This is a genomic window from Collinsella aerofaciens (assembly GCF_040926405.1).
In the GTDB taxonomy this organism is placed as follows: Bacteria; Actinomycetota; Coriobacteriia; order Coriobacteriales; family Coriobacteriaceae; genus Collinsella.
Genome location: NZ_JBCOIG010000005.1, coordinates 30,540 through 88,210 on the forward strand (window position 1 = coordinate 30,540; position 57,671 = coordinate 88,210).

General features: G+C 60.1%; 49 protein-coding genes and 1 pseudogene. 33 read left to right on the top strand and 17 right to left on the bottom strand.

What is annotated here, in order from left to right; genetic code table 11:
* Nucleotides 1–2,412, top strand: a 2,412-nt coding sequence (locus AB5758_RS03240) for an FtsX-like permease family protein (protein ID WP_368155365.1), incomplete at its 5' end; no start/stop codon positions are given.
* A 116-nt stretch (nt 2,413–2,528) separates the two neighbouring features.
* Here the strand turns inward: AB5758_RS03240 and AB5758_RS03245 are convergent.
* The 3 genes from AB5758_RS03245 to AB5758_RS03255 form a co-directional block, all read right to left on the bottom strand.
* Nucleotides 2,529–2,849 (bottom strand): hypothetical protein, encoded by a 321-nt coding sequence (locus AB5758_RS03245; protein WP_368141310.1) that lies wholly within the window; start codon nt 2,847–2,849, stop codon nt 2,529–2,531.
* Between the two features lie 604 nt (nt 2,850–3,453).
* On the bottom strand, nt 3,454–4,533 hold the full coding sequence (locus tag AB5758_RS03250; protein ID WP_089572334.1) for a 6-phosphofructokinase: 1,080 nt from the start codon (nt 4,531–4,533) through the stop codon (nt 3,454–3,456).
* Between the two features lie 138 nt (nt 4,534–4,671).
* Nucleotides 4,672–5,757: a carcinine hydrolase/isopenicillin-N N-acyltransferase family protein gene (locus tag AB5758_RS03255; protein WP_368152437.1), complete on the bottom strand. Its 1,086-nt coding sequence runs from the start codon at nt 5,755–5,757 to the stop codon at nt 4,672–4,674.
* A 161-nt stretch (nt 5,758–5,918) separates the two neighbouring features.
* Between AB5758_RS03255 and AB5758_RS03260 the strand changes: the two genes are divergently transcribed.
* Complete coding sequence (locus tag AB5758_RS03260; RefSeq protein WP_368141308.1) at nt 5,919–7,304, top strand: M18 family aminopeptidase; 1,386 nt, start codon at nt 5,919–5,921, stop codon at nt 7,302–7,304.
* Between the two features lie 254 nt (nt 7,305–7,558).
* Here AB5758_RS03260 and AB5758_RS03265 read toward each other — a convergent pair whose 3' ends face one another.
* The 3 genes from AB5758_RS03265 to AB5758_RS03275 all read right to left on the bottom strand — a co-directional run bounded on the left by AB5758_RS03265 (nt 7,559) and on the right by AB5758_RS03275 (nt 10,449).
* Nucleotides 7,559–8,494: a D-2-hydroxyacid dehydrogenase gene (locus AB5758_RS03265; RefSeq protein ID WP_368141307.1), complete on the bottom strand. Its 936-nt coding sequence runs from the start codon at nt 8,492–8,494 to the stop codon at nt 7,559–7,561.
* 130 nt (nt 8,495–8,624) lie between these two features.
* Nucleotides 8,625–9,512 carry a type I methionyl aminopeptidase gene (gene map, locus AB5758_RS03270; protein WP_035137617.1) on the bottom strand — a complete coding sequence of 296 codons (888 nt, stop codon included), beginning with the start codon at nt 9,510–9,512 and terminating at the stop codon, nt 8,625–8,627.
* A 160-nt stretch (nt 9,513–9,672) separates the two neighbouring features.
* Complete coding sequence (locus tag AB5758_RS03275) at nt 9,673–10,449, bottom strand: radical SAM protein (RefSeq protein WP_368141306.1); 777 nt, start codon at nt 10,447–10,449, stop codon at nt 9,673–9,675.
* Nucleotides 10,450–10,674: 225 nt separating this feature from the next.
* Here AB5758_RS03275 and AB5758_RS03280 point away from each other — a divergent pair, with 225 nt between their 5' ends.
* From AB5758_RS03280 to AB5758_RS03290, 3 genes are all read left to right on the top strand, one after another.
* Nucleotides 10,675–11,472, top strand: coding sequence for an alpha/beta fold hydrolase (locus AB5758_RS03280; protein ID WP_260699391.1), 798 nt, complete (start codon nt 10,675–10,677; stop codon nt 11,470–11,472).
* A 211-nt stretch (nt 11,473–11,683) separates the two neighbouring features.
* A complete protein-coding gene (locus AB5758_RS03285; protein ID WP_368152439.1) occupies nt 11,684–13,564 on the top strand; it encodes a diguanylate cyclase in 1,881 nt (626 codons plus the stop codon).
* A gap of 23 nt (nt 13,565–13,587) precedes the next feature.
* Nucleotides 13,588–13,944 carry an Hpt domain-containing protein gene (locus AB5758_RS03290; RefSeq protein WP_089572324.1) on the top strand — a complete coding sequence of 119 codons (357 nt, stop codon included), beginning with the start codon at nt 13,588–13,590 and terminating at the stop codon, nt 13,942–13,944.
* Nucleotides 13,945–14,049: 105 nt separating this feature from the next.
* On the opposite strand, the gene AB5758_RS03295 is transcribed toward AB5758_RS03290, so the two are convergent.
* From AB5758_RS03295 to AB5758_RS03320, 6 genes are all read right to left on the bottom strand, one after another.
* Nucleotides 14,050–14,859, bottom strand: coding sequence for a gamma-glutamyl-gamma-aminobutyrate hydrolase family protein (locus AB5758_RS03295; RefSeq protein WP_161144628.1), 810 nt, complete (start codon nt 14,857–14,859; stop codon nt 14,050–14,052).
* Between the two features lie 86 nt (nt 14,860–14,945).
* Nucleotides 14,946–15,710: an amino acid ABC transporter ATP-binding protein gene (locus tag AB5758_RS03300; protein ID WP_368141413.1), complete on the bottom strand. Its 765-nt coding sequence runs from the start codon at nt 15,708–15,710 to the stop codon at nt 14,946–14,948.
* A gap of 36 nt (nt 15,711–15,746) precedes the next feature.
* Nucleotides 15,747–16,580, bottom strand: a complete 834-nt coding sequence (locus AB5758_RS03305; RefSeq protein ID WP_368136061.1) for an amino acid ABC transporter permease — start codon at nt 16,578–16,580, stop codon at nt 15,747–15,749.
* Nucleotides 16,577–17,236, bottom strand: a complete 660-nt coding sequence (locus AB5758_RS03310) for an amino acid ABC transporter permease (protein ID WP_022094657.1) — start codon at nt 17,234–17,236, stop codon at nt 16,577–16,579. The genes AB5758_RS03305 and AB5758_RS03310 overlap by 4 nt, the downstream gene beginning before the upstream one ends.
* Before the next feature lie 138 nt (nt 17,237–17,374).
* A complete protein-coding gene (locus tag AB5758_RS03315; protein WP_329738392.1) occupies nt 17,375–18,370 on the bottom strand; it encodes a glutamate ABC transporter substrate-binding protein in 996 nt (331 codons plus the stop codon).
* A gap of 457 nt (nt 18,371–18,827) precedes the next feature.
* On the bottom strand, nt 18,828–20,609 hold the full coding sequence (locus AB5758_RS03320) for a 1-deoxy-D-xylulose-5-phosphate synthase (RefSeq protein WP_368141412.1): 1,782 nt from the start codon (nt 20,607–20,609) through the stop codon (nt 18,828–18,830).
* A gap of 228 nt (nt 20,610–20,837) precedes the next feature.
* Between AB5758_RS03320 and AB5758_RS03325 the strand changes: the two genes are divergently transcribed.
* From AB5758_RS03325 to AB5758_RS03345, 5 genes are all read left to right on the top strand, one after another.
* The gene (locus tag AB5758_RS03325; protein WP_368141411.1) at nt 20,838–21,371 is read left to right on the top strand and encodes an HD domain-containing protein; all 534 of its coding nucleotides are present in this window, start codon (nt 20,838–20,840) and stop codon (nt 21,369–21,371) included.
* Between the two features lie 3 nt (nt 21,372–21,374).
* A complete protein-coding gene (locus AB5758_RS03330; protein WP_368141410.1) occupies nt 21,375–22,394 on the top strand; it encodes a putative ABC transporter permease in 1,020 nt (339 codons plus the stop codon).
* Nucleotides 22,395–22,592: 198 nt separating this feature from the next.
* Nucleotides 22,593–23,870 carry an ammonium transporter gene (locus tag AB5758_RS03335; protein ID WP_368141409.1) on the top strand — a complete coding sequence of 426 codons (1,278 nt, stop codon included), beginning with the start codon at nt 22,593–22,595 and terminating at the stop codon, nt 23,868–23,870.
* Nucleotides 23,871–23,888: 18 nt separating this feature from the next.
* On the top strand, nt 23,889–24,227 hold the full coding sequence (locus AB5758_RS03340; protein WP_117629936.1) for a P-II family nitrogen regulator: 339 nt from the start codon (nt 23,889–23,891) through the stop codon (nt 24,225–24,227).
* An 87-nt stretch (nt 24,228–24,314) separates the two neighbouring features.
* On the top strand, nt 24,315–25,172 hold the full coding sequence (locus AB5758_RS03345) for an HAD-IIB family hydrolase (RefSeq protein ID WP_368141408.1): 858 nt from the start codon (nt 24,315–24,317) through the stop codon (nt 25,170–25,172).
* Nucleotides 25,173–25,348: 176 nt separating this feature from the next.
* Here the strand turns inward: AB5758_RS03345 and AB5758_RS03350 are convergent, their stop codons facing one another.
* From AB5758_RS03350 to AB5758_RS03360, 3 genes are all read right to left on the bottom strand, one after another.
* A complete protein-coding gene (locus AB5758_RS03350; RefSeq protein WP_368141407.1) occupies nt 25,349–26,176 on the bottom strand; it encodes an MBL fold metallo-hydrolase in 828 nt (275 codons plus the stop codon).
* Between the two features lie 60 nt (nt 26,177–26,236).
* On the bottom strand, nt 26,237–27,664 hold the full coding sequence (locus tag AB5758_RS03355) for a PTS transporter subunit EIIC (protein WP_368141406.1): 1,428 nt from the start codon (nt 27,662–27,664) through the stop codon (nt 26,237–26,239).
* A 164-nt stretch (nt 27,665–27,828) separates the two neighbouring features.
* Complete coding sequence (locus AB5758_RS03360) at nt 27,829–28,665, bottom strand: PRD domain-containing protein (RefSeq protein ID WP_368141405.1); 837 nt, start codon at nt 28,663–28,665, stop codon at nt 27,829–27,831.
* A gap of 361 nt (nt 28,666–29,026) precedes the next feature.
* On the opposite strand from AB5758_RS03360, the gene AB5758_RS03365 reads away from it, so the two are divergent.
* The 13 genes and pseudogenes from AB5758_RS03365 (at nt 29,027) to AB5758_RS03425 (ending at nt 45,152) form a co-directional block, all read left to right on the top strand.
* Nucleotides 29,027–29,152, top strand: coding sequence for a hypothetical protein (locus AB5758_RS03365; protein ID WP_368141404.1), 126 nt, complete (start codon nt 29,027–29,029; stop codon nt 29,150–29,152).
* Nucleotides 29,153–29,557: 405 nt separating this feature from the next.
* Nucleotides 29,558–29,716 (top strand): hypothetical protein, encoded by a 159-nt coding sequence (locus AB5758_RS03370; protein ID WP_368155367.1) that lies wholly within the window; start codon nt 29,558–29,560, stop codon nt 29,714–29,716.
* A 358-nt stretch (nt 29,717–30,074) separates the two neighbouring features.
* Nucleotides 30,075–30,536 carry a DUF2798 domain-containing protein gene (locus AB5758_RS03375; RefSeq protein ID WP_368141402.1) on the top strand — a complete coding sequence of 154 codons (462 nt, stop codon included), beginning with the start codon at nt 30,075–30,077 and terminating at the stop codon, nt 30,534–30,536.
* Between the two features lie 61 nt (nt 30,537–30,597).
* Nucleotides 30,598–31,536: a LysR family transcriptional regulator gene (locus tag AB5758_RS03380; RefSeq protein ID WP_368155369.1), complete on the top strand. Its 939-nt coding sequence runs from the start codon at nt 30,598–30,600 to the stop codon at nt 31,534–31,536.
* 171 nt (nt 31,537–31,707) lie between these two features.
* Nucleotides 31,708–32,751 carry an amidohydrolase family protein gene (locus AB5758_RS03385; protein WP_368141400.1) on the top strand — a complete coding sequence of 348 codons (1,044 nt, stop codon included), beginning with the start codon at nt 31,708–31,710 and terminating at the stop codon, nt 32,749–32,751.
* A gap of 1 nt (nt 32,752) precedes the next feature.
* Nucleotides 32,753–33,982, top strand: a complete 1,230-nt coding sequence (locus AB5758_RS03390; protein ID WP_368141399.1) for a hypothetical protein — start codon at nt 32,753–32,755, stop codon at nt 33,980–33,982.
* An 11-nt stretch (nt 33,983–33,993) separates the two neighbouring features.
* On the top strand, nt 33,994–35,121 hold the full coding sequence (locus tag AB5758_RS03395; RefSeq protein ID WP_368141398.1) for a neutral/alkaline non-lysosomal ceramidase N-terminal domain-containing protein: 1,128 nt from the start codon (nt 33,994–33,996) through the stop codon (nt 35,119–35,121).
* 157 nt (nt 35,122–35,278) lie between these two features.
* Nucleotides 35,279–36,736, top strand: coding sequence for a PTS transporter subunit EIIC (locus tag AB5758_RS03400; RefSeq protein WP_368141397.1), 1,458 nt, complete (start codon nt 35,279–35,281; stop codon nt 36,734–36,736).
* Nucleotides 36,737–37,060: 324 nt separating this feature from the next.
* Nucleotides 37,061–37,771, top strand: coding sequence for a TetR/AcrR family transcriptional regulator (locus tag AB5758_RS03405; protein ID WP_368141396.1), 711 nt, complete (start codon nt 37,061–37,063; stop codon nt 37,769–37,771).
* A gap of 12 nt (nt 37,772–37,783) precedes the next feature.
* Entirely contained in the window at nt 37,784–42,574 is a 4,791-nt protein-coding gene (locus AB5758_RS03410) for an acyl-CoA dehydratase activase-related protein (RefSeq protein WP_368141395.1), read from the top strand.
* 416 nt (nt 42,575–42,990) lie between these two features.
* The gene (locus AB5758_RS03415) at nt 42,991–43,950 is read left to right on the top strand and encodes a 3-hydroxyacyl-CoA dehydrogenase (RefSeq protein ID WP_368141394.1); all 960 of its coding nucleotides are present in this window, start codon (nt 42,991–42,993) and stop codon (nt 43,948–43,950) included.
* Nucleotides 43,951–44,050: 100 nt separating this feature from the next.
* Nucleotides 44,051–44,509, top strand: a pseudogene (locus tag AB5758_RS03420) (aryl-sulfate sulfotransferase); the annotation flags it as partial.
* Nucleotides 44,510–44,702: 193 nt separating this feature from the next.
* Nucleotides 44,703–45,152 carry a hypothetical protein gene (locus tag AB5758_RS03425; RefSeq protein ID WP_368137031.1) on the top strand — a complete coding sequence of 150 codons (450 nt, stop codon included), beginning with the start codon at nt 44,703–44,705 and terminating at the stop codon, nt 45,150–45,152.
* A gap of 124 nt (nt 45,153–45,276) precedes the next feature.
* Here the strand turns inward: AB5758_RS03425 and AB5758_RS03430 are convergent, their stop codons facing one another.
* Both AB5758_RS03430 and AB5758_RS03435 read right to left on the bottom strand, forming a co-directional pair.
* Nucleotides 45,277–46,416: a DUF389 domain-containing protein gene (locus AB5758_RS03430; protein ID WP_368141393.1), complete on the bottom strand. Its 1,140-nt coding sequence runs from the start codon at nt 46,414–46,416 to the stop codon at nt 45,277–45,279.
* A gap of 214 nt (nt 46,417–46,630) precedes the next feature.
* Nucleotides 46,631–48,334 carry an OPT/YSL family transporter gene (locus AB5758_RS03435; protein ID WP_368155371.1) on the bottom strand — a complete coding sequence of 568 codons (1,704 nt, stop codon included), beginning with the start codon at nt 48,332–48,334 and terminating at the stop codon, nt 46,631–46,633.
* Nucleotides 48,335–48,526: 192 nt separating this feature from the next.
* Between AB5758_RS03435 and AB5758_RS03440 the strand changes: the two genes are divergently transcribed.
* From AB5758_RS03440 to AB5758_RS03485, 10 genes are all read left to right on the top strand, one after another.
* Nucleotides 48,527–49,378 carry a type III pantothenate kinase gene (locus AB5758_RS03440; RefSeq protein WP_368141689.1) on the top strand — a complete coding sequence of 284 codons (852 nt, stop codon included), beginning with the start codon at nt 48,527–48,529 and terminating at the stop codon, nt 49,376–49,378.
* An 84-nt stretch (nt 49,379–49,462) separates the two neighbouring features.
* The gene (locus AB5758_RS03445; protein WP_117847994.1) at nt 49,463–49,987 is read left to right on the top strand and encodes a deoxycytidylate deaminase; all 525 of its coding nucleotides are present in this window, start codon (nt 49,463–49,465) and stop codon (nt 49,985–49,987) included.
* Between the two features lie 177 nt (nt 49,988–50,164).
* Entirely contained in the window at nt 50,165–50,443 is a 279-nt protein-coding gene (locus AB5758_RS03450; RefSeq protein WP_035137589.1) for a NifU family protein, read from the top strand.
* Between the two features lie 109 nt (nt 50,444–50,552).
* A complete protein-coding gene (lgt, locus tag AB5758_RS03455; protein WP_368141687.1) occupies nt 50,553–51,374 on the top strand; it encodes a prolipoprotein diacylglyceryl transferase in 822 nt (273 codons plus the stop codon).
* A gap of 145 nt (nt 51,375–51,519) precedes the next feature.
* A complete protein-coding gene (locus AB5758_RS03460; protein ID WP_368141686.1) occupies nt 51,520–53,703 on the top strand; it encodes a DUF6020 family protein in 2,184 nt (727 codons plus the stop codon).
* Between the two features lie 171 nt (nt 53,704–53,874).
* Nucleotides 53,875–54,681 carry a YebC/PmpR family DNA-binding transcriptional regulator gene (locus AB5758_RS03465; protein ID WP_006234926.1) on the top strand — a complete coding sequence of 269 codons (807 nt, stop codon included), beginning with the start codon at nt 53,875–53,877 and terminating at the stop codon, nt 54,679–54,681.
* A 165-nt stretch (nt 54,682–54,846) separates the two neighbouring features.
* Complete coding sequence (locus tag AB5758_RS03470; RefSeq protein WP_368141684.1) at nt 54,847–55,392, top strand: Asp23/Gls24 family envelope stress response protein; 546 nt, start codon at nt 54,847–54,849, stop codon at nt 55,390–55,392.
* Complete coding sequence (locus AB5758_RS03475) at nt 55,385–55,762, top strand: DUF2273 domain-containing protein (protein ID WP_338404301.1); 378 nt, start codon at nt 55,385–55,387, stop codon at nt 55,760–55,762. The genes AB5758_RS03470 and AB5758_RS03475 overlap by 8 nt, the downstream gene beginning before the upstream one ends.
* A 44-nt stretch (nt 55,763–55,806) precedes the next feature.
* Nucleotides 55,807–56,328, top strand: a complete 522-nt coding sequence (locus AB5758_RS03480; RefSeq protein ID WP_368141683.1) for an Asp23/Gls24 family envelope stress response protein — start codon at nt 55,807–55,809, stop codon at nt 56,326–56,328.
* Between the two features lie 207 nt (nt 56,329–56,535).
* Nucleotides 56,536–57,558 carry a YitT family protein gene (locus AB5758_RS03485; RefSeq protein WP_215692734.1) on the top strand — a complete coding sequence of 341 codons (1,023 nt, stop codon included), beginning with the start codon at nt 56,536–56,538 and terminating at the stop codon, nt 57,556–57,558.
* The last annotated feature ends 113 nt before the right edge of the window (nt 57,559–57,671 follow it).

The following is a 57,671-nucleotide window of genomic DNA, read 5'->3' on the forward strand; positions in this document are numbered from 1 at the left end:
GCCGAGGGCATTTACACCGAGACCGCCTACACCGCCGTGGGCACAACGCGCGAGCGCGTGGTCGTGCAAAGTCTCTCCAAGGAGAACATCGATCAGCCGGTGCTCGTGAACGGCGATTTGCCCGAGAGCGCCGATGAGGTTGCGGTGACATCGAAGTTCCTGAAGGCTTCGGGCAAAAAGCTCGGCGATACCGTGAGCTTTGCCGCCAATGACGCGAGCTCGTCGAACCAAAGCGCTAAGGACCAGTTTGCCGATGGCGATTACACCATCACGGCCGAGGTTCTCGATCCCACTGATGTGAGCTCCGACTCGACGGTCAACGCCTTCCGTGCCGCCTCGGCGGCGGACTATAAGTTCTATGTGAGCGAGGACGCCGCGACATCTTCTTCCTACTCCGCGGTCCACGTGGTCGTCGAGGGAGCCAAGGATCTCAACTCATATTCGGATGCCTACGCGGCAAAGATCAATGAGGTCAAGGGCAATATAGAGAAGATCCGCGAGGAGCGTGAGAAGGCGCGCGCTCAGGAGCTGACGGTCGACACGCCGACAAGCTTGGATGCGGCCGAGCGTCAGGCCGCCATGCTCTTTGGGATCGAGCAGGACAACATCAATCGCATGGCCGAGGGCAGCGACGAGCGTGCGCAGGCGCAAGCCGACCTGGACCAGCGCCGTGCCGCCGCCGACCAACAGTTTGCCGACGCCCGCGCCGAGCTTTCCGATCTGGGAGAATGCACCTGGTACATCCAGGACCGCGGCAATATCGCAAGCTACTCGAGCGTGGAGAGCGATAGCTCGTCAATTGAAGCCATCGCCACGGTGTTCCCGTTCATCTTCTTTATCGTCGCCGTGCTCATCAGCCTTACCACCGCCACGCGTATGGTCGAGGAGGAGCGCACGCTCATCGGCCTGTATAAGGCGCTCGGCTATTCGCGCGGACGCATCCTGTCCAAATACGTGGACTATGCGCTGTGGGCTTGTCTGATCGGCGGCGTGCTCGGCAACATCATCGGATTTGTGGGCCTGCCGCTGTTCTTGTTTACGGTGTTCGACGACATGTACTCGCTGCCCCAGATGTTGCTTTCGTACGACATCGTGTCCTCGATCGTCTCGGTGGCGCTGTTTGCCGTGGGCGTGGTGGGCGCCACGATTATCGCCTGCCGCCACGAGATGGCCGAGACTCCGGCCTCGCTCATGCGCCCCAAGGCCCCGCGCGCCGGCTCGCGTATCTTGCTCGAGCGCATCGGCTTTATCTGGCGCCGCATGGGCTTTTTGAACAAGGTGGCAGCACGTAACCTGTTTCGCTACAAAAAGCGCGCCTTTATGACCATCTTCGGTATCGCGGGTTGCACCGCGCTTGTGATCTGCGGTATGGGTATTCGCGACACGTCGGTTGCGCTTTCGCCCAAGCAGTATGGGCATATCACGCGCTATGACTTGCTGGCGGTTGCCAATCCCGACGATTTTTCGCAGACGTGCGCGGCATTGGATGAGCGCAGCGCGGCTAAGGATTCTAACGTGACGGTGTCTTCGACGCTGCCGATTATGACCGACAACGTCACCTTTACATTTGGCGGCAAGAGCGAGACCGTGCAGCTGATCGTGGTGCCCGATGACCGCACGAACGACCTGGACGACTACGCGCGTCTCGAGGATGAGTCCAAAGAGCCACTGTCTTTGCGTGACGGAGACGTGTATCTGAGCAAGAGTTCACAGCTGGTTCTTGGGATTCAGCCGGGCGACACGGCGCAGGTCCAGGATTCGTCGCTCAACGTCGCCAAGGTCAAAGTCAGCGACATCTCGCTCAACTATTTGGGCAACACGCTCTATATGACGCAGGGCACCTATGAGCGCGCGTTCGGCCGAAGCGCGCGTCTTAACGGCATCTTTGTGCTGCTTAAGGGCTCGTCGGCCGACCAGATTGCGTTTAGCAAGAATCTTAAGAGTGACGGTTGGCTCACCATCTCGAGCACGGCCGAACATTGGCAGAACTACGAGGCGAACTTCACTATCATCAATTCCGTCGTGGTGCTCGTGACCTTTATGGCGGCGTGCCTGTCGTTTGTGGTGGTGTTTACGTTGTCCAACACGAATATCTCCGAGCGCGAGCGCGAGCTGGCGACCATCAAGGTGCTGGGCTTCCGCCGTGGCGAGGTACACCATTACGTCAACAAGGAGACGTTGATCCTCACGGCGATTGGCACCGCACTGGGCGTGCCGCTGGGTGGCCTGCTTGCCGAGAGCTTTACGTACATCCTGCAGATGCCGTCGCTGTACTTTGACGTCGAAGTCGAGCCGCTGAGCTACGTGCTTGCCGTGGTGCTTTCCTTCGGCTTTACGTTTATCGTCAACCTCGCCACCAACCGTACCCTCAATAAGATCGACATGGTCGGCGCCCTCAAGAGCGCCGAGTAACCTGCCAAAAAGGGACAGGTTTATTTTGGCAGGTTTTATCGGGGCAAACGCCGGACAACCATTAGGTGGTCCGGCGTTTGCCCCGTTTTGCTGGGGATGTTTGTCGTTCGGTGCTCTTACTGGCCAATCCAGTGTTGCGCATAGCTCTTAATGTCCTCGGTAAAACCGTCAAGGTCGTCGAGGGCGATCACGCTGTCGATAAGCAAATTGGCTATCTCGCGGTGCATTGTGCTGCGGCGAATGTCGTTTGCAATTACACCTGAGGACAGCTTGTCTCTATTGAGGCGCTCTTCTAGTGCCCAAAATCTACTGGACGCTTCACTGTCGCCGTTCAGCATCTCAACGTACTGGCCGATGAGCTTTTCCATATAACGTTCTTGCCATTGAGGAAGCATTTTCTTAAACAGCTTCCAGTCGCTTTCGGCTACGTCCCGCATATGTCCTCCGCTCGTCAAACGGGCTTTCCATTTGCCTTTCATTCTATTTGGTTTTCGCTCGCAAGCGTGGATGAGAAGCTCTCTTTAGCCTTCGAGATTGGGCTTGAATGGGCCGTATGCCACAAAATGGGCCTATCTACTACGTTTAATTGGATACCCTCAACCATGCCGGGAAAACGAAAAATAAAACCGCAGGTAGAAGGCCTGTCGCTTTTCGAAAAATGCGGTCATGGTTGGCCCCATCGAGTTAAACGTAGTAGATGGCTCCTTTTCGTGGCGGACCATCAAACGAACGCCGACGCTTGTGCTGTAGCCGCTCCGATCATTCGTAAGTTGCGGTGGAATAGTTCTTAGATTCAGCCATTTGCGGGCTAAGCAGGAACTATTTCACCGCAACTTAATTTCAGACCAGGCACCCGCAGCAAGAAGACGAATAGCCACGGCCTCCTTAGTTACCGCAGGAGGCCCCAGGGCTTACCTCCCAAATCTTTCCGCAGGACGGAAGGACCCCGCGGCGCGAAGCGCACGGCGGGGTCCTGACATGTCCGAGGACGATTTGGGAGGTAAGCCCTGGGGCCTCCGATGAGAGCAGTTCCAGCCGAGGCTATTCGTCGCCGAAGCTGATGCCCAACGCCTTGGCCTCGCGCACCAGGTCGCTCTGGGGGTCGACATACTTGAGCTTGCCGGCGACCTCCTCGAGCGGCATGTGGCACATCTTGCCGTCACGCAGAGCAATCATGTAGCCAAACTCGCCGCGTAGGCAGCCGAGTGCCGCCTCGACGCCGCACTGGGTCGCAAAGATGCGGTCCTGGGCATCGGGCTGACCGCCGCGCTGCGTGTGGCCGGGGATGGCGACGCGGGTCTCGCGACCGGTCTTGGCCTCGATCTCCTTGGCGATGTCGTACACGATTGACGGGCTCGTGCGCTCGGCGAGCTTCTTCTTGTACTCCTTCTTGGACAGCGCCGCGTCCTCCTTGGAGATGGCGCCCTCGGCGACGGCCACGATGGTAAAGCGGCTACCGGTTTCCATGCGATGCTCAATGGTCTTGATGACGTTATCCATGTCGTAGGGAATCTCGGGAATCAAGATGACATCCGCGCCGCCCGCGACGCCGGCATACAGCGGGATCCAGCCAACCTTGTGGCCCATGATCTCGATAACGAACACGCGGCCGTGGCTCGAAGCGGTGGTGTGGATGTCGTCGATGCACTTGGTGGCGACGTCGATGGCGCTCGTAAAGCCAAACGTCAGCTCGGTGCCCCATGTGTCGTTATCGATGGTCTTGGGCAGGGCGATAACGTTGAGGCCCTCTTCGCGCAGGCGGTTGGCGGTCTTGGTGGATCCGTTGCCACCCAGCATAAACAGGCAGTCGAGCTGCAGCTTATGATAGGTGTGGACCATCGCCGGCACCTTCTCGACACCATCGGCCTCGGGGGTATCCAGACGCTTGAACGGCGTGCGGCTCGTGCCCAGGATGGTGCCGCCGCGGGTGAGGATACCGCTAAAATCGGCGGGCGTCATGACGCGGAACCTGCTGTAGATAAGGCCCTGGTAGCCGTCCTCAAAACCGTAGATCTCGATAGGCTCTTCGCTATTGGTCATAAGCGTTTTGACGATGCCGCGCATGGTGGCGTTGAGCGCCTGGCAGTCGCCGCCACTAGTAAGAAGACCGATCCTAAGCATGATGAATCCTTCCGGGCAAGTTATAACATGCGCATAAGTTTACCCCCGCACACTGTTGATACGGGGGTAAACGTGTTAGCTCAAGCGTATGGAAATGTAAGCAACGTCAGGGAACGTAAGGTCGACGGGCCTGGCTCCTTACAGTGCGAAGGCATCGACGTTGCCCCAGTGGCGGCGCAGCGTAATAGCGGCGGCGGGTTCGGTATTGTCAAAGACGACCGACCATTGCGTATTGCTGGTGATGTCTTCCGGATTGGGCTCTTGGGCTGCGGCGCGAAGGGCCTTCCAAGCGACTGCCTCGTCCTGGGCACCGACATGGGCGTCAAGGACATCGGCGATTGCGACGGCGCGCTCTTTACCATGGCCCAGCTCGCCATTCTTTTGGTTGGGCAGCACTTCGTCGCCATAGCAGGCGTAGAAGTTCGTAACCTGGCGTACAGGAGCCGCTTTGAAAGCGCGGTCCGGATCGCGCGGATCCCACTCTACTACGCGCGCGTCACCGGCGGCGTCGTTGATAAAGAAGTGGTAATCGCGTCCTGCCATGGCGTGCATGTCGTAGGCGGAAAGCAGGTCGACAGCTTCTTGCGTGGTGGCGGCACGGTCGAGCACCAGACGGATGGCGAGCGAGGTATTGATGACGGGGCGTTGCGTGTCCTGGTCACAGGGCTTGGAATCCAGAGTGAGTACGGCAATGGACACGCCGCATTCGTTAACACCGTCGAGCTGGCCAAACGGGCCCATGAGTGCGGCGGCCCGTCCGGCGACGGAGTCAAGCGGAGTGTTATCGCCCAGGTTGTTAAGGGCGGCAAACCCGATGGAGGCATAGCCGCCGCGTGGGTGATTGCGCACCAGCAGCGCTGAGGTGTCGTCCTTAAAGTCGTAATTGCGACCGGTGCGCACGCGGCCTTCGGCATCTACGGCGACAAAAGCGCTGCAGGCAAACTGGGGCGCCTGGACATGTACCGGCACACCGGGCAGCACCTGCGCCACCACGGCATCGATGTAGGCCTGGTCGTCGCGCACGCCAGCGGCGATGATGCGATCAAGATCGTAGTCGTAGGCGATGTCGATTGCGTACAGGTCATAGCCATCCGCGTAGCCGGTCAAGCGTTTGAGCGACGCGGCGGACTTGATTTGCTTGTGATAAACGATACCGGTGGCAGCGGCAAGGCCGACGGCGACTCCCGCGACACCGCAGGCGATGGCAATGTTACGTGGCTTCATGGCGGCTCCTCTCGTCCTGTTAGCGTAATTGTCGCAAAAGGTGCACGGGCATGATGGCTCAACTTGGTGAGCGGTGCGGGATTAAACACGGAATGAAGAGTGCAGCGCTGGCGCGGCGGGGTATGCTGGAAGGGACCATCAACCCAGCGAAAGGGGAGAGCATGACGGATCAGGAAACGCCCGAGCGCGCGCATGTGACGGCCGATGATATCGAGGCCGCCAACGACCTTATCGACTTTATCGAGGCATGCCCCAGCATGTTCCATACGGCGGCGACCATTATGGCCGAGCTCGACGAGGCGGGCTTTACCTACCTGTCCGAGAACGCGGCGTGGGACATCGAGCCGGGCGGGCGTTATTACACGCAGCGCAACACCTCGAGCGTTATCGCCTTTAAGGTGGGCGAGGACCTGGCTGCTACGTGGGGCGAGGACGGCGTTGCCGGCGACTACCATTTTCAGCTGACGGCGTCGCACAGCGACTCGCCGACGTTTAAGGTTAAGGCCGTGCCCGAGCTCGACGGCGCGGGCGAGACGCTGCGCCTGAACACCGAGGCCTACGGCGGCATGATCGACTACACCTGGTTCGACCGTCCGCTGGCACTCGCGGGCCGCGTGCTGGTACGCGAGGGCGACCGTATTGAGAGCCGCCTGCTTGCCACCGAGCGCGAGGTCGCTATTATCCCGAGCCTTGCCATCCACATGAACCGCGGCGTTAACGAGGGCTTTGCTCCCAACCGAGCCGTCGACCTGTGCCCGCTCATCAGCGCCGGCGAACTCAAGCAGGGAGATTTTGATGCCCTGATTGCCGAAGAGCTGGACGTTGAGCCCGAGCAAATTCTGGGCCGCGATTTGTTCCTGGTCAACCGCCAGGATGCGCGCATTTGGGGCTGGGCCGACGAGTTTATCTCGACGCCCAAGCTTGACGACCTGGCCTGCGCCTACACCTCGCTGCAGGCATTTTTGGGTGCCGAGAACGCGCACGATGTTTCGGTCTTCTGCTGCTTCGATAACGAGGAGGTTGGCTCCGAGACCAAGCAAGGCGCCATGTCGACGCTCTTGGCCGATGCACTGCGCCGCATTAACGGATCGTTGGGCTTTGACGACGAGTCGTACCATCGCGCCCTTGCCGCATCGATGCTCGCGAGCTGCGACAACGCACATGCCGTGCACCCCAACCACGCCGAGAAGTGCGACGCCCGCAATCAGGTTGTGCTCAACGGCGGCATCGTCATCAAGGAAGCCGCCAACCAGCACTACTGCACCGATGCCTTTAGCCGCGCGGTGTTCCAGGCCATCTGCGATGACGCCGACGTGCCAACGCAGGCTTTCGCCAACAAGAGCGACATGGCCGGCGGTTCCACCCTGGGCAACCTGTCGAATATGCAGGCGAGCATGCATGCCGTGGACGTGGGCCTGCCGCAGCTGGCCATGCACTCAAGCTACGAGACCGGCGGCGTGCGCGACGTGATGTACGCCATCCGCGCTCTCACCGCCTTCTACGAGCGAAACCTAACCATCAACGGCGCCGAAAGCGTAGAGCTCTAATACCTGCCAAAAAGGGACAGGTTTACTTTGGCAGGTTTTATTTGGGCAAATGCCGCAATGCCAACAGCTGGACAGAATTGTTATGACACCGCAGGTTGAGCAAACGTCAGCGAGCGACGTCCAGAGCGAACAAGTTGGCATGAAAAAGGCGAGGTATTGACCTTCTGGTCATGCCTCGCCTTTTGAATGGCAAATTGTCGCTCTGGGCGGCGCGCAGCGTCGACCGGTCCGCCGTTCCTTAGAACGGCGGAACCCTAGTGTTCGATCCAGCAGCGAAGCGTCTCGCCGACCTGCAGGTGACGCAAGTTCTCCGCGGCGATGTCGACCACATTGTTGAGCGTGGCGGCCAGGTGGAACCATCCGGAGACGTGCGGTGTGATGAGCATGTTGGGCGCATCCCACAGGGGGCTTGTCTCAGGCAGCGGCTCGGGGTCGGTGACGTCGACCGCGGCACCGGCGAGATGTCCCGACTCCAGAGCGGCAACCAAGTCGTCAGCGACCACAAGATCGCCACGGCCGCCGTTGGCAAAGAGGGCGCCCGGCTTCATCGCGGCGAAGAACTCGGCGTTCGCCAGACCGCGGGTCTCGGGTGTGCTCGGCATAAAGGATGCGACGATGTCAGCTTCGGCCAGGCGCTCGGGCAGGGCGTCTATGCCGTCCATGTCCTCAAACACAATGGGGTAGACGAGCGGATGGCGCTTGATGCCGCGGACGTGCGCACCCATACTGCGGCAGAGCGTGGCAAAGTGGCCGCCGATATCGCCCGCGCCCAGCACCAGCACGTTGGCGTTATTGAGCGAGGTAACCGGGCCCAAATCCTCCCAGCGATGCTCGCGCTGCAAGTCCTGGTAGCCGGGCAGGCGCTTCATCATGGAAAGGACCATGGCAAACATGTGCTCGCTCACAGCCTGACCGTAGGCGCCGATTGAGCAAGACAGCTTGGCTTCAGCCGGCACGGTGCCGGCGGCCAAGTAATCGTCATAGCCAGCGGTCTGCAATTGCAACAGCTGGAGATGTTCGCATGCCGTGAGCATGTCAGGGTCGATGTTGCCCAGGATCACGTCGGCATCGGCAACCTGCTCGCGCGTGGCGGCGTCGGAGCTCGTGTAGATAAAGTCATCGCCCGGAGCGCTCGACTCAAGAATTGCGCGATGGCGGTCATTGACGGGCAGCAAAACCAGGATGTTCACAAGCAGTCCTCTCCGCTTGGCCTGCCAAAAAGGGACAGGTTTATTTTGGCAGGTTTTATCAGGTAAAACGTTCAAATAAAAACGCCGGATGCAAGACGAGCGTGCCCGTCGGCATCCGGCGCATCCACGGCTACCAGCTCAGCAGCTCGTAACCGTCCTCGGTCACCACGAGCTGCACCTCGCACTGAGCCGAATCGCTACCGTCCTTGGTGCGCACGCACCAGCCGTCGCCCTTGCTAATCTTGATGTCGGGCGCTCCGGCATTGACCATGGGCTCGATGGTAAAGACCATGCCCGGAGCCATGATGGTGTCCACATCGGGCGCCTCGGTGGTAAAGCCCACAAACGGGTCCTCGTGAAACTCCTTACCGATGCCGTGTCCGCCGTACTCGCGCACCACGCTAAAACCGGCGTCCTCGACCGTCTTTTGCACGGCTTCGGCCATAACGGACAGCGGCAGCCATGGCTTGACGGCCGCCAGGCCCGCCTCCACGCTGGCGCGGGTGACGTCGACCAGGCGCTGGCGCTCGGCCGAGACCTCGCCGATGCAGAACATACGGCTCGAATCACTAAAGTAACCGTCCAGGATCGTGGAGCAGTCCACGTTGATGATGTCGCCCTCGTGCAGCACATCCGCATCGCAGGGGATACCGTGGCAGACGACGTCGTTGATCGAGGTGCACACGCTCTTGGGATAGCCCTCGTAGTTAAGATCGGCCGGCGTGCCGCCGTGCTCGACGGTGTAGTCGTAGATCATCTGGTCGATCTGGTTGGTGGTCATGCCTGCGGCGATATGCTCGCCCACATAATCGAGCACGCCCACGTTGATGGCTGCCGAGCGCTTGATGCCCTCGATATCGGCGGGCGTCTTGTAGAGCGTGCGGGGCAGAACCTCCCAGCCCTCTTCCCACAAGCGCTCGAGGCGCTCATCAAAGGCGCTATGGCATTTCTTATATTTTTTGCCGCTGCCGCACCAGCAAGCGTCGTTGCGGCCAGGCACGGGTCCTTTGTCATACATGGCTAACTTCCTTTCATCCGCAGCTAGTATAGCCCACCCACGCGTCCATAAAAGTTGCGGTGACATAGTTCCGATTTAAGCGGTTTAACAGCATAAACAGGAACTATATCACCGCAACTGATGGAGTGGGATGGCGGACACTGGCTGCTGCGCGGTTTTGCTAGTAGCTCACCTGGCAGGGGATGCCGAGGGTGCGCACGCGTGCGGCAATCGTGTCGAGCACCTCGGGCGCCGCTTTAGCAAGGCCGGCGATTGGTGTCTCGCGCGCCACCGTGTAGATGGTCGCTTCTTGTGGGCGAATGCGCTCAAGCGCCGCGAGCCAGGGGGCGACGTACTCCTCGCCGGTGTTGTCGATGGGCTTGCCCTGATACTCACCGGTCAAAAAGATCGTCTGGATAATAACGTGACCGTCAAAGCTTGCGAACGTCTCAATCTGGTGCTCGACGTCGTAGGGGCCAACAGGCTGGTCGAGCAGCTGGATAAATGCCGGATCGACCGTATCGAGCTTGAGGATGTTGTCGTCGACCATCATGAGTGCATCGTGCACCTCGGGGCGGTCGGCGCGCGTACCGTTGGAGAGTACGGCGATTTTGGAGTTTGGGGCAAGCTCGTCGCGCAGCGCGACGGCGCCGGCGATGGCCTGCGGAAACTCCGGTGCGGCGGTGGGCTCGCCGTTGCCTGCGAAGGTGATCACATCGGGGAGCTCGCCCTCGGTTGCCATCTCGCGCAGCTTTGCCTCGAGCGCGTCGAGTACTACGGCGGCTGTGTTGTACGGCTCATGGCAGGGGCGCTCGGCATTGAGGCCGTTTTCGCAGTACATGCAGTCGAACGTGCAGATTTTGCCGCTGGCCGGCATCATGTTGACGCCGAGCGAGAGGCCAAGGCGACGGCTGCGAACGGGCCCAAAGATGGGGCTGGCATTCAAAAACGTAGACATAGGCATATGCTCCTCAAGACAATTGTGCCTAAGCATAGCATCGGCTCCAAAGCAAGGTGCGGGCTCTTGCTTTACAAGTTTCGTTTTTTCACGTCGCCCATGATGCTGTGCCATGAAAAGCCTCGGGTCGGGTACAGTTAATCTGTTAACAAGGTATAAGGCAATGCGGGTCCATCCAACCGTACTGACGTGCAACTGGATGGGCATTGATGATGGGGGCACAACATGGATTTTACGGTCGAGAATGCGGGCACCACGATTGCCTGTCGCGAATATGCCGGCCCGGATGTGTCGCCTGATGCTCCTGCTTTGGTGTGCGTGCACGGCGCTTGTGTCGACGGCACATTTTTCGACGGTATCGCTTGTGAGCTCAGCCGCAACTACCGCGTAATTGCCTACGACCGCCGCGGTTGCGGTGGCAGCAGCGATGCGGCAGACGGCAGCTATGATCTTGCCGCTCAGGCCGCCGACCTGCAAGCCGTGATCGAACACGTTGGCGCTCCGGCAAATGTGCTTGCGCATAGTGCCGGTACGTTGGTTGCGCTGGAGCTTCTTCGCACCGAACCCCATCTCGTCGCCCGTGCGATTCTGCATGAGCCGGCTGTGTCGGCCAAAGGCGTCGGTATGGGCGCAGCTCCGGTTTTGCTCGATATGATTGCGGCGGGAAAGGTTTCAAGGGCGCTCCGGCTTTTCTTGGGAGCCCTCGGCGACTTGGACCCCGAGGCTCCTGGGACGACCGAAGCGGAAGTCAAACATGCCCTGCGCAATGGTCGTTGCTTTATGGCCAATGAATACGGAACAAATATGACATATGCTCCCGACTGGGAGCGCGCTCGCGCGTCAAAGGCGGTGTCGGACGTGTTCTTGGGCGAGCTCTCGGTTGGCACGCCCCGCGAGGCGGGCACGAGGGTGGCTGCTGAATATCTCGATTGCCCCCTTGTGACGATTCCGGGCGCGCATAACGGTCTGCGCGATCGCCCCGTTACGGCGGCAAATGCCGTTCGTGATGTCTTGGAGCGTTAGCACGCTCGATGACCTGCGGGGAGAGGGGTTGTTAGCGTTTCGTCATTGTTAACGAATGCGTCCATAACCGCGCGCCCGCGGCTCCATTACCGCCGCTTGCCAGGTCATAAAAATGTAACGATAATCGCGCGTTTGCCTTCAGCTGTTAGATGTTACCCTTGTACCAATTGATATGCACCGTTGCCGTGCATAACGATAGAAAGGGCCCCATATGCGCAAAAATCACGAGGTCAATCTAACCGACGAGGAGGCTGCCGCTGAGGTCGCCCGCGTCGCGAAGACCTACCCCGTGGTACGTTTGCTGTCGGCCGACCAGATTAAGAGCGAGCGTAACTGCCTGCTCGCCGGCGATCACTGCCCTTGTTTGCGTCAGTCGAGTCTTGAGGCCTTGGCGAATTCAGGTGAGGTGTCGGAGCAACTGCTCAACGATGGTACTGAGTACCGCGCCCGCCTGCGCCCTCTAAAGGTCGAGGGCGAGCCTCGTGTCCTGCTGATGGTGCGTCCGATTGATGAGCAAGAGGCTGCAGAAGAGGACCTTGTCTACACCGACGTGCTGACGAGTGTGCGCAATCGCCGATATTACGAGGAAAAGCTTCGTGGCGCCCGCATGAATGCCGGCGTTGCGATGATCGACCTTGATGATTTTAGGGCCTTCAACGATACGTGTGGCCGTCATGCCGGCGACCTTGCACTCGGTGCTGTGGCGACAGCCATACGCAGCGGAATTCGTTCGACTGACGAGCTTGTGCGCTATGGCTGCGACAAGTTTGTGGTCGTCATGCCCGATATTCCCTCCGATGACTTCGCCCGTCGCTTGCATCAGGTATCCGAAGCCGTTCATTCCACGATTATTCCGGGCCATGAGTACGTGAGCTTGACGGCATGTGTTGGTGGCGTTCGCATTCATGGCGAGACGGTCGATGAGGGCGTTGGCCGCGCTGTCCAGTTATTGAGCCGCGCTAAGGCAAAAGCCGGTACGGTCGTGACCGATGCCGATTCCATCGAGGCCTTCCAAAGCGAAAAGCCTTTGGTGCTTATTGTCGATGACTCCGAGATGAACCGAGCCATTCTCAGCGAGATGCTCAAGGACGAGTATTACATCCTCGAGGCCGACCACGGTCGTGCGGCGCTCGACATGGTCGACCGCTATGGCGATGAGTTGTCGCTCGTGCTGCTGGATATTGTCATGCCGGGCGTAAGCGGCTTTGAGGTGCTGGCCGATCTGTCGCGCCGATCGGTTAGTGACAATCTGCCCGTCATCATGATTTCGAGCGAAGATTCCGATGATATGGTTCTACGCGCGTACGAGCTGGGCGCCTCGGACTATATCAACCGCCCGTTTGACTCCCGTGTCGTGCGCCGCCGTGTAAGCAACACCATCCGCCTATACGCCAAACAGCGCCGCCTGACGAACCTGCTGTCCCAGCAGTACAACGAGCGCGTCAAGAACAGTCGCATGCTCATCGACATCATGGCCGGCGTCATGGAGCTTCGCAACGGCGAGAGCGGCAGGCACGTTACGAACATCGAGAAGCTGACCGAGCTGCTGCTTGGCTGTCTGGTCCGGCGTAGCGACACGATCTCCCTCGACAATGAGGAACGCTCCACGATCGCCCTGGCTTCGGCGCTGCACGATATCGGCAAGATGTCGATTGACGATGCGATTCTCAACAAGCCCGGACGCCTTACGCCCGAGGAGTTCGAGATTATGAAGACGCATACCACGATCGGCGCCGACATGCTGCTTGAGCTGGGCCGCCATCACGTCGGTAATGCGCTTATGGAATATGCGTACCAGATCGCGCGTTGGCACCACGAGCGCTGGGACGGCAAGGGTTATCCCGATGGCCTTAAGGGCGACGAAATTCCCATTGCCGCACAGGTGGTTTCGGTGGCCGACGTGTACGATGCCCTGACGAGCGTGCGCGTGTACAAGGACACTATCCCGCACGAGGAAGCGATCAAGATGATTCTGGACGGTAAGTGCGGCACCTTTAACCCGTTGCTGCTCGACTGCCTGCTCGAGGTGCAAGACCAAATTGCCGAGACATTGGCACGCCCCGCCGATGTCGTCGCGTTTCCTACGATTTAGTTTGACCAAAGGAGTTTTAACCCATGATTTCCATGCGTGAGGCGTATGAGAAGATCGGCGCTAATTATGATGACGCGTGCGCTCGGCTGATGGGCGGGGAAATGCTTGCCCGCTTTGCCCTCAAGTTTTTGGATGACGAGAGCATGGACAAGCTGGAGGCCGCCATGGCGGCGGGAGACGCCGAAGGTGCGTTTATGGCAGCGCACACGCTCAAGGGCGTGAGCCAGAACCTGGGATTCGATAATCTGTACGAGCCGGCGGTCGTGGTGACCGAGGCGTTGCGCGGCGCCGATGCCGTTGACGGTGCTCGCGAGGGAATGCATGCGTTGCAGCAGCAATATGCGGCAACGATGTCAGCCCTGCGCGAGGCGGCCGAATAAGGGCTTGCGGGCCTTGGGCTGCGTGCAGGCAGCATATAGGTAAAATGGTGCCCCGTCGGACCATGTGGCCGGCGGGGCACCCTTATTTGTTGTGGGGTTCGCGAGCTAGCGCGCCTGCTTAACCTTTGCCGCTGCCTCGACAAACGACTTCCACAGGTTAAAGTCGGTCTCGAGCGTCTTCCACGTGTACTCAGGGTGCCATTGCACGCCCAGGCAGAAAGGCTGGCCTTCGACCTCGATGCACTCGGGAACGCCGTCGGTTGCCTTGGCGACCAAGCGCGTGCTTTTACCCAGACGGTCGACGCAGCAGTGATGTGCCGAGTTGGTCTGGATCAGCCTGTGCCCGCCAACCGCGCGCTCCAGCAGCGAGCCCGGCACGACCTCGACGGGGTGCACGGGATCGTTGAGCACGTGGGTATGGCGCCACTGCGTGCGGCCCTCGCGCGCGCCCAGGCTCGGCACGTCCATGCACAGGGTGCCGCCGGTGGCGACATTGAGCAGCTGCGTGCCTCGGCAGGTGGTAAAGAGCGGCTTCTTGGCGCGAAGCACCTCGTTAACCAGCTTAAACTCAAAACGGTCGCGAATCTCACAGCACAGCGTGGGGTCGTAAGGACGCTCGTCGCCCCAGCGTTTGGGGTTGACGTCCGGGCCGCCGGGAATAGCGATACCGTCAGCGATTTCCACGTAATGACGGATAACATCGACGTCTTCGGTAATAGACATCTGCAGTGGCAGGCCGCCGGCGGCAAGGATGGCATCGACAAAGACACTTGCGATTTCCTCGTTGGGGGAGAGCGTCTCGCTCAAAAAAGGCTTTGCCTCTTCCCAACGCGGCGCGACGAGGATGAGCGGACGGTCGGCGGGGGCGACGTCGACATGCGGGGTGTATGACGATGAAGTACGAGTTCCGATCATAGGTGTTGCTTTCGATCTGAAGGTGACAGGGCGCATGGGAGATGTGGGACAACACTTCCGATGAATTTGTCCCACGGGGTGGCTGGTTAGTGGCCCTTGATGGAGTTGAGGAAGTCCTGGGCGCGCTTGGTCTGGGGATGGTCGAAGAACTCGTCGGGCGTGCCGGTTTCCACGATCTGGCCGTCGGCCATAAAGACGACGCGGTCGGCTACGCGGCGGGCAAAGTTCATCTCGTGCGTGATGACGATCATCGTCATGCCCTGCTGCGCCAAGCGCACCATGACCTCGAGCACCTCATTGATCATCTCGGGGTCAAGGGCGCTTGTGGGCTCGTCAAAGAGCATGGCCTTGGGCTGCATGGCGAGTGAACGGGCGATGGCCACGCGCTGCTGTTGGCCGCCCGAAAGCTGTGCGGGCACCTTGTCGGCCTGCTCGGCCACGCCCACGCGGCTCAGCAGGTCCATGGCACGCTCGCGAGCCTCCTCCTTGGACACGCCCAGCACGTCGACCGGCCCCAGCATGACGTTCTGCAGCACCGTCATATGTGCAAACAGGTTGAACTGTTGGAACACCATGCCCAGCTCGGCACGCATGCGGGCAAGATCCTTGCCTTCCTGCGGCAGGGGCTCGCCCTCGATGAGGATCTCGCCTGAGTCGATGGTTTCCAGGCGGTTGATGGTGCGGCACATGGTCGACTTGCCCGAGCCCGAGGGGCCAATCACCACGACGACCTCGCCGCGGTCGACCGAGAGATTGATGTCGTTGAGAACGTGCAGGTCGCCATAGTGCTTATCGACGTGCTTGAGCTCGATCAGCGGCTGATTGCCGGTGGTAGAGGTGCTCTGTGCCATGGTGCTCGGCTCCTTATGACTCGAAATGGTAAAGCGTTAGCGGATGATGGTCGCGCCGGTCTTGTGCGAAACGTAGACAGCAGCCTTGTTGATTGCGACGTTGATGAGGATATAGATGACCGCGATTACCAAGTAGACCGACACGAGAGCGTCGTAGTTGGTAATGAGCACGCGGGCGTTTTGCATGAGGTCGGGGTAGCTCACCACGTAGGCGACGGTGGTGTCTTTGACTACGACCACGAGCTGCGAAATCAACGACGGAATGATAAATCGAATAGCCTGCGGCAGCACGATTTTAAAGGTGATTTTAGCCTTGGAGAGACCGAGCGCCTGGGCCGCCTCGACCTGGCCGCGCGGTACGGCGTTGACGCCGGCGCGGAAAATCTCAGCTAGCACGCCGGCTGCAGCGAGCGCGACGGGAAGCGTGAGCATCCAAAACGACGGCAGCGCGATCTTGTACTGGGGCAGCACCAAAAAGAAGAAGTAGATGAACAACAGGCTTGGTACGCCGCGGAAGAAATCGGTGAGCACACGGCAGGCCAGCTGCAACGGCTTAATGTCGCTCGTGCGGCCGAGCATAAGGGCTAAGCCTAGCACCAGCGCGATGGCGCCAGCGGTGAGTGCGACTTTAACGGTGCCCTCAAAGCCGGCAAGCAAGAACTTCCAGGTAGTGAGGTGCGTAAAGAAATACCAATAGTGGACCGAAAGCTGACCGGTCACATAAAAGCGCTGCAACACGAGGACGACGAGCGCGGCGACGGCAACAAGCGAGATGGCGGTGCCGATGCGAATCTTGGCGCGCATCTTGGGGCCGGGAGCCTCGTAGAGCGCATCGCGCATGGTAAGTGCAGGGGAGGAATGCTTGCTCATCGGAGGATCCTCACCTTCTTATCGATGTAGTTGCCAATGTGGCTCACCACAAAGGCCGTGCCCAGGTAGCCGAGCGCCGAGATAAAGAACGCGGCGACGCCGCCGAGCGAGCGCGTGTTGATGTAGCTCACCACGCCGGTGAGCTCCTGCGGCTTAAGCGGCACCTGGCTGCCCAAGGCGGTAGTGAGCATGACGGCGATAAAGAGGTTGGTCATGGGTAGCACGCTCGAGCGCAGCGCCTGCGGAATCACGATCTTGGCGAGGATGCGGCTGAAGCTCATGCCCAGCGAGCGGGCGGCTTCCACCTGGCCGACGCCGACGGTGTTGATGCCGCTCATAAAGTTCTCGGAGCCAAAGGCCGAGCCCAAGAGGACCGTGGCGACGATAACGCAGGTGCGGTAGGGCAGGACGACCTTGAGCGGCGGCAGCGCGTAGACGACGATGATGAGCAGCGCGATGCCGGGGATGTTACGGAAGACCTGGACATACAGGTCGCCAAAGACGCGCAGCGGCTTGAGCGGCGACACGCGCATCACGGTGACGGCGACGGCCAGCACCATGGCGATGGCAAACGACTCAAGCGTCATGCCCCAGGTTGCGAGCAGCGCGTCGATATAGTTCTGGCCATAGAGCGACCAGAGTTCGGAGAGACTCATGCGGACCTCCCGCCGATAAGGAAAGGGGCTCCCGTGTGTACGGAAGCCCCGACAACTCAGTGAGGAAACAGTTTACCGCAATAAAGCGCATCATGCGTTTCCGTATGGTTTCGTTGCGGCCGTTACCAGGTTCGCTGCCTAGGCGCCGATCTCGGGCAGCTCGGGAACATTGGTGTCGCCCGTACGGTCGCCGATGCAGATCTGCCACAGCTCGGTCCAGGTGCCATCGTCCTCGATCTTCTTAAGGAAGTCGTTGACAAAGGCGACACCGTCGGAATCGAGCGGCAGGCCGATGCCATAGGGCTCCTTGCTGCCGAAGGGCTTGCCGGCGATCTTGTACTTACCGGGCTCGCGGACCAGGGCGCTCTGCTGCATGTTGTTATCGATGACGTAGGCGTCAACGCGGCCCTGCTGGAGTGCCTGACGAGCCTCCTCGTCGGTCTTGAACTCCTGCTGGCTGGCCTTGGGAGCGAACTCCTCCAGGATGGCGGGGCCGTTGGAGCCGGACTGGACGGCGACGTTCTTGTCGGCCAGGTCGTCGACGCTCTTGATGTCGTCGTTATCGGCGAGTACCAGGATGGCCTGCTGGGTGTAGTAGTAGGGACCGGCAAAGGAGACGAGCTTCTTGCGCTCATCGGTAATGGTGTAGGTGGCGAAGACGGCGTCGACCTGGCCGTTCTGCAGGACGGACTCACGCGTGTCCGAGGTTACCTGGGTGATCTCGACCTTGTTCTCGCCCAGAATGTAGTTGGACAGGAGCTGTGCGATACCGGCGTCGAAGCCGCGGGTCTGACCGTCTTTCTCGTTGAGGAGGGAGAAGAGCGTGGAGGTCTGAACGCCACCGATCTTAAAGACGCCGGCGTCCTTAACGGCCGTGGCCCAGGTGCTGGCGGCGATGGCGTCGTCATCGGCCTTGGGGCCGTTGTCGACGAGCTTGTCGAATGCCTTAGCGTCGAGCGTGGTGGAAGCCTCGGTATCATTGGAGCTCTTGGAAGAGCCGGCGGCGGAACCCTTGTCGGCCTCGGTGCTGGTGTCGGAGCAGCCGGCAAGACCAAGGCCGGCGACGGTTGCGAAGGTGGCGGCAACGAAGCCGCGGCGGTCGAGAACGACCTGCTGGGAGAGGTTCTTGCTCATGGTAGAACACCTTTCTCAATAAAATCCCTAGCGGTTGAGTAGAGTTATACCCTATCGCGCTCAAATGGGTCAACACGAAATAACTCAGAAACATACCTACCTTATGGGTTATTGTACCTAACAAAAAGGGACAGGCACCTTTGTGGTGGTTCTTGCAGATGTGACGGCCTGCCTCGCTGCTTTGTCTCAATCTGTAACAGGTAGACGAGGAAATGGGTTCTAACTGTTACAGATCGAGATTTTCTCTTCAGGGGAATTCGAATGTCTCAATCTGTAACATCTGGACGGCCAAAAGGTCTCTATCTGTTACAGATTGAGACAAAGGTCTGGGACTAAGACGTCTTATCTAGATCTGTAACAGTTGGACGGGAATTCGGGCTCTAGATGTTACAGATTGAGATAATCGCGTCGCGAAAATTAAAACCTCCGCAGGGGCGCTTCCCTTGCGGAGGTTTTCTTACTCGTTGAGTAGCCTCACGGCTTCGGCGGCCATGTTCTCGACCGTCATGCCGTTCTGGGCGAGCAGCTCGTTGGGGTCGTAGCGGTCGGGAAAGCCCTTGGCGATGCCGAAGGTGCGCGTGCGCAGCGGCGTGCAGGCCAGATAACATGCCACGCGCTCGCCCCAGCCGCCGTCCAAGATGCCGTCCTCGAGGGTGACGACGACGCGATGCTCGGCGGCAAGGCTGTCGAGGAACTCGCGGTCAAGCTCGGCTGCGAAGCGCGGATTGACGAGCGTGGCCTCGATACCGTACTCGGCAGCCAAGCGGTTTGCCACGCGCTCGCCCAGCTCAAAGAAATCGCCGAGCGCGAGCACGGCAACGTCGTGACCCTGACGCACCACGTTGTAGCGAACGGCGCTGTAGTCGGTGTCCTCAGCGGGCGCCAAATCGGGGCGGCTTACCAGGCCGATGCCCGGTACACGGATCGCCACGGGATGCTCGCGATGGTCGAGCGACCAGCTCAGCATGGACAGGTATTCCTCCATGCAGGCCGGCGCTAGGTAGTGCATGTTGGGAAGACCGCCCAGCATGGAAATATCAAAGAACGAGAGGTGCGTCTCGGACGTGGTGCCAAAGATTGACGCACCAAACACCAGGATGGTTGCAGGGGCGTCGTTGAGGCACAGGTCGTGCCACAGCTCGTCGTAGGCGCGCTGCAAAAACGTGCCGTACACACCAAAGACTGGCTTGGCGCCCGAGCGCGCAAGCGCGGTGGCAAAGGTCACGGCGTGCTCCTCGGCAATGCCCACATCGACGAACTGTTTGCCGACGGCAGCGCGAAGCTCGGGTGTAAAGCCCATGATGTAGGGCGTGGCGGCCGTGATGCCCACGACCTGCGGATCGCGCTCGATGGCGGCGCTGAGCGCCTCGCCCGTAATATCGGCATAGGTGCGCGGTGCGGGCTCGCTCGGATGGCCCGGGCAGAGCTTGCGGCCGGTCGCCATGTCAAAGGGGCCTACGTGATGCCAGCGCTCGGGGTCGTTCTGGGCCGGCTCAAAGCCCTTGCCCTTGGCGGTGGAGACGTGGAGCACGATGGGATGATCGATATTGCGCAGCTCCTGCAGCGTGTCGACGAGGGCCAACACATCGTTACCGGCGTCCAGATAGCGGTAGTCGAGCCCCATCGCGCGGAAAAAGTTGCGCTCACAGGTACCGTTGCTGGCGCGCAGCTCGGCCAGATTGCGATAGAGGCCACCGTGATTTTCGGCGATGGACTGGTCGTTATCGTTGACGATGATGATCAAGTTGCTATCGAGTTCGGCGGCATTGTTAAAGCCCTCAAACGCCAGGCCACCCGAAAGCGAGCCGTCGCCAATAACAGTAATGACGTTATACGTGTCACCCGCCAGGTCGCGCGCGTGGGCAAGGCCACAGCCCAGGCTCACCGACGTGGAGGTGTGGCCCATGGCGAACAGGTCATGCTCGGACTCGTCGGGATTGGCAAAGCCAGAAGCCTCACCATAACGCTCCGGATCGATATAGGTGTACGCGCGCCCGGTCAGCGCCTTGTGGGCGTAGGTCTGGTGCGAAACGTCAAAGACTATCTTGTCGATAGGGGAGTTAAACACGCGATGGAGCGCGACCGTAAGCTCAACGACGCCCAGGTTGGGGGCAACGTGTCCACCGACAGCGGCGGAGCTTTCGAGGATGGCGTGGCGAATCTCATCGCAGAGCTGCGGGAGCTCGGCGCGATTAAGGGCCTTGACGTCCTCGGGCGTTGTCGTTTGCGTAAGCAGCATCGTTGTGGGTTACTCCATGCGAATCGAGCGCCGGCGCTCCCTCGGCCGGCACAATTGCACAAAACAGTCTCGCACATTTTGGCGTTTGATATGTGACGGCGGCGCGGTAATTCGCCAACTGGTGGGGCAAAACGTTTTGTCCGATGCCATACTGATGTGTTCCATGATGTTTTTATCGATTGCGCACAGGCCGTGGCTTGTCGCCGTGAGTCGCTGGAAGGAGGCAGCATGTCCGATGTCGTTCGTGCCGAGAAAATCGCGTGCGAAGTAGACCATGCTGCCCGTCAACTGGTACAGGCGGGCCGTCTGGACCTGACGCGCGAGTTTATTCAGCATGGCGATGTGACGGTGTATGCGCATGTGACCTCGGTGGCGCGGGCAAGCCTGTCCTTTGCCGAGCGCTTGGGCCGTGCTGGCATTTCGGTCGACCGTGCCTCGCTGCTGCGCGGAGCCCTGTTACACGATTACTTTCTCTACGATTGGCACGACCCCGACCCGAGCCATCGACTGCACGGATTTCGGCATCCGTTTTTTGCCCTGGCACGTGCGGAGGAAGATTTTGAGCTGACGTCGCGCGAGCGGAATATCATCGTGCGGCATATGTTTCCGCTGGTGCCAGTGCCGCCGACGTGTCGTGAGGCTTGGATTGTATGCCTGGCAGATAAATGGTGCGCGCTGCGCGAGACGGTCGCCGGCCGTCTACCGCGCAAAGGCGGCGCGAACGATTCGAACGAGGGCTCGAACGAAAAGAGGAGAGGGTAGACGGTGGAAACCGCGATTGATATGGCGTTCGGCGGCGCGACGCTTGCCGCCTGTCCGCTCTCGGCGCTGGTGCTCTCGTTTGCCTTCTACGGTTTTTGCGGTTGGGCATGGGAATCGACGGTCTGCGCCATGCTCAACCACGGACGCTTTGCCAACAGCGGCTTTTTGCTGGGGCCGTGCTGCCCCATCTATGGCGCGGGCGGCATTGCCTGCTGGCTACTGTTGCGCGGAATTCCTGACGCGTCGAGCCAGTTTGTCGCCGCAGCGCTCGTATGTAGCGTGATTGAGTACAGCGTGGGCGTGCTGTTGGAAAAGACAACAGGCGCACGCTTTTGGGACTATTCGCATCTGCCCTTTAACCTGCACGGACGTATCTGTCTGTACTGGGCCTGCGCGTTTGGCCTGGGCGCGTTGTGTATTTGCCGCGTGGTGGAGCCGGCGGTGTTGGGCCTGCTTGCCCATCTGCCGGTGCTGATTGTGCGGCTGTCCGCGTTTATCGTCGCGGTCGCGATGATGGTCGACGCGGTGTGCTCGTTGGCGAGCTGGCGGCGTCTGTCCGATCAGCTGGAGCGCGTCCGGGCCGACCTTGCCGACCGCATCAACGAGTCGCTTGCCGATGCGTCCGACTCTATGCTCGAACGTATTCCCGATTCGGCAATCGACTCGGTGACACAGACACATATCCGCAGTCGTGCCGTTAACGCGTGGCTGGCCGAGCTGGGCGATGCGACGCTCGATGCCCTGCGCGAGAAGGCTTCAATGCCGACGTTTATCTCGGATGGTGCTCGCGGCTTGGCGCTCGCTGCCCGCCGCGTGGCCGATGCCGCGCCGAGCATGCCGCGTCCGTCGCTCAGCCGTCGCCTTGCCGGTAAGCGCATGAGCCGTCCGGTGCCGAGCGTGTCGCTCAGCCGTCGCGACCTACGCTTCTTTAACGCCTTCCCACGCCTGCGCATCAATCGCTACGAAGGTGTCATCCGAGCTACCGACCTCCGCGACCGCGCCCGCGAGCTGTTCCGACGCTAGCCGGGACAGGTACGCTCGCGGCTTCCTTGCTCGCGTATTTCCCGTTCGTTTCGCGCCCGTTGCCGCGCCGTTTCCAAGATTGCGGCACCGTTTCCATTCGACAACGCAGCGTTTAACAACGCCGTATCTGGTCTACACCAGTTGCCCCTCGGCCGCATTATGGGCGCCGACAACGTTCATGCGATCAAGGGGGAGCGAATGTACGATACGGGATCGACAACGTTTATGCTCATCTGCACCATGCTCGTGTTTTTAATGACACCGGGTCTGGCGTTTTTCTATGGCGGCCTGTCCAGGCGCAAAAATGTCATCAACACCATGCTCATGTGCTTTGGCGCCATTGGTCTGGTTGGTGTGCTGTGGATTGTTGCCGGCTGGTCGCTGGCCTACGGCGGTGACGGTTTCAGCCCGTTTATTGGAGGCCTTGACCAGCTGCTGTGCCTGCCGGTGCTCGGCCAGGTGCTGCAAGCGGCCGAGGGCACCGCGACGGACGGTGCCGTCTACCCGGAGATTGTCAACATCGCCTTCCAGATGGCATTTGCCATGATTACGGCCGCCATCGTCACGGGCAGCCTTGCCGGGCGCGTTAAATTCGGCGCTATGGCGGCCTTCCTTGGCATTTGGCTGCTCGTGGTCTACGCGCCGCTCGCCCATATGGTCTGGGGCGGCGAGGGCTCCTTTATCGGCGACATCATCGGCGCGCTCGACTTTGCCGGTGGCGACGTGGTGCACATCTCGTCCGGTCTGACGGGCCTGATTCTCTGCCTGATGCTCGGCCGTCGTCGCGGTTTTGGCATGGTGAGCTATCGACCGCATAACGTGCCGTTTGTGGCACTGGGCGCCGGGCTGCTTTGGTTTGGCTGGTTTGGTTTTAACGGCGGCAGCGAGTTTAAGGCCGACGCCGTGGCGGCGCTTGCCATCCTCAACACCGTGACGGCCAGCGCGGCGGGCGTGGTCTCGTGGCTTGCCGTCGAGCGCGTGCACACCGGTCGCCCCACGCTGGTGGGCGCAAGCACCGGTCTGGTCGCGGGCCTCGTGGTGGTCACGCCGGGCGCAGGCTTTGTCGAGCCGTGGGCGGCGCTGGTCATGGGTCTGATCGTTTCGCCCGTCTGCTATTTCGCCATCAGCCATCTTAAGACCAAGTTCGGCTACGACGACGCGCTCGACGCGTTTGGCTGCCATGGCATCGGTGGCATCCTGGGCGGCGTGCTCACGGGTCTGTTCTGCGTGCCGGAGCTCTCGTGGACCGGCAAGGGCGGTCTGTTCTACACAGGCGACGTGTCACTGCTGGTCTCGCAGATTCTGGGTATTGTGGTGACGGTCGTTATCGTGCTGGTGCTCGACCTGGTGATTGCCGCGGTGGTTAAGACACTGTTCCACGGTAGCCTGCGCGTGGACGAGGCCGACGAGGCTCTGGGTCTGGATGCGAGCCAGCACGGCGAAAGCGCGTATCCATCGTTCAGCGGCTTGGACTAACAAGGGGAGTGATTTGATATGAAGAAGATTACGGCGATCGTTCGTGCCGAGAAGCTTGAGGTTCTTAAAGACGCGCTGTTTGCTGCTGATGTTCGCGGTATGACTATCAACCAGGTCCAGGGCTGCGGCGCACAGCATGGCTGGAAGGAATACGTGCGCGGCAACGAGTTGCTTGTCAACACGATCCCTAAGGTGCAGTTCACGCTCATTTGTGCCGACGAGCATGTCGATGGAATTGTCGACATCATCTGCAACGCCGCTCGCACCGGCGCCGTCGGAGACGGCAAGATTTGGGTCGAACCGGTCGAGGAGGTAATCCGCATCCGCACCGGCGAACACGGTCCCGCCGCGGTGTAGGACAATCTTTCGCCTGACGGGCGTGTCTCTCTTGGGGCACGCCCGTTCTCGTCTACAATATCGGACAGACGAAAGAAAGGCATACCCATGATCAAGATGTTCGCGAGTGACTTAGACGGAACCCTGCTTAACGCCCTGCACGAGGCCGATGGAACCATTCGCCGCGCCATTCGCGAGCTCACCGAGGCGGGTCTGCACGTGGTCCCCGCGACCGGGCGCTCGACGTTGCCGATCGGCGAGCATGGCTTTACGGGCCTGGCGCTCGACGCCTGCTGCTCCAACGGCTCCATCGTGCGCGATAGCCATGGTGAAGTGCTCAAGACCTGGACCATTGACCCGCAGATTACCGAGGAGCTGCTCAAGACATTCCCCGACATTTGCTTTGACTGCTCTACGCCCGACGGCATGTTCTCGAGCGGTTCGTTCGAGATGCATCAGGCGGGTTTTAAAAAGGACAGTCCCCTTAAGCGCATCGTGATGCGCGGCATGCGTGCTCGCGGCGGTTATCACGAGGAACAGTATTTCGATCAGTCGATTGGCGACATCCTGCGCCATGACGTGTGCAAGATCAACTGCCGCGTGACCTCGCCCGAGCTGGAGCGCGACCTTAAGGCGTATCTGGCCGAACGCTCGGATCGCGTGGTTAACGCGCCGTTCGATCCGGTGATGTTCGAGATCACCGATGTTGCTTGCAATAAGGGCGAGAGTGTGGCGTGGCTGGCGAACTATTACGGCATTGCCGAGGACGAGGTCGCGGTTTACGGCGACGGCGGCAACGACATCGCCATGCTCAAACGTTTCCGCCATAGCTATGCGACCAAAAATGGTAGCGATGCGGCCAGGGCGGCGGCAAGCGCGACCATCGGCAACTGCATGACCCATGCCGTCCCCAAACACATGCTTGCCACCATGCGCAACCAAAACTCCCGCACTGTCATCGAGTAATTTGACATCGGGACGACCCCTTTGTCACATGAAAGCCGCCCGCAATCGAAACGCGCCAAAACGCAAACGCATCACATACTATATAAAACGCCCGCTCTGGAGCGTATCCAGAGCGGGCAATGGGGGCATAAACGCAGACGCAGCAAGTGTTTCACCCGCGCGAGGCTATCTCTCGCCTAGCGAATTCGATCGGTACGGTACACCAGGTTACCCTCGCCGCCGTCAAGGCGCGCATTCGTCGCAGGGTCGACAGCGCGTGCAAGCAGCGCTTCGATGCCCATAAACTCATGAGGCATCGCATCGGCAGCACCGGAAAGAACATCCTCGCAAAGACCGATATTACCGTCGAGAATACTCTTCGGCGATTCGCACGTCCCGTGCTGACGCAGCACGCGATCAAAGTCGCCCGCATGCTCACGCAGGTGAAGCAGGCTGTCGCGATACTCGGCAACCGTGGACGCCTCGGGCAGAATAAGCAGCGTGAATACACCGCACGCATCACCGAAGAACGCCACGCGCTCCTCGCGGGCGATGGGCACGAACATGCCCTGCGTGTGCCCAGGAACGTGCACCATCTCGACCGTGAGGTCGCCGAGCTCAAACAGCTGCCCGTCAACCAGATTCAAGAACGGCTCCGTGCGCATTTGCGCGTAGTCTTCATCCTCAAGCTGCGCAAACACCTCGGGGGCATGCTCTGCCAGCATCTTCCGTCGGAATTCCAGCGTACCGTGTTCGGCATACAGCTCAAGATCGGCATCGCTCATGTACACGGTGCCAAATGACGAAGCCCCAGCGGCATGGTCGACATGGCCGTGCGTGCACACCACGTCGTACGGTTTACCACCAAGCAGGGACTCAACATATCCTCGCAGGTCGCCAATACCGTAGCCCGTATCGATCAACAGCGCGCGCTCGGATCCAACAAGGAGGTACATGCACACATCCGTACCGTCCTTGATGCGAATGATTCGCTCGGTAATCTCTTCCGTGGTAAACGTCACCATCTCAATCCCCTCTTCGATGACATCAAGTGGGCCCCGGAAAAACCGAAGCCCATCTATATATTACGAACGCTCGGCAACAGGGCCGTTCTCAAGCTCATCCTCGGTGAAGCCGAAGAACCAGGTCACTGCGAACGACACGACAAAGCCAGCTGCAGCGGCAATACAAGCGTTAATTATGTTCTGAGCATCGCCACCCATGAACGTAAGGATGCACATCACGTTAGAAGGCAGGCCCATAACGTAAGCGGTTACGCCAAGCGCCAGAGCAGTCGCGCCGGACACAAAGCTGCCCACAATGCTGCAAACGAAGAGTTTCGGATAGCGGAAACTCATACCGTACAGCCATGGCTCGCCCACGCCGCCGACCAACTGCGCAACCAGGTAGCCGAACGCCGCCTGCTTTTCTTCTTTCTTGCGCAGCTTGAGCCATCCAGCAACCTCAGAGCCAAAACCGGCCCAGAGACTGATCATAATGGCAACGAAAACGAACGGATCGGAGCCCGCCGAGAGGAACGCAACCTGAGCGATGCCAACGAGAGCAATGTGCATGCCAGTCACAACCATGGGAAGCCACAATGCCGCAAGCAAGCCGCCGCCAAGAATGGAGACAACTCCACCAGTAGAACCCATCATATTGAAGAACGCAGCAAGACCAGCACCGAGCCACGAACCAAGAGGAGCAAGGAGGCACAGGCAGATGGGCGCAGAGATTCCGATGGTGAGGAACGGCGTAAAGACGGTCATGAGCGCATCAGGCATGACCTTACGAAGCACGCGCTCGATCGCATGCATAACGGGCACAGTCAGCAGAATTGGGAGAACCGTCTGCGCGTACATGCCGGGTGTACAAGGAATGCCGTATACAGAGAACGCGGTGCCCTCCCCTGCAAGTGCCACGAAGGAGGGCTCCATGAGCAGACCGCCCATAAAAGCGCCGAGTACCGGTGTGAGACCGATGTTTTTGGCGGCGTTATAGCCCAGATAAATCGGCATGAAGTAGAACGCCGCGTTGTACAGCATATTCATGAACACGATAAGGTCGCTCTCCGCTGGCATCACATTCATCATGCCCGGGCCAAGCACCACTGCAATTGTCTTAAACAGGCCGACAGAAAGCAGAACCGGAATCATGGGAACCATAGAACCGGCGAGATAGTTCATGACGTTGCGGCCGATGGTCTTAGGCGTGAGCTTCTCCTTCGTGCCATCGAGATTCTCATCGATAGCAGCCTGCTTTGCCAAGCCACTCATAGCGCACAGCTCGTCGTAAACCTTGGGGACGTTCTGGCCGATGATGATCTGGAACTGACCGCCCGACTCCTGGGCGCCCAAAACACCCTTAATTTTCTTGACCTGGGTCTCATCAACAACGGAGCGGTCTTTGAGCGTAAAGCGCAAACGGGTCATGCAATGGGTGACGAAGCTAACGTTCTTCTTGCCTCCCACAGCCTCGAGTACATCGGCGGCGATCTGCTTGTTGTTTGCCACGATGTTCTCCTTTCGGGTACGTTCGCGTGCAGGCATTAGCGCCTGTCGCGAATGGCGGATATGCCTATGCCCTGGACGACGTGCGCGCGGTGCCGCCCCCGGATAGCAAAGAAAGAAAGTGCAGTCGGTCTAGCCGTCTAGCCGCACTTGAAAACACAGTCGGCTTAGCCGTCCGACCGTGCACAAATACGGTTGACGTGAAGGATGAGGTAGAGCTTCTCCTCTTCGGTCAACGCGGCCTCAAACTCCTCCTCGATTGCCGACGAAATGACGTCCACGCACGCGGAGACTTTGGGGTTATCTAGAACGAGCTGGGCATACATGCCCGAGTTCTCGGAAGCTATGGGATCGCCATCGAGCACGCGACGCATAAGGTACTGCACATGCGTGGCAAAACGGGAGTAACCGAACCCCTCGCGATCGACCCGTACGCCCATCTTGTCCTCGACGATGCCTGTGATACGCTCGAGCGCATCCTCTTGACGACGAGCCTGATCCGCAGACGCCCGGCCAGACGGCGCGACCGCACTGTTCACGATGCTCATCGCAACGCCGGACACCTCCGTTGGAGGCAGCAGCACGCCCAGGTCGGACTTGACCAGACGAACCGCATACTCAGCGATCTTGTACTCAACGGGATAGCTTTGCTGAATGTCATAGGTAAACGGCATCTGCAGGTAGATGCCCTCCTTGGAGCGCTTGATTGCAAAGGAAATGTGGTCTGCCAGCGCAATGTCCAGATGCGGGGACAGCTCATAGGAGAGCATCGCGCGGGCCATGTCGGCGATACGGGCCGCGAGCTCAATATGGTCGGCGGGCAAATCGCGCAGCAGGTCGACGTAACGAGGCTCGATGTCGTAAAACGTATGATCGACGAGATCGAGGTCGAGTTCTTCCTGCAGCTTGACACAACCAAGACCACTGCCGAGAGCAACGACGCGGTTGCCGTCGCCATCAAGGCACAGCACCGCATTGTTGTTGATTCTCTTGATGATCTTCATTCGTGGCCCCTTAACGCAAATAACTCCCTCGGCAGATACATAGCACAATCCCTAAGATTGCTTGCCAGTCTGCCTCAGGAGCAAGGGCTCTGAGTAACACTCTGAAACTGCCTAGATAATAGGAAGAGAACCTCCCCCCGTCAATAATAACAGCGATTCAATGGCCCGATAACCGTTCACCGGCGATTATAGACCGCTCATCGTGTATGTTACCGGTCCCCTTGGTGGGCCGCAGGGGATGTCGGTCTCTTGGAACCCGAACATATATTCGCATATCTAACTGCGCTTTGATAGAATCGATATCGTTGACGGCAGTTCCTCGTGCCGGGCAGCGCCCTCCATTTGGTGGGAGGTGATGCCCATGACCGATTTGATTGATTTCGTGAGGCTCCTGACCGCATTGGCCTCGCTCCTCACGGCGCTCATCGGACTTTCCAAGGCACTCAAGCAGCGTTCGAAGCGTAACAGAAGGGGTCGCTGCCGCTAAGGCGTTGACCCCCTAATGCAAACAACGGCGCTGCCCAGCTAACCACAACTTGGGCTGCCGTCGACACTATTCTACCCACGAATGACATTTTGGACAATCGGTAGTGGCGTTTCAAAAACTAAGTGCATTTGCGCACGTGGTCGCACAGCTCGGGGTTCTTGATGCAGCTGAGGACGAGATCCTTGCCATCTTCGGTGATGCCATCGCTTGCTTGGTTGTTCATGGCAGCCTCCTTATCGATCGTTATCGGCATGATGCGACGGGGGCTGTGATTTGGAGTTCCATTAGCGGGACTGACTGCGCCCAATGTGACAAAGGGACGGCCCCTTTCCGAAACTAGCACTTGAACTTGACCAAACACAGAGGTTCAAGGGCGTGTCGACCCGCAGGCTCCACAGCTACCTGATGTGGTTCAAGTGGCTGCACGAGGCAGCACGCGTCGGGGACAGGACGTCCCTCATGCGCGGGCAGCTCGAGGATGGGTGCTACAGGAAGAGCTGGAAAAAGATGATGGAGCCGGAGTGCGAGTTCCATCCGGAGCTGGCCGTGCAAGCGGCGGGTTAACATAGCTAGATGAGTAGAAATGCCGGAAACGGCAAAATATCTAAATAGAGCTGTCGGTCCAATAGCAGGAGGATTGATGGAAATACGGCGCAACCTGTATCTCGATAAGCCGCTGCAGGACGAACGAGGTGTGCTTACGATGGGCGTGCTCGACTTTTTGTTAAACGAGGATAGCTTCGGATTGTTATAAGTCGCCCCGCGCGCCGTCTCGCTGGCACTTAGACCATCCGTTGTGGAATTTTGCGGACCCATATATCACGATGCGATAGAATCTCTCGTGGTTGAGTAGCAAGCGCGTAAGTCCAGGCCGGGTTTACGCGCTTCTCGCTTTTGGCCCGACCTTTTCAGGAGGGTCAAGATGATCAGCATAATCCAGAAAGAAAAGTTCACTATCGTCATGTGCGCGCTGATGGTTGCCGGCATGTCCGTGTATAACGCTGCCGTTCTAGCGGGTGGTCTGTCCCCGCAGAGCCTTATGAGTGCTGTCACCGGCTTCGTTCCGGGTTTCCTGACGGCGCTGGTGGGTGACGTGTTCTACGCCGGTCCGCTTTCCAACCGCGTGCTCGGCATGCGCGAGTGGCGCAGCCGCATCATCATGAAATCCGTCTTTATGGTGTGCCTGATGGTGCCCTACATGAGCTGCTACGGTGCGGCGATGTCCATGATGCACGGCGCTCCCGTCACAGCCTTCCCGTTGCTTTGGGCAGAAAACGTCCTGCGCAATGTTGTGATGGCTCTGCCCTTGCAGCTGCTGGTTGTGGGCCCCTCGGTACGCTTTCTCTTCTCATCCGGCATCATCAGCGCTCCGTTTCGCGCGTAGCGATATCCCGTCGGAAGGGTCAAGCGTTCGGGTACCGCCGCGCTCCGTCCCTCGTGCAGGGATGGCACGTGGTACCCTTGTCGTGGGCAAACGACGGAGGTGCATGGTGGACATCGAAAAATGCCGCGAATACATAGTGCTTGCGCAGACGAGGAATTTCCTGGAAGCCAGCGAGCAACTCAATATCGCGCAGTCCTCGCTCAGCAAGCACATGAAATCGCTTGAGGCGGAGCTCGGCGTCACACTCCTCGATCGAACTACGCGCAAAGTGTCGCTCAGTGCCGACGGCCGCGTGTTCCTGCCCTATGCCGAGCGGCTCGTGCGCACCGCCAATGAGGCGCGCAATGCGCTTGCCGACCAAAAGCGCTACAAGCGTCGTACCGTTCGCATCGGATCGATTCCGATTATGGCGCCATATGGCATCACGGATCTTCTGTCGGACTTCGATCAGGACACCCCGGGCATCCGCCTGAAGATAACTGAGGGTGAGCCGGACCTGCTCAAGGACCAGTTGCGTAAAGGCCACCTGGACCTTGCGTTCATTCGCGATTGGAATCACGAGATCGAGCAGGGCGATGCAGAGGATGACTTTATTCGAATCCCCTATGACACCGATCAGCTCGTGGCCGTGCTGCCGCTGACGCACCCGCTGGCGGGATTGAGCCAGATCGACCTCGCCGAGATTGCGCACGAGGAATTCCTGTTGCTCCCCGAAGATTCGGTGATGTATAAGCTGATTCTGGACGCCTGCTCTACGGCGGGCTTTGTTCCGCGTGTGGTCTATAGCGGCTCGCTCGCACAAAACATCATTGACCTCGTGTCGCACGAGATGGGCGTCTCGCTGCTCATGCGCAAGCCGGCGGCCTCCCTTTGTGCCGGCAAGGCGGTTCTTGTGGACGTTAACCCAACATTCGAGACGCGGATTAGCTGCTATTACCTGCGTGGCACCGAGCCCACGCCCGAGACGGCAGCGCTTCTTAGGCATATCGCGAGCCGATAGCCCGTACCTGGGGTTTCCGTGTCCTATGACATATCGCGAGCCGGTAAGCCTCGCCTTGTTTCGTCGCGTTCAGTATTCGATATGGGAATAAAATTTAATACGAATGGAATTGAGAGCGAATAAATCAATTCGTAGACTGGAGCCATGAAATCCTACTGTGAGGAGAAAAACATGGTTGTAGATGCGAATATGTACTGGTTTCCCGAGTCCCTGTTTGAGGACGAGCAGGCGCTGTCGACGTTTATCGCCGAGGCCCCGCGTGCCTATGGTACCAACGTGTACCTCAAGGAAGAAAACGGTGTAAAGCAGATCACCGTCGAGAAGCCCGCGGGCTTTCCTTCGCTCAATTACGCGCAGGGCGACTATGTGCTTGAGGGTATGCTTGCCGATATGGACGAGGCGGGCGTGGATAAAGCTGTCATGAAGGTCCCTGGCTGCAATGAGTGGATGAGCCTTGCGATGTGCCGCCTGTTCAACGATGGCATGGCGGACTTCGCCGAGCGTTCGCGCGGTCGCCTGATCCCGCTCATGGTGGTGCCGCCTTTTGGCGGCGTGGACCTCGACGCAGAGATCGACCATTATCTGGGTGAGAAGCGCTTTGCGGGCGTGCAGCTTTGCAGCCATTACGGCAACTACTACCTGGACGATCCCATGTTCGCCCCGCTGTTCGAGAAGCTCAATCAGCATAATGCGACAGTTTACGTGCACCACGTGCCCGTGCCGGTGGATAACGCCTCGCTGCTTGACTACAACAACCTGCGCCGTTCGTACGGCCGCTGCGTCGACCAGACCACGGCCGTGGGCCGCGAGCTCTTCTCCGACTTCTTCGTACGCTATTCCAATCTCAAGATGGTTCACTCCATGCTGGGAGGCGGCTTCTTCGCCATCAAGCAGATGCTGCTGCCGGCGGCTGCCAAGCGCACCGATAAGGTGCAGCGCTTCCAAGCGGACAGCGGGGAGCTTGCCGAGCGTCTTGACCAGCACATCTTCTTTGAGATGTCGCACGCGCAGCCGTGGGGCAAGGAGGCGCTGGAATGTGCCGTAAAGGTGTTGGGCGCCGATCACGTGGTGTGGGGGACGTCGTATCCCGTGCGTCGCGAATGGCTGCTCGACGGTCCGGCGTTCGTGCGCGATCTCGATCTTTCTCAGGAAGAGAAGGATCTGCTGCTGAGTGGCAACGCCCATCGCTTGTACCATATCGACGAGGAGGTATGAGGTGAAAGCGGGAGCGGGTAAAGCGCGCATCAACCTGGACGGGGTATTGCCGTTCGACGGGTTTGACGTCGAACTCGATTCCCTGTGGGTGCGCGCGGTTATCGTTGAGGCAGGTGAGCGCTGCAGCATCGTGAGTGTGGAGGCGACCTCCCTGCGCGCCGATGTGGTCGAACCGCTGCGCACTTTGGTGGCGCGTGAGACAGGCTGCGCTCCCAATCTGGTATGGATTACCGTTACGCACACGTTCTCATCTCCCCATGTGCGTACGCCCGAGCATCTTGCAAGCGACGGCGAGCGCGAGAAGAATGCGTTGCTGCGAGTGCGGCTCGAGGAGGCGGCGCACACTGCGGTGCGACAAGCCCTGGAGGCACTATCTGAGGCGGAGCTGCTGGTCGGTAACGGAGCAACTACCTGCAACGTTAACCGCGATGTGGAGACGCCTGCAGGCTGGTGGTTGGGTCACAACCCGCAAGGGTATTCGGACAAGAGGCTGCAGAGCATCTGCCTGCGCCGTATTGATACCGAAGAGCTGATCGCCCTGCTGTTCACGGCCGACGTGCAGTCGTCGGTGCTCGACAAGGCACGCGATGCGCAGGGCAACAAGGTGGTGTCGGGCGACCTTGCTGGCCGTGCTTCTGCCATCGCGGAAAAGAGCCTCCCGGGCTGCGTCGCCCTCTTTCTAACAGGTGCCGCGGCAGATCAGGCACCCGTGAGGCAGGCGGTCGTTACGCAGGTCGATGCATCTGGCAATGTGGCACAGCGCGATCAGGGCAATGGCCAGGAACTTCTCGACATGTTGGGTGAGCGGTTCGCGGCCGAGCTGCTGGATGCACTGGCAAACGCGGCGCCCGTGCCCTGCGACGTCGTGAGTGGTGACGTCTGCAAGGTGAGCCTTCCCGGTCAGCAGCGCGGCGATTTTCATAGCCTGCGCCCGCAGCGCACCTATACGTATGCTCCCGCTAGCGACGAGGAGGTTCACCTGAACATCCTGCGCTGGGGCGACGTGGTGCTTGTGGGTACCGAGCCCGAGCTGTCCAGCAGCTTCGGCACGCAAGTTCGCGCCATCGCCCCTCATGTTGTACTGGCTACGCTGGTCAACGGCGGGAAGAAGTACCTGCCGTCATCAGACGCATACGACCGGGTTACCTACGAGGCAATGAACTCAGGCTTTGGTCGGGGAGCTGACACAGCGCTCTTCCAGGCCATTTCCTTAACAATTACGAATGAATGAAAGGATCGCATATGAATATTGGACACGCACGCCGCAAGCTCACGCCGCAAGGCGATGTGTATCTCATCGGCTACCGCGATCTTGAGAATCGCCTGCATCCTGCTACCGCTATCCACGATGACGTGTACGCCAACGCGCTGTTGTTCAGCGATGGCGAGCGCGAGGTCTTCGTGTTTTCCGCCGACTTCATGGAAGTCGAGGAGCAGATGGCCGAGGAGGTCAAGACGCTGCTGGCAACGCGCTATGGCATCGACCGTGATGCCGTGCTGCTTTGCGTCACGCACAATCACACCTCCATCGTTGCGTATCATCGCAGCTGGTGGACGAATAAGTTCGATCAAGACTACTACGACTGGCTGCTGCAGACCATCTGCGATGCTTTTGAGGAGTGCCGCGCCAACGCGCAACCGGCGACCGCGCGCCTGGGCAAGCAGATAATCACGGGCTACTACGACAACCGCAACGTTCCGGGCCGACTCGCCGACAACGAGGTCATCCTCCTCGAGTTCCTCGACAAGGAGGGCGTTCCGTTTGCAGGTCTGGTCAACTGGGCCACGCACTCTGCGGTCTGCGGTCCCGACTGCACGGAACTCACCAGCGAGTTTGCCGGCCTTACCAGTAAGAAGCTCGAGCCGAGCCTGGGCTACTTCCCCGCGATGATCGTGGGCGCCGCGGGCGACTGCTCCAACCGCAACGTGCGACAGGGGAGGGGCATCGCCGAGGTCGAGCGCGTCTCGACGGGCATTGCGGCGGAGATTGCGGAAATGTCCCGTGAGACTCCCGTTGAGCTGGGTCGCATTGTGGTCCAGCCCTTCTACCATACCGTCGCGCATGACGATTTCCATCTTGATCTGCGTTGCGCGGTCATCAGCCTGGGCGGCCTGCACCTGTTCCAGTTCCCGGGTGAGCTGGGCGGCGACTTCGGCATCCGCATGAAGGAAGAGTGCCCGGTGCAGGGCCTCGTGCTCGGCTACACCAACGGGTACTTCGAGTACTTTCTGCCCGCATGGGAGTACGGCATGTCGTTCGAAACCGCGCGCACCCAGGTCCCCAAGGGAGAGCCCGAGCGCATCGTGGACAAGTTCTGTCAGACGAGTCATCTGCTCGGAAATTCCGATTTGGAAATAAAGACGAGCTAAGACGAATTGATGCAGAATAAGTCCACACATATAGTAAAGACAGCGCAAAGGAGATTGGCTCCGAGTCCAAGGCAGCTGTAGTCCTCGCCCTGACGTCAGCGGGACAAGCGGTCACGAGACAGATCGCAACTCAAGTAGGTACTACAGGAGGAACACAATGAAGTACGAGCAATTGTGCAACACCATCATCGAGGGAGTAGGTGGCAAGAGCAACGTCAAGGACGTAAGCCACTGCATCACGCGCCTGCGCTTCACCCTTAAGGACGAGTCGAAGGCGGATACCGACGGGCTCAAGGCTACGAAGGGCGTCATTGATGTCATCCGGGCTGGCGGCCAGTATCAGGTGGTCGTGGGTCCGCAGGTCAACGGCATCTACGACGAGCTGTGCCAGATCGGTGGCTTCAGCGCGACGGCGCAGATGGATGTCGTCGAGGATCCCGACCTGGTCGCCGAGGATGGCGCCAAGGACCCCTTCTCCAAGCTCCTGGGCTTCATCTCCTCGATTTTCCAGCCCATTCTGGGCGTGCTGATGGCGGGCGGCTTTATCGTTTCCATGCTCTCGCTCATCTGCGTCTTTATGCCCGACTTCAAGGCAACGACCACCTACACCGTCCTGTACGCTATCGGCTATGCCGCCTTTAAGTTCTTCCCGATTCTGGTTGCATGGGCAGCGGGACAGAAGTTCGGCGTCAAGCCGGCGCTCTCCATGGCCATCGGTGCGGTGCTGATTTACCCCGACCTGGTGAACATGACTACGGGCGACCCCACGAGCGTGCTCTTTGAGAACAACGCGCTGCTCAAGGCCAACGTCTACGGTGACGTGTTCGGCATCCCGCTGGTGCTGCTCGACTACTACACGCAGGTTCTGCCTTCGATTCCCATCATGTGGATTGCCGCTAAGGCCCAAAAGTTCTTCAAGGGCATCCTCCCCGAGCTCATCCGCGGTATCTTCACCGATGTCTTTACCCTGCTGATCGCCGCTCTCGCCGGCCTGCTCATCGTCGGCCCCGTTACCACCATCCTGGCCAACGCCGTCGCCATGGGCATCCAGGCCGCACTTGCCCTGTCTCCCATCATCGCCGGCTTCGTGGTTGGCACGTTCTGGAGCCTGCTCGTCATGTTCGGCCTTCACTGGGGCATCATCCCGCTGTGGTTCACCGAGATTGCTTCGGTTGGCTATTCCAGCCTCAACCCGCTTAATTTCGCCGGTTGCGGTGCAATTCTGGGCGCCTGCATCGGTATGCTGCTCAAGTGCAAGGATGCTGATCTTAAAGTCTCCCTCATCCTGCCCGCTACCATCTCCGACTTCTTCGGTGTGTCCGAGCCCGCTCTCTACGGTATCCTGATCCCCCGCAAGAAGCTCATGTGGGCCACGTTCCTCTCCGCTGGCGTGGGCGGTGCCGTCGCCGGCGCTTGCGGTGCCAAGTGGTTCACTCCTGGAGCCAACGGCTGGCTCGGCCTGCCCTGCTACATCGATCCCGTGGCTGGAATCGATATGGGCTTCATCGGCCTCACGATCGGCGCCATTATCGCCACCATTCTTCCGATCATCGCGGTGTTCATCCTGGGCACCAAGACCGACCAGGAAGCTGCTGCAGAGAAGGCTGCCAAGTAGCCAGCAAACTAAAAGTGGCTGCACCCCTTTCTCAAGGACCCATGCTCTTAGGGCGTGGGTCCTTTTTTGATTTGGGACGTCAACTCCGGCTCCGCCGGAAACGCCCGTTCATTCCTGCGGCGTGATAGTAGAATGCTCTCGGCATGGGGTGCTGCCAGTTTTCGCGCTCCAGAATGCGCGGGGAGGGAATACCATGGCCCAAGGGTTCGTCTCGCACCGTTCCCGGGCGGTGTGTTTTCTATCGCCTTTACGTGTTGATGCACACGGTGTGCAATAATACTCGCACTGTGCAATAGCGCACAGGCTGAGTAACAAGGAGGACGCTTGTCCCAGCTCGAGAAATGCGACCGCCGGTCCCTTCGCTCGCAGCGTGCACTTCGCCAGGCACTTGCCAGCGAGCTTGCCGAAAGCGGCGATCTTTCGCGCATTAATGTCGCGTCGCTTACCGAGCGTGCCGGCCTCACGCGCCGTACGTTCTATTCGCACTACCGCGATATTCCCGACTTTATCAACCAGATCGAGGACGGCCTGCTGGCAGAGATTCGTGAGCGCGTTGAGCTCATTACCGCAGCTAAACTGCCCGATCTTTACCGTAACATCGACGAGCTCGAGCCGGCGCCCGGTTCGGTTGAGTTGCTGCGCTACCTTGCGGCCAACCGCGACTTAATCGGTGCCCTGCTGGGTCCTGGCGGCGATCAGGCTTTCATTAAAAAGATCATCGATACGGCGCGCGAGGCCGTGGTGCCGCGTGCACAGACGGGCATTTTGGGCCTGGCGCTGGGCACGTTCTTTGACTACTACGTCACCTACGTCGTGAGCGCCGAAGTCGGCATGATCCAGCGTTGGTTTGAGCGCGACCTTTCCGAATCGCCCGAGACCATGGCACGCATCATGACGGTCATCGCCTTTGTACGCCCCGGCGACCTGTATGGCCAACCCATCGATATCAACGTGCCGGAATACGGCATGAAGCTATTGAATCTACAGCTCGAGGACGCGGTCGACGCCGCCGCAACCATCGAGTCCAACAACTAAGAGGAGAAACAGATGAGCAAACTCGTCGAAGGCATTAAGGACCGTATGGTCGCCGCCGCGCGCGAGGCCGTGCCCGCCGTGGCAGACGCCGCGCAGAAGGCCGCGACCGCCGCTGCCGAGAAAGTCGCCGAGGCGGTTGCCGAGGCCAAGAATACGGCAGGGGAGACGCTCACTGCCGAAGCAGCTGCATCCAACGCCGTCGAGCCCGTAGCCGCCACCGCCGCCCAGGCCCCCGAAGGCGCGATCTTCAGCCCCGAGAACGCCCGCGGCAACCTGCACCTGGGCATCGACGTGGGCTCCACCACCGTCAAGCTCGCCGTGCTCAACGACGACAACCAGATCGTTTACGCCAAGTACCAGCGCCACCACACCGACGTCCGTGCCTGCGCCCGCGACCTGTTCGAGGGTGCTGCGACCGTGCTGCCGACGGCACAGATGACCTGCGCCATCACCGGCTCGGGTGGCCTGCTGCTGTCCCAGTGGCTCGACCTTGAGTTTGTCCAGGAGGTCATCGCCAGCAAGCGCGCCGTCGAGACCCTCATCCCGGCTACCGACGTCGCCATCGAGCTGGGCGGCGAGGACGCCAAGATCATCTACTTCGATAACGGCATCGAGCAGCGCATGAACGGCACCTGCGCCGGCGGCACGGGCGCCTTCATCGATCAGATGGCCACCCTGCTGCACACCGATGCCAGCGGCCTCAACGAGCTCGCGGCCAACGCCACCACCATCTATCCCATCGCCAGCCGTTGCGGCGTCTTTGCGAAGACCGACGTGCAGCCGCTGCTCAACGAGGGCGCCCGCCCCGAGGACGTCGCCGCGTCCATCTTCCAGGCCGTCGTGACCCAGACCATCTCGGGCCTGGCGTGCGGCCGTCCCATCCGCGGCAACGTTGCCTTCCTGGGCGGCCCGCTGCAGTACCTCTCCGAGCTGCGCCACCGCTTCTACCTCACGCTCAACCTGGACGAGGAGCACCGCATCGTGCCCCAAAACGCCCACCTGTTTGTGGCGAGCGGTGCCGCCATGGCGCACGAGTCCAACAAGCTCAGCACGTTCCCGCGGCTCATCGATGCCATCGACAGCCTGGGTGACACGCAGGGTGCCGAGGTCGAGCGCCTGGACCCGCTCTTTGCCACCGACGAGGACTTTGCCGAGTTCAAGAGCCGCCACGACACCGAGGTCGTCCCCAAGGGCAAGCTCGACGGCTACACCGGCCGCGTGTTCATTGGCATCGACGCCGGCTCCACCACCATGAAGGCCGCACTCGTGGGCGAGGACGGCCAGCTGCTGCACACCTGGTACGGCAATAACAACGGTGACATCCTGGGCACGGCCAAGGTCATCATGGCCGATTTCTACAACCATATCCCCGCCGGCTGCACCATCGGCCACGTGACCACCACGGGCTATGGCGAGGCATTGCTCATCGAGGCACTCAAGGCCGACTCCGGCGAGATCGAGACCGTCGCGCACCTGCGCGGCGCCAAGGCGTTCCTGCCGGGTGTCGAGTTCATCCTGGACATCGGCGGCCAGGACATGAAGTGCCTGCGCGTGAAGGACGGCGTGATCGAGCACATCATGCTCAACGAAGCCTGCTCGTCGGGTTGCGGCAGCTTTATCGAGAGCTTCGCCGTGTCTATGAACATGGACGTGCGCGCATTTGCCGACGCTGCCATCCATGCCAAGGCCCCGGTTGATTTGGGCAGCCGCTGCACGGTCTTTATGAACTCGCGCGTCAAGCAGGCGCAAAAGGAAGGCGCCACGGTGGGCGACATCGCGGCCGGCCTGTCCTATTCCGTCATCAAGAATGCCCTCTTCAAGGTCATTAAGCTGCGCGACCCCAAGGAGATCGGCAGCCAGGTGATTGTCCAGGGCGGCACCTTTATGTCCGATGCCACGCTGCGCGCGTTTGAGCAGCTCACCGGCGTTCATGCCGTGCGTCCCGACATTGCCGGCTGCATGGGCGCCTACGGTGCGGCCCTGCTCGCCCGCGATCGCGCCGGTGCCGACGGCACTTCGACCATTCTTTCGGCCGAGGACATCGCGCACCTCACCGTGACGCAAAAGCATGTCCGCTGCGGCCGTTGCTCTAACAACTGCCAGCTTACCGTCAACGACTTTGGCGGCGGCAGGCGCTTCATTACCGGCAACCGCTGCGAGAAGGGCGCTGGCCACAAAAAGCAGAAGACTGAGGCCCCCAACCTCTTCAAAAAGAAAAACGAGCTGCTCTTTAACCGCGAGATCCTGAGCCCCGACGAGGCCCCGCGCGGCACCGTCGGCATCCCGCGCGCGCTCAACATGTACGAGAACTACCCCTTCTGGCATGCGTTCTTTACGCGCCTGGGCTTTAGCGTGCAGCTGTCCGACCAGTCGAGCAAAAAGACTTACCAGGCGGGCATCGAGTCCATGCCGTCCGAGAGCGTGTGCTATCCGGCCAAGATGAGCCACGGCCACGTGATGAACCTCATCGACCGCGATGTCGACTTCATTTGGATGCCGTGCGTGCGCTGGGAGCGCAAGGAGGATCCGACCGCCGGCAACTGTTACAACTGCCCCATTGTCATGAGCTACCCCACGGCGCTGGCGCTCAATATCGACGAGATTCGCGAGCAGAACATCGAGTTCCTGTACCCGTTTGTGCCCTATCACGACAAGACCGAGCTCAAGCGCCGTCTGTACCAGGTGCTCGCCGTCGACCGTGTGGCCGATGCTGAGGCCGGTCGCGGTCGTGTGCGTGGACCCAAGATCACGCGTTCCGAGGTCGATGCCGCCGTCAACGCCGCCTACGAGGCCGATGCGCGTTTCCACGAGGACATCCAGACCATGGGCGAGGAGGCTCTTAAGTGGGTCGAGGACCACGGCGGCCACGGCATTGTGCTCGCCGGCCGTCCCTACCATAACGACCCCGAGATCAACCACGCCCTGCCCGAGCTTATCTCGAGCTTTGGCTTTGCGGTCTTTACCGAGGATTCGCTCGCGCACCTGGTAAAGCCCGAGCGTCCGATTCGCGTCGTCGACCAGTGGATGTACCACAGCCGCCTGTACGCCGTCGCCCGCTTTGTGACGATGCGCAACGACCTGGACCTGATCCAGCTCAACTCCTTCGGCTGCGGTCTCGATGCCCTGACTACCGACCAGGTGCAGGAAATCCTTGAGGCCAGCGGCAAGATCTACACCGTGCTCAAGATTGACGAGGTGTCCAACTTGGGCGCCGCGCGTATCCGTATTCGCTCGCTCATGGCAGCGCTCAAGGACCAGGAGGCCGAGCGCTTGGCCGAGGCCACGGCCGCGGGCGAGGCCTACGAGCAGGGCGATGCCGCGCCGGTGGCGCCCTCCACGGATGCCCCCGCGTTCGCGAGCCGCAAGTACACGTTCGAGGCGCAGCGCAAGAGTGCTTCGACCGCATGGCCCAAGGTGCCCTTTACCGAGCAGATGCGCGAGGAGGGCTACACCATCCTGTGCCCGCAGATGGCGCCGATCCACTTTGACCTGGTCAAAGAGGTGTTCCGCGGTGCTGGCTATAACTTGGAACTGCTGCCCTCGACTGACCACGATGCCGTCGAGGCCGGCCTGCGCTACGTGAACAACGATATTTGCTATCCGTCGATCCTGGTGACGGGCCAGATCATGGAGGCCATCGAGAGCGGTCGGTACGACCTGTCCAAGACGGCCGTGGTCATCAGCCAGACCGGCGGCGGCTGCCGTGCCACCAACTACATCGCGCTCATCCGCAAGGCCCTGCGCGAGAGCGGCCACCCCGAGATTCCGGTGATCTCGCTTTCGGCCGTGGCGCTCGGCGAGGACAACCCCGGCTTTAAGATTACGCCGGCGCTGCTTAAACAGGCAGTCTACGCGGTGCTCTTTGGCGACGTGATGATGCAGATGCTCTACCGTTGCCGCCCGTACGAGGCCACGCCCGGTGCCGCCAACGCGCTCTACGAGGAGTACATGGCGCGCGCCCGCAAGCTGGCGCCTAAGTTCAACAGGCACAACTACACCAAGCTTGCGCGTGAGGCCATCCGCGCGTTCGACACCATGCCGCTCGTGGGCGAGGGCACCAAGCCGCGCGTGGGCGTGGTTGGCGAGATCTTGGTCAAGTTCCATCCCACGGCCAACAACCACGTTGTCGATGTCATTGAGCGCGAGGGCTGTGAGGCTGTGGTGCCGGGACTGCTTGACTTCTTCCTGTACTCCATGAGCAATGCCGAGCTGCAGAAGGACGAGCTGGGTAGCTCTGCTACCACGCGCGCTGGTATGCAGGCGCTCATCAAGCTCGTGGACTGGATGCGCACGCCGGTGGAGGAGATGCTCGAAAAGTCCCGCCGCTTTGAGGCGCCCGAGCGCATCGGCACCATGGCGGACAAGGCCCGTACGGTGCTTTCGGTGTGCAACAACATGGGCGAGGGGTGGCTGCTCACGGCCGAGATGCTCGATCTGATTGACCACGGTGCGCCCAACATCATCTGCACGCAGCCCTTCGCGTGCCTGCCCAACCACGTGGTGGGCAAGGCCGTGATCAAGGAGCTGCGCCGTCAGCACCCCGAGAGCAACATCGTCGCGGTGGACTACGACCCCGGCGCATCCGAGGTCAACCAGCTCAACCGCATTAAGCTCATGATCAGCGTGGCCAAGGAGAACATGCGCGCCGGTAAGGGCTTTAAGCTTGAGAAGGTGGCGCCGCTCGCGATGGACGAGGTCACCGGCCAGATGCGTGCCCATGACGGCTGCGTGAGCTGCGGCTCGGTCGACGAGAGTGCCGTGGCGTCGGTCGCTGAGCGCCTGGGACGCGGCATTAAGAAGTAGTTGGCCTACTTCGAGCCAGATATAAGACAAACGGGTGGCGGCCGTATCGGCTACCACCCGTTTTGCTGGACATATGTTGCGTAAACGCCCCAGCTATCACCCCTTGCGAACTTAGATTCCGGAAGTATGCGGCAAAATCTGAATAGGCCGAGCACACCGGATATGTCCAAGCTCTGTACCTGCGGTTTTATTAACGGAAAACGGGGGTGTGCTCGAGAGTTTCAAAATTTGCCGCATACTTCCGAAAACGGCGTCTCGGTGGCACAAAAAATCGCCCTCGGAACCCTGAGATAATGAACAGGTGTAGCCGTTCGCCGCAAAATACCGTCCGTTTATAGAACCAACCCCCGGCTCGTAGCCTCCATACGGTTGAATAAATACACATCTATGGAATTACGTAAGAGAGAACTGTTCCTATGAGCTACAAGACCGTTTGCGTTGCCGGCGGCGGCGTGCTGGGAAGCCAGATTGCCTTTCAGGCAGCCTACTGCGGCTTTGATGTAACGATTTGGCTGCGCAGCGAGGGCAGCATCGGCCGCACCCAGCCCAAGATCGATCATGTTCGCGAGGAGTACATCGCTGCCATCGAGGGCATGGCGGACGGTACGGGCGAGTGGTGTGCCGGCATCGCCGACAGCGACCAGCCCTTCGACAAGGAAGCGGCACTCGCCGCCGTTGAGCGTGCTTACTCCACGCTCAAGCTGGAGCTCGATCTTGCCAAGGCAGTGGCCGACGCCGACCTGGTCATCGAGTCTATGGCTGAGGACACTCAGGCAAAGATCGACTTCTACAAGAAGCTCGCCCCGGTCCTCCCGCAAAAGACCGTTGTCGTAACGAACTCCTCTACGCTGCTGCCGAGCACCTTTGCCAAGTACACCGGCCGCCCCGAGAAGTACCTGTCGCTGCACTTTGCCAATTCCATCTGGAAGAACAACATGACCGAGGTCATGGCCCAGAGCCAAACTGACAAGCGCTACTTCGACGAGCTCGTCGACTTCGCCAACGACATTCGCATGCTGGCACTTCCCGTCAACAAGGAAAAGAACGGTTACCTGCTCAACTCTATGCTGGTGCCGTGGCTGCTCTCGGGCCTTGACCTGTATGTCTCGGGCGTGAGTGACCCCAAGAGTATCGACCTCGCATGGACGCGCGGCACCGGCGCTCCCAAGGGTCCGTTTCGCGTATTCGACACGGTGGGCATCAAGACGGCCTACAACATCGTCATGCAGTATCAGAAGGTCCCGGGCCTGGTGAGCCCGCTGCTCAAAAAGATGATGATGCCCTACAACTTTAAGGCTATGGCGTCCGTCCTCAAGAAAATGCTCGACGAAGGTAAGCTGGGCGAAAGCTCGGGCGAGGGCTTCTTCAAGTACTAAAAAATGATCCCTCGGGGACGGAGGAAAACGGATCATTTTCGGCCGCCAACAGTGAGAAGATGGACCCAGAAATAGAAAGGAGTGACAATGGGCCGGCTCGGGCTTTGAGGACAAGCTGCTGCAAGCCCAGGGCGATTTTTCGCTCAACGCGGGCCAGCACAGTATGACGTATCTGTCGAGTTCTGACACGGCAACGACCGGTCGCTACCAGGTGCTGCTGTACGACAACAACTTTGGTGCGGCCGAAAGCTATCCCAAGTTCGACTGGGGCCAGCTGGGCGCCGCGGTGGTGACCGACTACAACGAGGGCACGCATTCGTTTGGGCGCATCTTTACAGTGGACGAGACGGCGCGCACCTACGAGCTCGAAGACCAGATCGCCGTGCCGTTTTCGGGCTATGTGAGCAGTGCGCAGCGCGTTGGTGATTCAAATAGCATGCTCGTGGCATCGGGCCAGGCCAAGACCTTTATCGAGTACGACCGCTACGGACTGCCCATCGCCACCTACGAGATGGAAGCCGAAAAGTACATCTACCGCGTGTACAAGTACGAGCTGTAGGGCTGTGCTTAGGTTTGACCAATGGAGTATGAAAACACGCCGTTCGCCGATGCCCCCTCCGCGAGTGGCGGCCATATGGTTTGATGTCAGAAACATATAGTTGTCGCCAGCCTGCTGGCGACGTCCCCCCCCTGATATCGGAGGTTCCGGGTATGTTTCGCGCTCCGTTAAACAACTATCGGTTGGGCTAACTATGGGTCGCAGTGCTATTTCGATAGCCCTTGCAGTGGTCTGCCTGGCTGTGCTCCTGGGCGCTACAGGGCTGTTTGCTATAAGCCGAGAAACGTCCTATATGCAGGAATGCGCTTCCGAAGGGTTTGCCATTGACGGTTACTATCGGGATGACAAAACGAGTCGGGAAACCCTGGCTTTTCTTGAGGAGGACAACTGTCGATGGCAGCTGGTCGACCAAGACGGAATCTGCACAGATGGGCAGTTTAAGCGTACGGATGACCCCAACATCCTGATATTAAAGAAGGAAAACGGCGAAGAATTCGGTACGGTCCACGTGGCGTATATGTCACGCCGACGCGAGCAGGGCCAGCTCTATCTATTTAGAGATACCAGGGTGACCCGTTTTTATCTGGTGAGTACCGGTCCGGCGTTTACAGTGGAGTCTGGCGATGTCGATCCGGACAGTTGATTCACGGCAATAAAACAGTGAGCGGGGTGCGGGTGTAAACTGCACCCCGCTATTTGCTCGTGTCCGTATCGCGTCTGCGCCTCGTCGTAGCTTGCGTCCGTACGAGCATTCATCCCGCCCCGCATCACTTCACATCAAACTCCACGCGATCGAGTTCGGGTACGTTGAGGTCAATGAGCTTGCGAGCGACGTGGCGGTCGTGTGCCCCGAGCGCCTCGCTTGTCGTCACATGGGCGACGATCTCGCGCTCGACGATGCCCTCCTCGTCGCCTTCGGTGGCCGAGGTCTCGACGGCGACGGTGTAATCCTTAAAGCCTGGCAGCACCGCCGCAAGCTCGCGCGTGGTTTCGGTGACGCCGTAGCCGTCCTGCACGCCGGCCTGCGCCGAGCCAATAGACCCCGCCGTCATAACGATGCAGGGGATGGCAAAGACTACCGTGCCCACAATGATGCGGCGGCGCACCTTGCGTGATAACTCGTTGACCTCGGCGTTTTCTTCAGCAGTCACAATACCGTCGCCGTTGAGGTCGCGCTTGAGCGGCACGCGCAAAAGAAGCAGTACGGCTTCGGCGGCCAGTGCGATAAAGACCACGTTGATGCCAAACTCATAAAACGCCGAGAGAAACAGCGACCCGCTTGCGATGGCGATGCCATAGCCCGCCGCGCACAGGGGCGGCATGAGCGCAGTCGCCACAGCCACGCCGGCGATGAGCGTGGCGGGTTCCTGGTCGCGCGAGTTGCCCAGGCCACCCGCAAAGCCGCCTGCGAGTGCGACGGCAAGGTCCCACACAGTCGGTGTCGAATTGTCGATGATGGCGGCCGTGGTGGTGCCAAGGGGCGAGAGCTTAAAATACAACGTGGACGTGACCAGGCAAAAGGCCATCTGTAGAGCCAAGCTCGCGATGGCCTCGACGGTAATCTCGCGGTCGAGCGTGGCGATGCCGTATGCCATGGCAAGGACCGAGCCCATGAGCGGGCAGATGAGCATGGCGCCTACAATGGCGATATCTGAGTCGATATCGAGGCCGATGCTCGCAATCAACATGGCAATGATCAGGATGCATAAGTGCGAGCCAGTCAGGCGCGCCCCGTTTACAAAGCGCTTGCGAATCACGTGATAGGGCGCGCGTCCCTCGCGAATGTTGAATGCCTGCTTTAGAAAGCGGCTTGCGTTCTCCATGGCCTCGCTGTGGGCGGGGCGGATGCCATGGCGCCGATGATGGCGTTCGCGCAGTCGCTTGATCTGTTGTTTATCGAGTTCCATGTCCACCTCGTTCTGGCACGTGCCGCGTATCCCGCCCGTCGTCTTTACTCTACACCGCGTTGAGCGAGGTGTCAGACAGGGTTTGTTGACCTGGAAGTCAGGCCAATCGGCATGACTAAAAACGCCGTGAGGATCATAAGAGTCAAATAGACAAAAAGTGCGGGGCCGGATGGTCTCCGACCCCGCGCTCTGTACGGGTACGTTGTTGTTGGGTTTATCCCAGCAGGCTCAGACCGACGGAGACAAACGCCAGGATAACGCCGACGATGGACTCGCCGCCCAGCAGGCCGCTGGCAACAACCAGGCCCTGCTCCTGGAAGGCGGCATCCTTGGCGGCCTTCTCCTCGTCCGAAAGACCGGCGGCGGCGTCGCGGTGAGCGGCCCACTTGTCGTAGGCGAGCTTAACGCAGGAGCCCAGGAAAGCCGTGAGCGACATATAGAACGGCAGGTACACGCCCAGGCCGATCATCATGGCCGGAATGCCGAGCCAGTACATGACGATGCCGGCGATAAAGCCGCCTGCGAACCACGGCACGCTCGGGATGCCCGAGACCATGGTGGCGACCACGCTTGCCTGCGCGGCAACGAAGCTCTTGTCGGGGCCAAAGGCGTCCGGACCATAGGCAGTGACGAGCGCGACCATGACGGCGGCAGCGACCAGGGCGCCCACGATGCCGCCGATGGCCTGGCCGATCCACTGCGCACGCGGGTTGGTGCCCAGCACGGCGCCGGCCTTAAAGTCGTTCATGACGTCGCCCGCAAGGCCGCACGCCACGGCCACGATGCCGGCGATGAAGAACAGCTTGACCTGCGCGAGCTGCGCGAAGGCAGCCACGATGAGCATGACGATGAGGCCAAAGATCTCCATGGGGTCGATACCCGTCTGGCCGCAGCTCTGCGCGCTCATGATGGTGGTGACAAAGGTGAACAGCGTGACGATGACGGCTGGAACGGGGCCAAGATCGAGTACGATGGCAACGATCACGGCGATGGCGGCAGCGCCCAGGCCGATGATACCGGCGTCGAGCTTAAGGGAGCCCGAGATGAGCGACTGCTCGTCGGTGTCGGTGGAGCTGTCGGCGGCGAGGCCGCGGACGATACCGACGACCTGCGGCAGGATGTCCTTGAGGACGACGGCGACGCCAAAGCCCATCATGAGGCCCATACCCAGGGACTTAACAATGCCCTGTGCGGTCATAACGTCAAACAGACCGGCAGCGGTGCCGCCGACAATGATGCCAAAGTTGCCCAGCAGCGCGCCGGCAAACCAGAACGCGACGGGGGCGAAGCCCACCAAAAAGCCGATGGACAGCAACATGGGCGAGTTATAGATGGCAAAGGTCACGCCGGGGATATTGAGCGTACACAGCATGCTGGGCACCACGCCCAGAGCGTCGCGCAGCACGCTGTAGATGCCGGCGATGGCCATGGAGCCAAAGAGCTGCTTGCCGGTCTTGCCGCCGGCCTCGGTTGCGCGCAGGGTCTGAGCTGCGGCGTTGCCGGTGGGGAACTCAAGCGCGGCGTCCACGATAAAGTGACGGTGGATGAGTGCCGTGGCCAGCAGGCCTAGGATAGTGCCGGCGAGTGCCACGATAAACATGTCGAGCCAACTGATCTGGTCGGCATAGCCCAGCATCCAGGCGCCCGGGATGGTAAACGCCAGACCGCCAGCGACCATGGCGCCTGCGGACATGATGGTGTGGGTGACGTTGGCCTCGTTGAGGCTGGCGTTGCCCATGAGTTTCAGGAAGAACAGCGAAATGACGGCAGCGAAAATGATCGGCCAGGGGAGGGCGCCCATCTTGAGGGCGGTGTAGGCCGAGCTTGCCGTGATGATCACGCAGCCAAGGACGCCGATGACGACGCCGCGCAGCGTGAGTTGACCGCGCATCGAGGTGCGGTTCGAGGGATTGTTCATATAGAACTCCTTTGCGTATATCCGCTTCCCCCGCAAGCGCCGCTACGGATACGGCGCGGGAAGTCGGGTTACCAAGGGCCGCCGCGTGAGCTCGCGCACGACCGCGCACCAGTATAGCCGCAAGCTAGTCATTTTGGGATGACTGGTTTAGGGAGGCGATATACTGCTGGGCAGACGAAAGGAGCGCCGACGATGCTTAATGGGTGCGCATACATATTGACGGTCGACGTGGGCAACACGTTCATTCGCTTTGGCCTGTTTGCCGAGGATTCGGCCGCGGCGCAGGAATGCCCGCTTGCGACGTGCGAGATCACGACGCCGTCGAGCATCACAGCCGACGAGGCGCGCATGAGGCTCGCGCAGGTCATGGGCGCGCTGTCAGCCGATGCGGGCATGCCGGGTGCGCTCGTTCCCGCAGCCGCAGTGCTGAGCTGCGTGGTGCCGGCGCTCGAGCGCCCGTGGAAGGCGGCGCTTTCCCGCACCTGCACGGGGCGCGTGCTCACCGTGGGGCCGGGCCTCAAGACCGGCATGCCCGTGCACTACGATGACCCGGCCGAGATCGGTCCCGACCGCATCGCCGACGCCGTGGCAGCCCGCGCCGTCTACGGCTCGCCCTGCATCGTAATCGACCTGGGCACGACGACCAATATCGAGGTCATCGATGTGCACGGAACCTTTGTCGGCGGCGTCATCGCGCCGGGTCTGGCACTTGGCGCCCGCTCGCTTTCGGCCGCTGCGGCGCGCCTGCCGCAGGTCGAGCCCTCGGCACCCACGCATGTGATCGGTCGCAACACACGCGAGGCCATGCGCTCGGGCGTGGTCTTGGGCGAGGTGGCCCGCATCGACGGCATGCTCGACATGGTGCTTGCCGAGATGCGCGCGACCAAGGCGGCGGGGGAGGGCAGCGTGCCCATTGTCATTACCGGCGACGATGCCGAGGCGCTCGCGGCGTTGGTCGGCCACAGCCTGACGGTAGACGACGCACTGACACTGCGGGGTCTCGCTGAGCTGTATCGCATCAACCAAAAGCCTCGTCGCGCATAAAGCCGAGGACGTCGGCGGGGGAAGCAGCCCCACCTTTCACCTGCTACAATGGGTCAAACTATTGCGATTTCGGAGGTGTCTGCCATGTCGGACGATCTTCATCAAACTGCGTCGGGCAAGCGCCGCGACGTTATTAGCTGGGACGAGTTCTTTATGAGCGTGGCCATCGCCGCGCAGCGCCGCAGCAAGGATCCCAATACGCAGGTGGGCGCGTGCATCGCCAGCACCAACCACCGTATCCTTTCGGTGGGCTACAACGGTACGCCCTCGGCACTCAACGACGACTTTTTCCCGTGGGGCACGAGCGATGACCCGCTGCAGGACAAGCATAACTACGTAGTCCATGCCGAAGCCAACGCCGTGCTCAACTACCGCGGCTCGCTCAAAGACCTTGAGGGTTCCACGGTCTACGTCACGCTGTTCCCGTGTCATGACTGCGCCAAAATCCTGGCGCAGGTAGGTGTGGGCGAGGTTGTCTACCTGGACAATAAGTACGCCGACACCGACGACGGCCGCATCAGCCGTCGCATTCTCGACTCCTGCGGCATTAGCTACCGCCAGGTTATCGTCGATGTCCACATCGGCACCGGGGAACAAACTCAGCAGTAGCGGCAGCGTGTGCTAGCGCCGGGCGTCGGCAAAAGCAGCTAAAAAAGCCCCGTCCCAAATTGACTACTCGTGAAAGTCGTGTCCGCGCGCATGGCTGGCGCCTAAGCGGGTACATGGCTGTAGTAACATAGCCCCTGTCCGCGGGCGTGCCCGCGTTATTGTGAGAAAGGAGCCCCTGTGGCTGTTAACGAAGAGCTGCTTAAGAAGGTTCTTGAAGAGATCCGCCCCAACCTGCAGGCCGATGGCGGCGATATGGAGTATGTGGGCGTCGACGACGAGGGTGTCGTCAAGCTGGAGCTGCAGGGCGCCTGCGCCGGCTGCCCCATGAGCTCGCTAACCCTTTCCATGGGTATCGAGCGTATCCTGAAGGAGCATGTGCCCGGCGTTACCCGCGTTGAGCAGGTCAATGCTTCCGGCGAGGCCGAGGACCTGTACGACGAGTACGCGCCGTTTTAAGATGCGAAAGCTGCGGACGGTGCGCTCCGCATAGACGTTACGCCCAAATATGCGGCTGCGAGCGAAAGGCCCGCGGCCGCATTTGTATGTAGGGAGCAGGGGGACCGATATGCTCAACGACTTCTACCATATGCTTGATCCCGTCGCGATTTCGGCGGGGCCCATCACGATTTACTGGTATGGTCTGGCTTATGTGGTCGGCGCCCTGCTCACGGCGGTCGTCATGTATCGCACGCAGCGCCGTTGGGGTTTTGACATTACGGTCGACGACCTGACGAGCGTCGTGGTCGGCGTGGTCTTTGGCCTTATCATTGGCGCCCGCCTGTTCTACGTCATTTTCTACGGCGACGGCTACTACTGGACGCATCCGCTCGAGATCTTTGCCACCAACGAGGGCGGCATGAGTTTTCATGGTGGCCTGGTGGGCGGCATCATCGGCGGCGTGCTCGTGTGCCGCATGTACAAGCTCGATGCGTGGACTTTGGCAGACCTCGCGGTCATCGGTGCTCCGCTGGCCCTGTGCCTGGGGCGCTGCGCCAACTTTGTCAACGGCGAGCTGTGGGGCAAGCCGACCGATCTGCCCTGGGGCGTGATCTTTGGCGGCACCGCGGGCGATATGCCGCGCCATCCATCCCAACTCTACGAGGCATTTCTCGAGGGCATCGTGCTCTTCTGCATTCTGCAGGTGCTCAGCCGCAAAAAACCACTGCTGCCCCAGGGTACGTTTATGGGTGTGTTTGTGATGGGTTACGGCATCGTCCGCTTCCTCATTGAGTTTGTGCGCGTACCCGATGCCCAGCTGGGCTATCTGCTGGGCGGCGTCATCACCATGGGTCAGCTACTGAGCCTGCCACTCGTGATTGCGGGCCTGGCGCTCATCATCTTTGCCCTTCGTCGCGACCGTCCCCAGCGCATCTACCTCGACGTCTAGCCACCACATGCCACCGCAAAGGGGCAGGCACCTTGGTGGTGGTTTTGCCGGGCAACGATGACAGAACCGTAACGTTTCCCCAGATAAAACCTGCCAAAATAAACCTGTCCCTTTTTGGCAGGTTTCTAGAAAGGCTATTCGGACTGTGAAGGATTCCGACCTCTCCGCAACGGCTGCGCGTGACGCCGCCCGCATCGTTTGGTTTAAGCGCTATCCCGCCAAACAGACGCTCATCGCATTTTTGCTCGCCCTGCTGGCGACCACGGCGTTTTCCATCGATCCCGCCCCGGTGTCGAGCAATGCGGTCCTGGCGATCGATCCCAAGGCGACGGGCGCGCTCTACGTGTGCTACGAGGTGCTTCTCTCGTTTGCCGGCCATACCGACGCAGTGATGCTGCTCGCGCTTGCCTGTTTGCTCACACTGCCGTTTCGCTATGTGTTCTTTGGCCGCGGTGACGCTTGGCGCCCGTCGGTCGTGCTGCCATCGCTGTTCTTTGCCGTTTGCATGGTGTTCGGCCGTAGCTACGACCTCACCGATTCGGCTGAGATTGTGCTGGGCGACAAGGCACGCGTTATCTGCGCCTGGATTGGTGGCGCGGGCTGGATGCTTCTGGCGATTGTGGCCTTCTATCTGGCTTTTGAGTTTTTGGATTGGTTGGGCTCCCGCCGCATTCCGTTTTCGGAGGCGCATTTTGGCCGCGTGTGGCGTGTTGTCCACGCCGTGCTCTCGGTTCATCCCTTTGTCGGGCCGTTTCTTGTGCTCATGATTGTCTGGGCGCCCACGCTTATCGCCTCGCTGCCCGGCCTCTTTATGGGAGACACGGGCGCGCAGGTCCGCCAATGGTTCAACTACCCCAACGGCACGAGCGATTACCTACGCCTGCTTAACCCCAACGTGCTACTCAACGGACATCATCCGGTGGTGCACACGGCCATCATCGGCTCGTGTGTGCAGCTGGGGCTTTCGCTATTTAACAGTGCCAATGCGGGCCTTGCCATCTACACTTGTGCCCAATTCGTCATCACCGCCGCCTGCATGTCCTATTCCATATCGTCGCTGCGCAAGCTGGGCGTGAGCCTGCCGGTCCGCGGCGTCATCTTGCTGTTCTTTGCGTTTATGCCGATGTTCTCCAACTACACGGTGCTGCTGACCAAAGATGTACTTTTTGCCGATGCGTTTTTGGTACTGCTCGTTCAGACCGTCAAGCTCGTGGCATGTGGCCTACCCCGTCGCGATGCCAATGCCGAGCGTGCGGGCGAACAGAAGCCCGTGCTCTTTGCGCGCCATGACTGGCTGTTGCTCGTGCTGGGTGCTATGGGTTCCACGTTTTTGCGCAATGGCGGCCTGGTCTTTCCGTTGGCGGCCTGCGTGATTGCGGCGGCGTTTTGCGCCTGGGACGCGCATGTGGCCCGTCGTGTGGCCAAACAGTCTGGCGTCACGCCCTCGTACGCCACGCCGCGCTTCCGCTGGGTCGGCGTGCTCGCAGTGCTTGCGCTCTGCCTTGTCTCCAACATGTATTTCACCAAGGTATTTATGCCGGCGCACGATATCACGCCGGGCTCCAAGCGCGAGATCCTCTCGATTCCGTTTCAACAGACGGCACGCTTCGTCCAAAAGCACGACGGCCTTAATTCGGGCGTTAACCCCAAGGTCAAAGACGATGGCACGATTGAAGAAGCTCCCTGCGACGGCTTGGTGACCGATGAGGAGCACGCTGTGATCGATCGGGTGCTTAAGTACGAGAACCTGGGCCGTCGCTACAACCCCGACAAGTCGGATGCCGTCAAAAACTGCTTCAATGAGTACGCCTCGCAGGAGGACATCAAGGCCTATTTTGAGGTGTGGGCCCAGATGTTCAAAAAGGACCCCGAGTGCTATATTTCGGCACTCGTCAATAACTACTACGGGTACTTCTATCCGAGTGCTCGTGATGCATGGGTCTACAGCACGGCACGCAGTGCCGAGATCATGGCTAAGCCCGATAACCTCAAGTACTTTGACTTCCATCCGGTCGATAGCAAGGTCGTGCGCTGGTGCGACCACCTGATTAACCTGTACCGCGTGGCGGTGCAGCGCATTCCGTTTATCTCGCTCACCATGAGCTCGGCCACCTACGTGTGGATCATGATCGTCGTGGTGGTCTACCTGTTGCGCCGCCATTCGTGGCGTGCGCTGGCCATCTGGATACCGCTGCTGGGTGTGCTCGCCGTGTGCCTGATCGGTCCATGTAACGGATCGACCTACATGCGCTACCTGTACCCAGTCATTGCATGCATGCCTTTTGCCATCGGTGCCACGATCACCCGCAGCGACCTTCTGTGGACCTAACCAAAGATTGGTGCATTGGGGTCAGGCTGCTTTGTGCCAAGGGGCTGCATCATCACGACGCCTTCATTTTGGGGTTTATCTTGCAGGCCGGTAGGTATATCATAACGACGTTTGTTTATATTGCCCGAGCATCTGCGTTGGGCTTTAGGTCGAAACCGATAGGAGACACGTATGTCCGGACACTCTAAGTGGGCCACAACCAAGCATCGTAAGGGCGCGCAGGACGCCAAGCGTTCCGCCCTCTTCTCCAAGCTCAGCCGCAACATCACCGTTGCTGCCCGTCTCGGTGGCGATCCGCTGCCCGAGAACAACGCCAGCCTCGCCGCTGCCGTCGCCAAGGCTAAGGCTCAGTCCATGCCTAAGGACAAGATCAAGTCCGCTATCGATAAGGCCTTTGGTTCGGGTGCCGACGCCGCCGTCTACGAGAACATCGTGTACGAGGGCTACGGTCCCGCCGGTGTCGCCGTCTACGTCGACTGCCTGACCGACAACCGCAACCGCACCGCTGCCGACGTCCGTTCCGCCTTTTCCCACGCTGGTGGCAACCTGGGCACCTCCGGCTCCGTCGCCTTCCAGTTTGAGCGCAAGGGCCAGATCGTCGTCGCCAAGGAGATCCTGGACGAGAACGCCAAGAAGGAGACCATGATCGCCAACGGTGCTGCCGGTGACGAGGATGAGTTCATGATGGCCATCGCCGAGGCCGGTGGCGAGGACTACGAGGACGCCGGCGAGGAGTGGATCGTCTGGACTACTGCCAACGAGGTCATGGCTGTCTCCAAGGCGCTCGAGGAGCAGGGCGTCCAGGTCAAGGGCTCCGAGACCACCATGGTCCCGACTACCCCGACCGAGGTCTCCGGTGCCGACGCCAAGAAGGTTCAGCGCCTCATCGACCGTCTTGAGGAGCTCGACGACGTCCAGGACGTCTACAGCACCATGGACATGACCGACGAGGTCATCGCTGCCCTCGAGGAGGAGTAGCGCCCGCACGGATTGAGCCGTGCATATCTGGGCATAATGAAACGAGCATGCAAGCCTCGTGGAATAGATGAGCCGGATCCGCGTGCGTATGGCACCGGACCCGGCTCTTTTATAATGATGCGAATCGTTTTGCATTCTGTGGACCGAAACCTGAAGGGAGCGCGCGTGCGCGTACTCAAACGAGCCCTAGCGATCGTGTATCTTGCCGCCTCCATCGTGGCGCTGGGTGCGCTTGTCTGCCAGTTCTGGGGACCGTATACGTATCGCATTATGTTGCTGTTGCGTGACACCATGCCTCGCGTCGTCGTTACGGTGTGTACTGCTATCGTGGCACTTGGCGTGCTCATCGGTTTTTTCCGCCTGATGTTCGCGCGTCGCGAGCCGTCCTGCGTGCATCCGGCGGGGGAGCGCAATATCGAGGTTACGCTCGCAGCGCTTTCCTCGTGCGCCCGTGCCGCGGCGGAGTGCGATGATCGCGTGATGGTTGAGCATATCGAGGCACGCGTTCAAGGCCCCGACGAGTCCCGCGTTCGTTTTAAGGTCGAGGCCATCGCGCTCGATGATAAGGACGTCGTCTCCCTTGCCACCTCGATGCAGCAGCGCATCGAGAAGGCCTGCGACACCATGCTCGGCACGCCGGGCACGACCGCGCGCGTCCGTTTTTTGCCGTCCAAGACTACCGTCCAGACCGTGGAGGTTTCCGGTGAGTGATACCAACCAAGACAAGACCGCCCGCACGCCGCGCCTGACGATCGACCAGAACGCTACGCCAGCAGGCGAGTCCGCCGACACCAAGCCTGAGGCCGGCGAGCAGCACGACAGCGCCGTCAACGACTTTGACGAGGCCATGGGTCTCATCAAAGGTACGGGCGCTGCTATCTGGAGCTACGCCGTGCGCCACCCCAACACTACGCTCGGCGCCGTGGCTGGCTTTATCCTCGCCGTGCTGGTACTTACGTTGGGCCTGTGGGACACGCTCGTCATCGCATTCTTTGTGCTGATTGGCGCCGTGATCGGCCAGATTCGCGACGGCGAGAACGGTATCGTCAACTTCTTCGGCCGTCTGTTTAGCGGCCGCTAATATGTATTCGACTGTCGCATCTGCGGCAGGCATAAGGAGGAACCATGGCTTTTAACACGAAGGTCGATGTGGCCGATACCGAGCTCGAGGCAGACGAGACCGTCACCTCCGAGGCCGAGGACGTAACGCTCGAGGACGAGGCACTCGTCGAGGCCGAGCCCGCCGATGATGCGGACGAGGATGATGAGGAAACAGACGAGTCCGAGGACTCGCTGACCTATTCCAACGGCGTGATCGAGAAGATCGTCGCCATGGCCACCCGCGAGGTGCCGCACGTCCTGGGCATGAAGGGCAACCTCATGCACTTTGTGCAGGAGCAGTTTGGTGCCGAGAACCTGACCAAGGGCGTGACGGTCGAGGTCACCGATGACAACCGCGTGGTCGTCAACATCTCGGTCATCATCGAGTACGGCGCCTATGCGCCTGCGATCTTTGACGACGTTAAGGCGCGCGTCACCGAGCGTCTGGCCGCGATGACCGGCCTTGAGGTGGCAGGCGTCAACCTGCGCATCGAGGATGTCATCACCCCCGAGGAGTACGAGCACCGCACCAGCCAGCACGAGTAACCTACCAAATAGGGACAGGTTTGTTTCGATAGGTTTTACCTGCGAAAACGCTAAACGGTCGACCGCGCAAGCAAAGGTGCGGTCGACCGTTTTCTATATGCCCCCGATGCAGGCATACCGCTCGTCTAACTAAGGGTTGCAATCTTCGCGTTCCGCGTTACCCTAATGGGCGCATTGTTTCCAAATTGTTAACGAGGGGTTGCCGTAATGGCCGACGAACATGAGACCGAAAGCAAGGCATGGGCGATTGAAGCCGCTGCGGCAGAGGCGGCGTCGCGTGCCGCCGAGGAGATGCATCGTCCTCCGGTGGTGCCGATGGAGCGCGTTGTCGGTCGCGAGGATATCGAACGTGGCGAGCGCGCCGGCCGCAAGCGCAGCCAGGAACCAGGCTTTCCGCGCTTTTTTGCCGAGCTCAATCTGGGCCTGGTCCTCACGGCGTTCGCCATCGTGGCTTTCAAAACGCCCAATCACTTTGCCTTCGGCGGCACCTCGGGCGTGTCGGTCATTCTTTCCACGCTGTTCCCGACTCTGCCCGTCGGCGTATTTATGTGGATTATCAACGCGGTCCTGGTCATCCTGGGTTTTATCTTTTTGGAGCGCAAGGCAATCCTTTGGAGCGTCTTTGCCTCGTTTGCGCTTTCGGCCTACGTCTCGCTGTTTGAGCTCTTCATTCCGTCGGATGTTTCGATGACGGGCGATATGTGGCTCGACCTGTGTTTTGCCGTCATCTTGCCGGCGCTGGGCAGTGCCATTGTCTTTGACATTGGCGCCTCGACGGGCGGCACTGACATCCTTGCCATGATCCTCAAGCGCCGCACGACGCTCGAGATCGGCCGTGCCCTGTTGCTGGTCGATATCGGCATCGTGACCATTGCGGCTTTCCTGTATGGCCCGCGCGTCGGTCTGTACTGCGTGCTTGGCCTGTTTGCCAAGACGCTTGTGGTCGACAAGGCTATCGAGAGCATTCACCTTCGTAAGGTCTGTACGATCATTTGCTCCGAGCCCCTTAAGGTCGAGGAGTTTATCGTCAAGCATCTCAACCGCACGGCAACGATCAGCCGTGGCTACGGCGCTTTCTCGGGCAAGTGCGTCACGGTGATCATGAGCGTGCTGAGCCGTCGCGAGGCAGTGCAACTGCGCCGCTATGCCCGCGAGATTGACCCTGGCGCCTTCATCACCATCGTCGATAGCTCCGAAATCGTCGGCAAGGGCTTCCGCGGCACGAACTAGCCCGGGCGTACCCTTCGAATCATTGAATAAAGCCGGCTGCGTTGCAAATCGGTCATCTTGGGGTATTTGTCCCCACATTGGGCGATAATGATGCCAAAGACATCGTTTGCGAT

Coding starts and splice junctions, on each gene's coding strand:
- AB5758_RS03245 (WP_368141310.1), bottom strand. CDS start 2,849: ATGCGGGACGTAGCCGAAAGCGACTGGAAGCTGTTTAAGAAAATGCTT.
- AB5758_RS03250 (WP_089572334.1), bottom strand. CDS start 4,533: ATGCTTAGGATCGGTCTTCTTACTAGTGGCGGCGACTGCCAGGCGCTC.
- AB5758_RS03255 (WP_368152437.1), bottom strand. CDS start 5,757: ATGAAGCCACGTAACATTGCCATCGCCTGCGGTGTCGCGGGAGTCGCC.
- AB5758_RS03260 (WP_368141308.1), top strand. CDS start 5,919: ATGACGGATCAGGAAACGCCCGAGCGCGCGCATGTGACGGCCGATGAT.
- map (WP_035137617.1), bottom strand. CDS start 9,512: ATGTATGACAAAGGACCCGTGCCTGGCCGCAACGACGCTTGCTGGTGC.
- AB5758_RS03275 (WP_368141306.1), bottom strand. CDS start 10,449: ATGTCTACGTTTTTGAATGCCAGCCCCATCTTTGGGCCCGTTCGCAGC.
- AB5758_RS03280 (WP_260699391.1), top strand. CDS start 10,675: ATGGATTTTACGGTCGAGAATGCGGGCACCACGATTGCCTGTCGCGAA.
- AB5758_RS03285 (WP_368152439.1), top strand. CDS start 11,684: ATGCGCAAAAATCACGAGGTCAATCTAACCGACGAGGAGGCTGCCGCT.
- AB5758_RS03290 (WP_089572324.1), top strand. CDS start 13,588: ATGATTTCCATGCGTGAGGCGTATGAGAAGATCGGCGCTAATTATGAT.
- AB5758_RS03295 (WP_161144628.1), bottom strand. CDS start 14,859: ATGATCGGAACTCGTACTTCATCGTCATACACCCCGCATGTCGACGTC.
- AB5758_RS03300 (WP_368141413.1), bottom strand. CDS start 15,710: ATGGCACAGAGCACCTCTACCACCGGCAATCAGCCGCTGATCGAGCTC.
- AB5758_RS03305 (WP_368136061.1), bottom strand. CDS start 16,580: ATGAGCAAGCATTCCTCCCCTGCACTTACCATGCGCGATGCGCTCTAC.
- AB5758_RS03310 (WP_022094657.1), bottom strand. CDS start 17,236: ATGAGTCTCTCCGAACTCTGGTCGCTCTATGGCCAGAACTATATCGAC.
- AB5758_RS03315 (WP_329738392.1), bottom strand. CDS start 18,370: ATGAGCAAGAACCTCTCCCAGCAGGTCGTTCTCGACCGCCGCGGCTTC.
- AB5758_RS03320 (WP_368141412.1), bottom strand. CDS start 20,609: ATGCTGCTTACGCAAACGACAACGCCCGAGGACGTCAAGGCCCTTAAT.
- AB5758_RS03325 (WP_368141411.1), top strand. CDS start 20,838: ATGTCCGATGTCGTTCGTGCCGAGAAAATCGCGTGCGAAGTAGACCAT.
- AB5758_RS03335 (WP_368141409.1), top strand. CDS start 22,593: ATGTACGATACGGGATCGACAACGTTTATGCTCATCTGCACCATGCTC.
- AB5758_RS03340 (WP_117629936.1), top strand. CDS start 23,889: ATGAAGAAGATTACGGCGATCGTTCGTGCCGAGAAGCTTGAGGTTCTT.
- AB5758_RS03345 (WP_368141408.1), top strand. CDS start 24,315: ATGATCAAGATGTTCGCGAGTGACTTAGACGGAACCCTGCTTAACGCC.
- AB5758_RS03350 (WP_368141407.1), bottom strand. CDS start 26,176: ATGGTGACGTTTACCACGGAAGAGATTACCGAGCGAATCATTCGCATC.
- AB5758_RS03360 (WP_368141405.1), bottom strand. CDS start 28,665: ATGAAGATCATCAAGAGAATCAACAACAATGCGGTGCTGTGCCTTGAT.
- AB5758_RS03365 (WP_368141404.1), top strand. CDS start 29,027: ATGACCGATTTGATTGATTTCGTGAGGCTCCTGACCGCATTGGCCTCG.
- AB5758_RS03370 (WP_368155367.1), top strand. CDS start 29,558: ATGTGGTTCAAGTGGCTGCACGAGGCAGCACGCGTCGGGGACAGGACG.
- AB5758_RS03375 (WP_368141402.1), top strand. CDS start 30,075: ATGATCAGCATAATCCAGAAAGAAAAGTTCACTATCGTCATGTGCGCG.
- AB5758_RS03380 (WP_368155369.1), top strand. CDS start 30,598: ATGGCACGTGGTACCCTTGTCGTGGGCAAACGACGGAGGTGCATGGTG.
- AB5758_RS03385 (WP_368141400.1), top strand. CDS start 31,708: ATGGTTGTAGATGCGAATATGTACTGGTTTCCCGAGTCCCTGTTTGAG.
- AB5758_RS03395 (WP_368141398.1), top strand. CDS start 33,994: ATGAATATTGGACACGCACGCCGCAAGCTCACGCCGCAAGGCGATGTG.
- AB5758_RS03400 (WP_368141397.1), top strand. CDS start 35,279: ATGAAGTACGAGCAATTGTGCAACACCATCATCGAGGGAGTAGGTGGC.
- AB5758_RS03410 (WP_368141395.1), top strand. CDS start 37,784: ATGAGCAAACTCGTCGAAGGCATTAAGGACCGTATGGTCGCCGCCGCG.
- AB5758_RS03415 (WP_368141394.1), top strand. CDS start 42,991: ATGAGCTACAAGACCGTTTGCGTTGCCGGCGGCGGCGTGCTGGGAAGC.
- AB5758_RS03425 (WP_368137031.1), top strand. CDS start 44,703: ATGGGTCGCAGTGCTATTTCGATAGCCCTTGCAGTGGTCTGCCTGGCT.
- AB5758_RS03430 (WP_368141393.1), bottom strand. CDS start 46,416: ATGGAACTCGATAAACAACAGATCAAGCGACTGCGCGAACGCCATCAT.
- AB5758_RS03435 (WP_368155371.1), bottom strand. CDS start 48,334: ATGAACAATCCCTCGAACCGCACCTCGATGCGCGGTCAACTCACGCTG.
- AB5758_RS03440 (WP_368141689.1), top strand. CDS start 48,527: ATGCTTAATGGGTGCGCATACATATTGACGGTCGACGTGGGCAACACG.
- AB5758_RS03445 (WP_117847994.1), top strand. CDS start 49,463: ATGTCGGACGATCTTCATCAAACTGCGTCGGGCAAGCGCCGCGACGTT.
- lgt (WP_368141687.1), top strand. CDS start 50,553: ATGCTCAACGACTTCTACCATATGCTTGATCCCGTCGCGATTTCGGCG.
- AB5758_RS03465 (WP_006234926.1), top strand. CDS start 53,875: ATGTCCGGACACTCTAAGTGGGCCACAACCAAGCATCGTAAGGGCGCG.
- AB5758_RS03480 (WP_368141683.1), top strand. CDS start 55,807: ATGGCTTTTAACACGAAGGTCGATGTGGCCGATACCGAGCTCGAGGCA.
- AB5758_RS03485 (WP_215692734.1), top strand. CDS start 56,536: ATGGCCGACGAACATGAGACCGAAAGCAAGGCATGGGCGATTGAAGCC.